Raw genomic sequence first — 52,862 nt, forward strand, 5'->3', positions numbered from 1 at the left:
ACATCAGCGATCTGGCCAACGGGAATGTCTGCGCGGTGATCGGCTTCAACGGTGATGTCGTGCAGGCGGCTGCCAGTGCCCGGGAAGCGAAGAACGGTATCGACATCGCTTATTCGATTCCCGACGAAGGCACGACCCTGTGGTTCGACATGGTGGTCATGCCGAAAAACGCGCCCCACGAAAAGAACGGCTACGCCTACATGAACTATCTGCTTGAGCCGAAGGTGATCGCCAATATCAGCAACAGCATTCACTACGCCAACCCCAACGCGGCGGCCGATGAGTTTCTGACGCCGGCGGTGAAACAGGACCAGGCGATCTATCCACCCAAAGCGGTGATGGACAAGTTGTTCACCGTGGAAGAACTGCCGGCGGCGATTGCCCGACTGACGACACGCTTGTGGACCCGGCTTAAAACCAACACCTGAACATGAAACATGGCTCGGGTTGATACTAATGCGCCATCACTTGCGGTAAAGTGCGCGCCGCCCGAGAGACGGATCCCGGGCGTTTTCCCATGGAGTCTTGAAGTGAAATACCTCAGCAAAGTCGTCGCCGCCGCCCTGATCGGTGCGGTTCTGGCAGGTTGCACCGGCACCCCGATGAACACCAGACAATACGACAGCAGCCAATACACCGTGATTGGCCACAGCGAAGCCACCGCCACCGGTCTGCTGCTGTTCGGCGTTATCCCGATCCGGCAGAACAGCCGTTTCGTCCGCGCACAGGATGCTGCGATCAAGGCCAAGGGCGGCGACGCCATGATCAACACCCAGGTTCAGGAAAACTGGTTCTGGGCCTGGGTCCTGACCGGTTACACCACCAAGATCTCCGGTGACGTGGTCAAACTGAAAACCGTGCAATAAGCACCGGTTGGACGTGAAAAAGCCCGGCTGATCAGGCCGGGCTTTTTGTTTGTACAGCGGTAGAGCGTTAGATTCAGGCGACGCGGCGTTCGATCAGACGGTCGGAACCACCTTCAGCGACGCGGCGTTCGATCAGACGGTCGGAACCACCTTCAGCAACACGACGTTCGATCAGGCGATCAGCGCCACCTTCAGCAACGCGGCGTTCGATCAGACGATCAGCGCCACCTTCAGCAACGCGGCGTTCGATCAAACGATCCGAACCACCCTCAGCAACACGACGTTCGATCAGGCGATCGGAACCACCCTCAGCAACGCGACGTTCGATCAGGCGATCGGAACCACCCTCAGCAACGCGACGTTCGATCAGACGATCAGCGCCACCTTCAGCCACACGACGTTCGATCAACCGATCCGAACCCCCCTCAGCCAAACGACTTTCAATCAACCGGTCCGAACCGCCTTCGGCGATCATGGTGTGGGCGGGTTTGGCTGCAAAGGCGTTGACTGCAAGAACCGAGAAAGCGATGCCGAGAAGGATTTGGCGTTTCATGATCGTGTGCTCCAGGGGTGTTGTTTGTTTGGTATGGAGCCGATGTTACGCCGCGGATTTTTTATGAGAACTTCATTGAGCTGATGGTGACTATCGACGCCAGCAATGAATGCCGTTATCGCTGCATGTGTCTGATTTCATTGGCCAGCTCGTAGGCTTGCTTACGGAGTTCGGCAAACTTTTCGTTCAGTTCGCCATGGCCGTGCTTCCAGGCAAATGCGCCGTTGATGCTGGTTTGTCCGAGCACGACATCATTGAAGGACCCCATCCCGCCATAGGCCGAGAGCAGCCACGTGATTCCGGAATAATCGGAGTCCAGCAATCGTGCGCGGGCTTTTCGCATCCATGCGCTCCAGTGCGTTTCTCCGTCGCTTTCCAGAACGCTGACAAGCTCATTCAGTACCTTGATCAGAGTTTCGGTTTTTGGGCCCATCTTCAATGAGTGCTCCTTTTGATGAGGCGTAGATACTCAACCAGTGACGGCTTCAAGACGCCGAAGAATGAGCGTTGCGCAAAGCGCGATCAAACAAGCTGACGCTTCACGTCCAGCGCGATCGAGGCAAAGCCTTTGCCTGTGCCTGGATTTGATGTCGACGTATTTTGCATCGACGAGATGTCCTCCCAGCGATCCACGGATTCAATGTGTTCATGGGAGGCGTCCGTATCGATTTCAAACGCGATGAAACATTCGTTCTGATCCAGCAAAAGTCCGAACAGGCTAGGCATGCCGGGAAAGTCGATTTCCAGTTCCAGCACGATGGACGATGACCAATCGATGCCTTGGGATTCTCCGTATCGGGCCAGTGCGACCGGTATGCCCCGTTTGCGCCATTCACTGGCGCAGAGCATCAATCGATGCGCAACGACTGCGTTTTGCTCCTGCACGTTGAGCTGTTTTTTCTTCAGTAGTCGTTCAATGTCCATGGGAAACCTGAAATTTGCAGCGTCGGGCAGGGAGCTTACTTAGCAAATGTAAAAAACGCGCGCAAAGAAAAGCCCGGCTGATCAGGCCGGGCTTTTCTTTATTCGCTGCTTACTTATGCAACGCGGCGTTCGATCAGGCGATCAGAGCCACCTTCAGCCACACGGCGTTCGATCAGGCGATCAGCGCCACCTTCAGCAACGCGGCGTTCGATCAGACGATCAGCGCCACCTTCAGCAACGAGGCGTTCGATCAAACGATCCGAACCACCCTCGGCAACGCGGCGTTCAATCAAACGATCCGAACCACCTTCAGCAACGCGGCGTTCGATCAGACGATCAGATCCACCTTCAGCAACGCGGCGTTCGATCAACCGATCCGAACCACCCTCAGCCACACGACTTTCAATCAACCGATCCGAACCGCCTTCGGCGATCATGGTGTGGGCGGGTTTGGCTGCAAAAGCGTTAACTGCGAGAACCGAGAAAGCGATGCCGAGAAGGATTTGGCGTTTCATGATCGTGTGCTCCAGGGGTGTTGTTTGTTGGGTATGGAGCCGATGGTACGTCGCGGATTTTTTATGAGAACTTCATTGAACTGATGGTGACTATCGACGCCAGCAATGAATGCCAGAACCCCTGTTCTAGGGCACCAGCGGCCGAATGCACAGCTCTCCGGTGGCGCGGGTCAGGGCCAGATCATGCAGCGCATCGCGGGTCAGACCGCTGCGCGCCTTGGCCAGCCACGCCGGGCAGTTCGGGTCGTGACGGTAGGGCGTGAAGGCGGCGTATTGCTGCAGCAGACGGTTTTGCAACTCGTCCAGACGCGGGCGAATCTGCTTGCCCAGATCCGGGCGCGGCGTGTCCGGCGCGGCACCGGCTGCCTGCCACTGTGCGAGCAAACCGTACTGCACCAGTTTGTTGGCCTCCATCTGCGCGGCGATCAACTGCGCGACGTCTTCCGGGTCGAGCTTGCGTTCGGTGGCGAGCTTGCGGGCGTTGTCGATCACCTGCGCCTCACGGGGACTGTCCTGGATCGGCTTGCCGCTGTCCCATTTGGTCAGCGCGACGAGGTCGCCGATGTTCAGGCGTTCGTTCAGGGTTGCCACTAAAGGTTGCAAGGATTCGGGTGCGGCACCCGTTGTGGCGGCTTGCGTGGTGTTAGTGACCAGCACCAGGAGGGTGCAGGCGAGCAGGCGTGGAGATTGAAGCATGATAAATTCTCGAACGTAGTAGAGTTGGAAGAGCGTCATGGTCGAGTATTGGCATGGAGTCAGCCGGTGTTGAAAGTACTTTTTATTTGTAGCCAGAATCGTTTGCGCAGTCCGACAGCCGAACAACGGTTCGCTGATTGGCCCGGCGTGGAAACTGCGTCGGCGGGTACCGATCGCGAGGCAGATGTCCCGGTCAGCCCTGAACTGTTGCATTGGGCTGATCTGATTTGTGTGATGGAGCCAGCCCATCGCAAAAAGCTTTCCAGCCGATTTCGCTCGGCACTGGCGAACAAGCATATTGTTTGTCTGCACATACCGGATGAGTACGAGTATATGGATCCTGCGCTGATCAAATTACTGGAAGAGAGCGTTATTCGGTATCTACCCGCTTGAATCTCAACTCAGGCACCCATTCATACCGAGTTTCGTGATGACGACCGCAGAAACCCAATGATGCTAAAAACCAATCTTCATGTACTCATGGCAAGTGATCGCGCACGCATGCAAATTCTTGAGAATGTAAGAGGATTGCAGCTGCCTGATTGCTGGGTCGCCGCTGGATTCGTACGTAGTCTGGTCTGGGATCATCTTCATGGACGGGCGTTCTCTGCATTGCCTTCTGATGTAGACGTCATTTGGTACGACGCGGATGACGCAAGTCCAGAGCGTGACGCGCAGTTGGAGTCATTACTAATGACGCTGGACAGCAGCATAAGTTGGTCGGTCAAGAATCAGGCAAGGATGCATCAGCGTAACGCAGATCAGCCCTATGCTTCTGCAACCGAAGCAATGATGTTCTGGCCTGAGACGGCCACAGCCATAGGCGTCAGACTTGGTGCCAACGGCATTATTGAAATAGCTGCACCGTTGGGCCTGCAGGATCTGTTTTCCCTCGTTGTCCGCCCTACGAGCAGGTTCCTCGCCGAGAAGCATTCGATCTATCTGGAGCGCGTCCGCGCCAAGTGCTGGCATCTTGATTGGCCGCTTTTGCAGATCGTGATGGAACGATGAACTCAGCTTCGTTCGCTTTTAATCAGACAGAAAAATCTTCACTGCTATTACCTCCGACAAGTCTCAAAACATCTAGCGTAATATCCAGGCAATCCTCCACCCGAGACGGACCCTCAATGCAAACCCCCGCTCAATCCCCCCTCTGGAAAACCTACCTGTTGTTCCTGGCCCCGATGGTGCTGTCGAACTTCCTGCAATCGATGTCGGGCACGGTCAACAGCATTTACATCGGCCAGATGCTCGGCACGCAGGCGCTGGCGGCGGTGTCCGGGATGTTTCCGATCATCTTTTTCTTCATCGCGCTGGTCATCGGTCTGGGCGCCGGGGCAGGGGTATTGATCGGTCAGGCGTGGGGGGCGCGTGAGTCGCATATGGTGAAGGCGATTGCCGGGGCGACCTTGTTGCTGGGGGTGTTGATCGGGCTGGTGGCGGCGGTGCTGGGCAGTGTGTTTGCGCGTGAGGCATTGCAGGGGTTGGGAACGCCGGCGGATGTGCTGGATGATGCGGTGGCCTATGCCCGGGTGATGATGTGGACCTTGCCGGTTGTGCTGGTTTACGTGCTGTTCACCCAGTTGTTGCGCGGGGTGAGCGACACGCTGTCGCCGATGCTGGCGCTGTTGCTGTCGACCGTGGTCGGGCTGGCGCTGACCCCGGCGTTCATTCGCGGCTGGTTCGGCTTGCCGCAACTGGGCATTCAGAGCGCGGCATTCGCAGGCCTGGCCGGTACGCTGGCGGCGATGGCGTGGCTGTCATGGAGCCTGATCCGCAAGGGCCATCCGCTGGCGCCGGATCGCGAGTTCTTCGCAGCGCTGCGTCTGGACGGCGCGATTCTCGGCAAGGTGTTGCGCATCGGTCTGCCCACTGGCGTGCAGATGATTGTGCTGTCGCTGTCGGAGCTGGTGATTCTGGCGCTGGTCAACCAGCACGGCTCGCAGGCGACGGCGTCCTATGGCGCGGTGACGCAGATAGTCAACTACGTGCAGTTTCCGGCGCTGTCGATTGCGATCACCGCGTCGATCCTCGGCGCCCAGGCAATCGGTGCCGGACGACTGGAACGGATGGGTCCAATCCTGCGCACCGGGTTGTGGATCAACGTGTGCCTGACCGGTGGTTTGATCCTGGCGGGTTACCTCTTGTCGCACTGGTTGCTGGGGCTGTTCCTGACCGAAGACTCGACCCGTGCGATGGCCGAGCACCTGTTGCACATCATGTTGTGGAGCCTGTTGATCTTCGGTTTCCAGGCGATCATCGGCGGCATCATGCGCGCCAGCGGCACGGTGCTGGTGCCGGTGGGCGTGGCGATCATCTGCGTGCTCGGCGTGCAGTTGCCGGCGGCCTACTGGCTGGACGGGCAGTTCGGTCTGCAGGGTGTGTGGATGGCGTTTCCGATTGCGTATCTGGGGATGCTGGTGTTGCAGACGCTGTATTACAAACGCGTCTGGAAGCATCAGAAGATCGAGCGGCTGGTGTAAGACTGGTCGCCAGAAAACGCGGGGCCGTTCCTTGGGGGAGCGGCCCTTTTTTGTTCCTCAATAAATCATCAAGGGTTTTTCCCGGCATGGATCAACGGACGCCGCCGATGCCACGGCAATGCTTGCTCCAGTTGCGCGGCCAGTCGCAGCAAGACATCGTCGGCCCCGAAGCGGGCAGCCAGTTGCGCGCCGATCGACAACCCGCTGTGCGACATTCCCAGCGGCAATGAAATGGCGGGCGTCCCGGCGACGTTGAACACCGGGGTGAACGGCGAATGCGCGAATACCCGCGCCGTCCATTGCCGGCCGTCCAGGGTCTCGGCGCCGCGATTGTAGATGCCGACGGCTTGTGGCAATTGCGGCAGGGTCGGGGTCAGCAGGATGTCGATGGAGTCGAACCAGCTTGCGACTTGCCGGGCGATGCTGTTGCGCACTTCCAGCGCGGCAGCGAAGTCCACGCCACGGGATTGCTCGCCGAACGCGTAGCAGGCCAGCGTGGCCGGTTCGAGCGTGCGGTGGTCGATGGAGCGGCCGGTGCTGCTGGCGAGGTGGTCGATCCAGCGCACCAGGCTGGCACACCAGATGTGCGCGTTGGCGTCGACGAAGGCCTCCCACGACAGGCCGAGCGGGGCTTGCACGACATCCACCCGATGGCCGAGCGCTTCGAGTTCGCGGGCGACGCGCTGGGTGGCGTCACGGATTTCACTGTCGACGGCGGCGCCGTTCCATGGCGTGTCGAGCACACCGATTCGCAGCCGTCCCGGATCGCGACCGACCTGGGCCAGAAAACCTTCAGCCGGTGCGGGCGTGTGGTACGGATCCCCCGCCGCGCAGCCTTGAACTACATCCATCAACGCCGCGCTGTCACGCACGGTTCGCGAGAGACCCAGTTGCACGCCCAGCCCGGCGAACACTTCATCCATCACCGGCCCGTGAGAGCTGCGCCCGCGCGTCGGCTTGAGCCCGACCAGACCGTTGAATGCCGCCGGGACGCGGATCGAACCCGCCGCATCGGTGGCATGGGCGATCGGCACGATGCCGGCGGCGACCGCAGCTCCGGCGCCGCCACTGGAACCGCCGGCCGAGCGCTGCGGATCCCACGGGTTGCGGGTCGGCCCTTGCAGGACGGAATCGGTCTCGGTGCTGAACGCCATTTCCGGGGTGGTGGTGCGGCCCAGCGTCATCAACCCGCCGGCGTTGAAGCGTTGCATCAGGTTCGAATCACTCTGCGCGACCACACCTTGGGCGAGTCGGCTGCCCAGTTCGTTGCGTCGCCCGGCAGCGGTGATCGCCAGATCCTTGATCAGGAACGGCACCCCGGCCAAAGGGCCGCTGCCGGTGGTCACCGTTGGCGTCCAGTGTTCGATCACCGCATTGATCGACGGGTTGACCTGCTGCACGGCTTCGATGGCCAGCGCCGCCAGTTCTTCGGCGCGGATGTCGCCCGACGCGACCAGTTGCGCCAGCCCGATGGCGTCATGTTCGGCGTATTCGTTGAGGTTCATCAGAGGCACTCCAGGAAGGGAGCAGCGATCTTAGGTCGCAGGTCTTGTCGTGATTAGCCCATAATCGCGGCATGCAATGTGCCGCTGTTGGCACAATCCATTGATTGGCGGAAGGCCTGCAAATGATCCGTGACCTGAACGACACGCTGGTTTTCGTGCGCGTGGTGCGCCTCGGCAGTTTCACCGCCGCCGCCCATGCGTTGCAGATCCCCAAGACCACGGTCAGCCGTCGGGTGCGCGAACTGGAACAGGCCATCGGCGTTCAGCTGCTGCGGCGCACCACGCGCCAGTTGAGCCTGACCGAGGCCGGCGCGGTGTATTACGAACACTGCAAGGCCCTCGCCGATACCCTTGAGCACGCCGAGCGCGCTGTGCATCAGTTGCGTGACGGGCCTCGCGGCTGGCTGCGAGTGACGGTCCCGTTTTCATTCGGCGTCAGTTGGTTTGCGCCGTTGCTCGCGGGTTTTCGGCAGGCGTACCCGGAAATTCGTCTGGAGGTTCTGGCCTCCCATGTGCCTCTGGATCTGGTAGGGGAGGAAATCGATGTGGCGTTGCGTCTCGGTGTATTGCCGGATTCGAGCCTGATCGCCCGGCGGCTGGCGAGTTTTCCCACGGGCATCTACGCGGCCCCGGATTATCTGGCGCGCCACGGTACGCCGCACAATCCTAAGGAGCTTATTCATCATCAGACGCTGACGCTGCATCAGGCTAGGCGCGATGTCGGTTATGTCTGGCCGTTGCGTCGCGAGGGCGCGCGCCTGAAAGACTATCGCGTCGAGCCTTCCATTCTGGCCAACGATCCGGCGCTGCTGCATGACGCGTTGCTCGCGGGTGAAGGGCTGAGCCTGGGAATGGAGCAGAGCATGCAGGCCGATGTGCAGGCCGGACGTCTGATCCGGGTGCTGCCGCAGTGGGTCGGCCCGCCCCAGGATCTCAACGCGGTGACCGCGCGTGAGCATTTGCCATCGCCCAAGGTGACGGCGTTGATCGGCTACCTGAAGGCGCGCATGGCCGACGAAGTGGCGTAACCGCCGGATGTTTGCTTAAGTCATTCGAGACCCATCGGGCGCCGGAGCCTTCCATGTCGATTCGATTGTTGTTGGCTGCCGCGTGTTGCCTGATTGTCGTCCCTGCTGCGCAGGCGGTGGAGTACAACCGGGTCAACACCACCGCCAGCCAGATCAGTTTCACCTACAACCAGATGGGCTCGCGGATGTACGGGACGTTCGGCAAGTTCGACGCGACGCTGGATTTCGACACCGACAACCTCGCCAGTGCCCGCACCACGCTGCACATCGACCTGACCAGCATCGACGCCGGCAGTGAAGACGCCAACACCGAACTGGTGAAACCGGCGTGGTTCGACACCGGTAAATTCCCGGTGGCGGTGTTCGAATCGACCCGCTTCAGCCCGGCCGGCGACAACCGTTATCTGGTCGACGGCCACCTCACCCTCAAGGGCATCACCCGTGAGGTGCAGGTGCCGGTGCAACTCAAACCCGACAGCAGCATTGGCATCTTCGACGGCGAACTGGTGCTCAAGCGCGACGAGTTCGGCCTCGGCGCGGGGGAGTGGGCGGACACCGTGGTGTCGAAGGACATCGACATCAAGTTCAAGGTGGTGGCGCCGCAGCAGTGACGGTGTTCGGCCGCAAGCGTGCTGGCGCGGTATGATGGCGGCGTTTTCCGCCGGAGTCCGCCCGCCATGCCCCGCATCACCCACTACAAATCCCCATGCCCCGAAGGCGTCAACAGCCAGATCCTGCAGATGGTGGTCGACAACCTGACCGACATCAGTGCCATTGGCCTCGGGCCGAGCAACCTGCTGTACAACGTCTATCAGTACGCGGTCGGCTACGAGGTGCATCTGTATCTGGAGGCGTTGAACGGCGAGAAGGGCACCGAGGTGGAACTGCTAGTGGCCACCGATGACGATGACCCCGAGCAGGTGATCGGCTTCCTGTTGTACCTGCCGGTGCAGGGTGATTGGGAGGCGTGCAACGTGGCCTATCTGGCGGTGCGCGAGGGGCATCGGCGTCAGGGCGTGGCCCGTTCGTTGATCGCGGACATGGTGGCGCGTTACCCCCATGCCGAACTGACCTGCAGCATCGGCAAGGTGCCGTATTTCGAGGCGCTGGGCTTTGAAGTGCTGGGCCAATTGGAGACGCAGGTGCTGATGAGCGCCCGGCATTACCGCAGCAACGGGCTGCGCGGTTTTATCGACACGACGCCGATCTACCGTTCGCTGGAAGTGCAGCAGATCCACACCTATCTGCTGCAGAAACACGGCAAGCGCGCAATGCTCGATGCCGAGAAACAGCGCGACCGGCATCTGGATCAGGTCACTCGCCGCACCGAAGAATTTGTCCGCCAGCGCCTGACCGTTCACTGATCCCTTCTCTTCGAAACGACAAAAGCCCTTGTTGCGATCAGCGCAGCAAGGGCTTTTTTGTGCCAGTGATTTCAGGACAGTTTCACGTTCATGGTGATCCGCGCCGTGAACACTTTCTTGCCTTCGGCGTCGTGGACATCCACCGGCACGATCTTGTCGCCTTCGGTCTGCCAGTCCAGTCCTTCGCCATTGGCCACGGCGGTTACGTCGGTCTTGGCCTTGGCCAGGTATTCGACGGTCATGCCTTTGGGAATCCAGCGCGCGCCGGCGGGAATCGACACGTCAGTCATCATCCCTGCCGCCAGTTCAGCGACATTGCACAGGGCGATCGCGTGCACGGTGCCGAGGTGGTTGGTGATCTCGCGGCGAAACGGCACCTGCACCTGAGCGGAACCTGCCCGCAACTCGGTCACCAGCGGGTTGATGGTGCTGAAGTACGGCGCGACCTGGCAGGCCATCTGGCTGAACGCTTGGGAACCGACGCTGTTGAACATGCTGAGAAACTGACTCATGGGTGAAGCCTCGCAGTTAGGAGATTTGCAGAATTATGTTCCGTTACAGAATATTGTTCTGTAGCGGAACGGTATTCTGTCCGCGGGAAATCTGTCAACCTGTGCGCGTTTCGATCACGGCACGGACGTGCCCTTTACCCGGATTTTCAAGGCCCATGGACACCGCAGATCTACTCGAACGCAGCTACCCCGGCCGCCGCGCCGAACTCAAGCGCGACATCTTTCGCAAGGCCCTGCGCCTGTTCAACGAGCAGGGCATCGAGGCCACCACCATCGAAATGATCCGTGCCGAGTGCGACACCAGTGTCGGGGCGATCTACCACCATTTCGGCAACAAGGAAGGGCTGGTGGCCGCACTGTTCTTCACCGCGCTGGAGGATCAGGCGCGCCTGCGCGACGCCTATCTGGCCGACGCGACAAGCACGGAAGAGGGTGTGCAGGCGCTGGTCTACAGCTACGTGGATTGGGTCGAAAACCAGCCGGAATGGGCGCGGTTCCAGTATCACGCGCGTTATGCCGTGACCCGAGGCCCGCACAAGGATGAACTGGCCGAGCGCAACAAGACCCGCAATCTGGGCCTGCGCACCTGGCTGGCCGAGTCCGGGCGTGCGGCTGAACTCAACGAATGCCCGGCCGAGCTGTTGCCATCGCTGATCGTCGGGCAGGCCGACAGCTATTGCCGCGCGTGGTTGTCCGGGCGGGTGCAGGGCAGTCCGAAGGCTTATCGCGAATTGCTGGCCCAGGCCACGTGGCGCTCGATCCGCCGCGAACCCGAACGCTGATTTTCAGAGACAAAAAAAGAGCCTCAAGACTCTTTGATGGGGAGGAAGTAGAGCCCGCGAGGCTCAAGATGCGCATGAAGCCAGGTGCGGGCTTGATTGGGGTTCAGAGCACCCGCACCTACGCAACGGCTTGGCGGACCAAGCGACTGCGTAGTTCCATCGTAGGAAGGTGGGCTGATGCGCTCAAGTACCGTCAGTCACCTGCCTGGGGGGCGCGGGCGGCGGCTCTTTCGACCATCGCAATGATGGTTGCCAACAGCTCGTCACGGGCCTGTTCGGCGCTGATTTCGCTGGTGGCCGCCGCTTGTGACAGGGCTTCGGCGGCGCCGAGCATGGCGCGTAATCCTGCCTGACCGATCTCTGCGCCGTCAGCGAAAGGCGAGAGCACATTGCGGCACTTCTCCAGAAAGATCGCCTCGTATTCGCGCTTGATCCTCTCCAGTTCCGGCGTGCTCGCTAGGGCGGCAATCACCCCCGGAATCTCGTTGCCCTGGGTCAGCACGCAATCGACATACGCCGTCGCAATCACCGTCGCAGTGCCGCTCAAGGTCGCTTCGGCATTGGTCAGCGCCGCGTCCATCAGCGCCGTCTGGCGCCGGTCGAAATCCTGATACAGCGCCGCGAGCAGACCGGCGCGGGTGGTGAAGTGGTCGTAGACCACCGGTTTGGTCACACCGGCCTTTTCCGCCAGATAGCCGAGGGTCAGGGCATCGGTGCCTTCTTCGCGAATCAGCTGCCAGGCCATGTCGAGCAACTGGCGTTGGCGGTCTTCCCGGGACAGGCGGCGACGGGGTTGTGCGGGATCTGGGATTTCAGTGGTTGACATCGCTTATATACCAAACGTAACTTACTGATGGTAGCTTACTAATCGTAGCTTACTAATCGTAGCTTTTCGCAAGGGTAAGCCCTTGGTCAGCAATCACCAACCGGAGATTTCCCCATGCACGCATTGATAGTTGTGGCTCATGACGACCCCCGTTCGCTGACTCATGCGCTGGCGCAGAAAATTGCCAAAGGCCTGTCGGAACACGATCCATCCAACACCTTCGAAATCGCCGACCTGCACGCCGAGGAATTCGATCCGCGCTTCGGCGTGGCCGACTGGGCGGTGCATCACCGCGAATCCGCGCCACCGGCGGACGTGCTGGCCGAGCAGGCGCGCATCGACCGCGCCGATGCGCTGGTGCTGGTCTATCCGGTGTTCTGGTGGTCGATGCCGGCGCTGCTCAAAGGATGGATCGACCGAGTGTTCAGCAATGGCTGGGCGTACGATTTCGACGGTGACAAGACGCTGAAGAAGCTCGGACGATTGCGCGTGCATCTGGTCGCACTCGGCGGAGCGGATGCGCGCACTTACGAGCGCCACGGCTACGGCGCGGCGATGAAGACGCAGATCGATCACGGGATTTTCGATTACTGCGGGGCGACGGTGGCGGGCTCGGCGTTGTTGCTGGAGTCCGAGTCGAGCGATCCGGCGAGGCAGTTGCAGGCGGCGCGCGAACTCGGACAGGGATTGTTTCGTTGAAACCTGTTGTCAGTCGACGCGTTTGAAGACTAAAGCCTTCAGACCGCTTTCCGGGTCGACATCGGGAAACTCCGGCGGGTTCTCCAGCCGCTGTTCGAAACGCAGACTAGGCGCTTCCTGGGTCACGCCGTCGATCAGGAAGTCCGAACCGAACGAAGGATCGTTCATGCAGGCCAGCACCGTGCCCTGCGCCGTCAGCAACTCCGGCAGGCGACGCAGCACGCGCTGATAATCCTTGGTCAGCAGAAAACTGCCTTTCTGGAACGACGGCGGGTCGATGATCACCAGATCGTACGGGCCGCTGTTGATCACCTTGCCCCAGGACTTGAACAGGTCGTGGCCGAGGAAACTCACCTTGCTCAGGTCGTGCCCGTTCAGCCGGTGATTGTCACGGCCCCGACTCAGCGCGGCGCGGGACATGTCAAGGTTGACCACATGGCTGGCGCCACCCTCGATGGCCGCCACCGAAAAGCCGCAGGTGTAGGCGAACAGGTTCAGCACCCGTTTGCCCGCTGCTTGTTCGCGTACCCAGTTGCGCCCGTAACGCATGTCGAGGAACAGCCCGGCGTTCTGCTTGCGGCCCAGATCCACGCGGTATTTCAGTTCGCCCTCGACGATGGTCATTTCGTCGATTTCTTCACCGAGCAGCCATTCGGCGGTGCTTTGCGGCAGGTAACGGTGCTGGATCAGCAGGGTGTGGGCGCCGGACTGCTGCCATGGCGCCGAACCGGTGATTTCCAGCAGCAGGCGCTTGAGGTCTTCCAGCTGCGAAGCCTCGGGCTCCTTGAACAGCGACACCAGCACCACGCCTTGCAGCCAGTCCACGGTGACTTGCTCCAGCCCCGGCCAGCAACGCCCACGCCCATGGAACAGGCGCCGGGTTTCGGCCGGTGCCGAAGTCAGCGCGGTGAGCAGGTGGGCATGGAGAACGGCGAGGGCTTGAGGGTTCATCAATCAGGATCGGCCAGCAAAAGGGCGCGCATTTTAACCGCAATTACCCGCCGGCGACTGCCCGTTGACCAGGTGTTATCGAAAAGACCTGTATCAAAAATGAATTTCTGTAGAAGGCGCTGCTCATACCAGATAAGCAGCGGGATCAAGCCGCTAAATCGTTCATGCAATTCAGGGAGTGCCAGTTCATGTGTCCAATTCCGACGTCGAGCGCGCACCTTCCTGGCGGGTTGATTCTGGTAGTCGAGGACGATCCGTTGATTCTGGAGTTTCTGTGCGAAATTCTTCAGGAGGAAGGTTTCAAGGTCGAGCCGCAGACCAGCGCCGATGCGGCTTCGCAATATCTGGAAGCGCACGCGCCGGAAGTCGCGCTGCTGCTCACCGACATCACCATGCCCGGCACCCTCAACGGCGCGGATCTGGCCAATCTGGTCGGCGAGCGTTGGCCGGACAAACCGGTGATGGTCATGTCCGGTTATGAAACACCGGAAACCTCGGGCGTGAAGCATCCGGTGGCGTTCATCAAGAAGCCGTGGGCCATCGGCCAGTTGCTCGACTGTGTGGACGGTGCGTTCAGATCCAAGGCGCCGCGTCTGCACTGAAGCGTTCCGCAAGTGCTACATTGCCGGGCATCGTTGCCCGGCCCCTTGCGAGGAAGTGATCTTTTGTCTGCTCACGATGCTGTTTTCAATCGCGCGTTTGGCGCGTTCCTGTTCGACATGGACGGCACCGTCCTCAACTCCATCGCCGCCGCCGAGCGGATCTGGTCCGCCTGGGCCGTGCGCCACGGGGTGAACGTCGAAACGTTCCTGCCGACCATCCACGGCGTGCGCGCCATCGACACCATCACGCGTTTGAACCTGCCGGGCGTAGACGCCGAGGCGCAAGCGGCGTTCATCACCGAGGCGGAAATTGAAGACGTCGAGGGCATTGTCGAGATCCCCGGTGCGGCGGCGTTTCTCAAATCGTTGCCAGCGGATCGCTGGGCCATGGTGACCTCGGCGCCACGGGATCTGGCGTTGCGTCGGATGGCCGCAGCGGGGATTTCGGAGCCGGCGGTGATGATCACCGCTGAAGACGTGACCGCCGGCAAACCGGATCCGGCGGGTTATCGACTGGCGGCCAAACGCTTAGGCCTGGAGCCGGCGGACTGCCTGATTTTCGAAGACGCCACCGTCGGCATTCAGGCCGCTGAAGCCGCCGGTGCGCCGTTGATGATCATCACCACGACTCACCAGCATCCGCTTGAAACCGCACACGCGACCATCGCCAGTTACCGCGACGTTGCGCTGAGCATCGACAGCGACGGCCAGTTGCGCCTGCAACCTCAATAAACCCCGGGCACCAATCGCCAGCTGCGGGCGCAATAGGCGTCGTATTCGGCGCCGAACTGCGTGCGCAGCAGGGCCTCTTCGGAATGGATGCGGGCGATCAGCGGGATCAGCGTCAGCGCCGCCAGCAACAGGCCGACCACCGAGCGAAACGCCAGCGCCCAGCCGATCACATTGATCACCAGCCCCAGATAACTGGGGTTGCGCAGATGCCGGTAGATGCCCTCGGTGACCAACCGATGTCCCGGCTGAATCGCCACCAGCCCGCTGAACCGATGGCCCAGCACAAACACCGGCCACAAGCGCAATCCACCACCGACGATAAACAGCAACGCGCCCAGCCAACGGGTACCTTCGCGGCCGACGGTCCAGAAACCGATGCGGTCGCAATAAGCCGGCAGAAAGGCACTGACCAGTCCGATCACGGCGAACGCCGGAATCACCCAGCGGTTGGCCCGGTCCTCGCGCTCGCCGGTGCTCAGGTTCACTTCCGTAAACAACGACGCCACCACCATGGCCAGGGTTGCCAGGGCCACCACGACCAGCGCGCCGTGAGAAAAGAACACCGCCACGCCACCGATGCCCCACATCGCCAGGCCCAAATAGGCGAGGGTGGCGAGCACTGCGACCACGGTCATTTGCGCAGACATTTTCATAGGCACCTCACGGCTGTTCCGTTCAGTGTAGATCCCGGCACGATCCCCGGCGTTTAACCGCTGGCAGGGACGTGGACTAAACTTCAGGCAGAGACGTTCCGATCATCCGATCCGCCGCTTCGGGAGTCCGCCATGCTGCACATCCGCACGCCGCTGATCCTCCATCCGACCCTGTCGACCGCGTCCCGGCGCATCTGGCTGAAGCTGGAAAACCTGCAGCCGTGCGGCTCGTTCAAGCTGCGCGGGATGGGTTTGTTGTGCAGTCAGGCAGCGGCGCAGGGCAAGCGCAAGGTCGTGTGCCCGTCCGGCGGCAATGCCGGGCTGGCCACGGCGGTGGCAGCGGTCAGCCTGGGCCTGCAAGCCTGCATCGTGGTGCCGCACACAACGCCCGAAGCGACCCGCGCACGTATTCGCCGCACCGGCGCGGAGGTCATCGTCCACGGCAAAGTCTGGGACGAGGCCAATCAGCGAGCGAGAGAGTTGGCCAGCGCGGCAGACACCGAATACGTCCCGGCCTTCGACCACCCGGTGCTGTGGGAAGGGCACAGCTCGATGGTCGACGAAATCCTCGACGACTGCCCGCAGGTCGATACCGTGGTCACGTCGGTCGGCGGCGGTGGTTTGCTGGCGGGCATCCTTACCGGGCTGCTGCGCCATGATCGCCGCGACTGCCGCGTCATCACCTGCGAAACCACAGGCGCCGCGTCTTTCGCCGCCGCGGTGCAGGCCGGTCATCCGGTGCGCTTGAGTCGGATCGACACCGTCGCCACCTCCCTTGGCGCCGCGCAGGTGGCGGCTTGGCCGGTAGAGCATATCGGCGAGTTCGATCATGAATGTCTTGTGCTGTCGGATGACGACGCGATCATGGGGGTGGTGCGTTACGCCAGTGATCTGCGGCAATTGGTGGAGCCGGCGTGCGGGGTTTCGCTGGCTGTGGCGTACCTCGATCATCCGGCGTTGGCGGGGGCGCATGATGTGGTGGTCATTGTTTGCGGTGGGGTGAGTATCAGTGCGCAATTGGTGGCGGGGTGGGCGCGGTTGGGGGCTTGAATGCTCAGGGATTCCGTGTCGACCGCTGGCCCTCACCCCAGCCCTCTCCCGGGGGGAGAGGGGGCCGACCGAGGTGTCTTGAGAGATACATCGACCTGATGCACCGAGTCGATTATGGATTCCAAGCGTCGACCTGATGCACCGAGTCGATTATGGATTTTAAGCGTCGACCTGATGCACTGGGTCGATTATGGATTCCAAGCATCGACCTGAGATACCGAGCCGATTATGGATTCAAAACATTTCGCTCACGTCGGCGGATCTCTCCAATATCCCCCGATCGGTTCCCTCTCCCTCCGGGAGAGGGCTAGGGTGAGGGGCTTTTCCGGATCACACCCGCGATCTCAAAACCTCGGCAACCCGCACAATCTGCTCCAACACATCCCCCATCTGCCGAATCACCTCCAGATTACTAAACCGCACCACCTCAATCCCCAGCAGCTGAAGATAAACCGTACGCCGCCGGTCATGAATCTCTCCCGCCTCCTCAAAATGCTGCCCCCCATCCAGCTCCACCGCCAACTTCAATTCCACACAATAGAAATCCAGCACAAACGGCGGAACCGGCACCTGCCGGCGAAATTTCAACCCCGCCACCTGACGTGATCGCAGCTTCTGCCAGAGCAGTTGTTCGCAGTCGGTCTGGGAGGTGCGCAAGTGGCGGGCGAACTGGCGTTGGGCGAGCGTCGGGCGATTTTGCATGCTTCACGTCCTTGTGAAGGGGATGGAGATTTCACTGTAGACCCGACCAATAGTCAGCACCACCGCCATTCCCGCAAGAGAGGTCTATCCTAGGCGGAGCCCTTTTTTGTGCCTACGGTGACCCGCGATGATCAATCTGGCCACGGCCCATCTGCTCACGGACTACAAGACCTGGGCCAATCAGCGTCTGTTCGACAGCCTGCAAGCGCTGCCGGCGGGGGAGACGACGAGGCAGCGCAAGACGGTTTTCAAGAACATGATCGGCACGCTGAACCACATCTACGTGGTCGACCGGATCTGGCAAGCGCACCTCGAAGGGCGCGAGCACGGTTTCACGACGTCCCATGATCTGGTGCACGCCGACCTCGGCGAGTTGCGCCAGGCTCAGCAGGAAGTCGACGGCTGGTACCGCAACTGGAGCGCGCAGCAGACCGAAGCCTCGCTGAACCGCTTGATCGACTTCAAATTCGTGTCCGGCGATGGCGGCACCATGAATGCCGGGGCGATCCTGATGCACGTGATCAACCACAACAACTACCACCGTGGCTGGGTGGTGCAGATGTATTTCGAGATCCCGCAGATGCCGCCGATGACCGACCTGCCGGTGTACCTGCGCGAGGTCGATCCGGGGTTCAAGCCGATCAGTGCGCCTGCGGTGGAAGAGGCGCCGACATGTGATGGGCAATCAGCGAGCGCAGCCAGCGTTCCGCCGGATCGTTGTCGTTGACTCCGTTCCAGACCATCGACAGCTCCGAAGGCACGATGTCGAACGGCGGGTCGTCGGCGCGCAACACGCTGCTGCCTTCGACCAGCGCGCAGGCGGCGAAGTCCGGCACGGTGGCGAGCATGTCGGTGCCGGCCAGAATCGCCCGCAGTGGAGCGAATTGCGGCACCGCCAATACCACGCGACGCGATCGATTGATCCGCGCCAGATCGTTATCGATGGCACCGCCCAGATCCCCGGAAAACGACACCAGCGCATGGGGTCGTTCGCAGTACTCGTCGAGGGTCAGTACGCCGGGACGGTCGTCGCCACGCAGGATCTTGCAGCGCAGGTCCCGCAGCTTTTTGCGTTTGGCGTTGGCCGGCAACTCGGTGGTGTAGCTGACGCCGACGGAAATTTCCCCGGACGCCAGCATCGACGACATCAGCAGGAAATTCACCCGGCGAATCACCACCACCACGTCCGGCGCCTCTTCGCGCAATTGCTTGAGCAGCGGCGGCAGTAGGCCGAACTCGGCGTCGTCCGACAGACCGATGCGAAACACGTCGCGGCTGCTCAGCGGGTCGAAATCCTTGGCCCGGCTGACCGCGCCGGAGATGGTGTCCATCGCCGGCTGCAATTCCTTGAGGATCGCCAGCGCCCGCTGGGTCGGCTCCAGCACGCGGCCGTTGCGCACCAGCAACGGGTCGTCGAACAGGTCGCGCAGTTTCGCCAGTGAAGCACTGACGGCGGGCTGGCCGAGGAACAGTTTTTCCCCGGCGCGGGTCAGGTTCTTTTCGAACATCAGGGTTTCGAAAATCACCAACAGGTTCATGTCCACGCGACGCAGGTCATTGCGGTTCATGCCGGAAGACTCGCTGGTTTTTTGAGTCTTCTCAGTAAAGCAGCAAAGTCTTGGGCTGTCGGGTCACTGGGCGGGATCGACCCCGGTCAATACCTTGCGAAACGTTTCCACCAGCGGTCGCAGGTTGATCCGGTGCCACGCCGCCCACAACGGCGTGGTGAACGCCAGCCACGGCACTTCCCGCAGCACCACGCCCGGCGGTGCATTGTGGCTCAGGCCTTTCTGGATCATCGCGATCCCCAGCCCCGAGGCCACCAGCCCCAACGCGGTAAACGGCTCGGTGGCCTGCATCCGTACATCCGGGGTGAAACCTGCACGGATGCAGGCGCTGACGAACTCATCGTCAGCGCCTTGGCGTGGCTGCACGCCGATCCATTCCTGATCGGCCAGATCCGCCGGGGTCAGCGATGGCAGTTGGTTCAGCGGGTGATGTTCGGGCAGCGCCAGCAGCATCGGGTCGTCCAGCACCTGAAAGCCCAGCAGATCCGGGTCGTCGATCGTCGGCGGCTCACTGACCAGCGCGATATCGAGGCTACGCTGACGCAGGCCTTCGAGTTGTTCGGCGGAGCTTAAGTTGTACAGCGCGACATGCACGTTGGGCCGATCGACCCGCAGCACACGCAGGGCATTGGGCAAGACCCCGGCGTGCATCGCGTTTTCGATGTAGCCGATGCACAGGCCGCCTTCTTCGCCACGGCCCAGGCGTTTGCCGAGGGATTCCAGGCGATTGGCGTGGGTCAGCAGGGCGCGGGTTTCGGCGAGAAAGGTCTGGCCGTCGCGGGTCAGGCGGATGCGCTGCTGGCTGCGTTCGAACAGGGTCAGGCCCAGGCGTTCTTCGAGCTGGGCGATCTGCCGGCTCAAAGGCGACTGGGAAATGTGCAGGCGCTCGGCGGCGCGGCCGACGTGTTCTTCCTCGGCGACGGCGACGAAGTAGCGCAATTGGCGGATGTCGATCATGTCAGACCTTCAGAGACTCAAGTGCTGCGGATTATGTCTTGGACGGTCTGAGTGGCGCAATCTAGGATCTGCTCAACGGTCAACACCGACCACGGACTACGAGGACAGCATTATGAGCTTGAAAGACAAACTCCCCGGCCAACTCGGCTTCGGCACCGCGCCACTGGGCAACATGTTCCGCGCCATTCCTGAAGAGGAAGCGCAAGCCACCGTGCACGCGGCGTGGGAGGCCGGCGTGCGTTACTTCGACACCGCGCCGTTCTACGGCTCGGGCCTTTCGGAAATCCGCCTCGGCGAAGCACTGTCCCGCTACAAGCGCGACGACTATGTGCTCAGCACCAAGGTTGGCCGGGTGATTCTCGATGAAGTCGAAGACGCCGCCGCCCGGGATCTGGGTGAGAAAAGCGGGGTGTTCGAGCACGGTCGCCCGAACAAGATCGTCAACGACTACAGCGCCGACGCCACCTTGCGTTCGATCGAAGACAGCCTCAAGCGTCTGAAAACCGATCGCCTCGACATCGTCTGGGTCCATGACATCGCTCAGGATTTCTACGGTGATCAATGGCTCGAGTACTTCAACCAGGCCCGTACCGGCGCCTTCAAAGTCCTGACCCGCCTGCGTGAAGAAGGCGTGATCAAGGGCTGGGGCCTGGGCGTGAACAAGGTCGAGCCGTGCGAGTTGACGCTGGACCTGACCGAGGCGCAGCCTGACGGCTTCCTGTTGGCCGGCCGCTACACCTTGCTCGATCACGACCGCGCCCTGCAGCGCTTGATGGATTCGGCGCGGGCGCAGAACGTTGAAATCGTGGTCGGCGGCCCCTACAGCTCGGGGATCCTGGCCGGCGGTGCGCACTTCGAATACCAGAAAGCCAGTCCTGAAATCGTTGCCAAGGTCGAGCAGATCAAACGCATCGCCGCAGCCCACGGCGTCGATGTCAAAGCGGCTGCACTACAATTCTCGCTGGCCAATCCGGCCGTGGCGGCAGTGATTCCCGGTGCGAGCAAACCGGGGCGTATCGCTGAAGATGTGGCGGCGCTGTCGGCGGTCATTCCGGCCGGTTTCTGGCAGGCCATGCGTGAAGCGAAACTGGTGTCCGAACGTGCACCATTACCCATCGACGAGGTGAAAGCATGAAGATCGATCTGAGCGGAAAACTGGCGATTGTCAGCGGCAGCACGGCGGGCATCGGTTTGGGCATCAGCCAGTCGCTGGCCGAGGCGGGCGCCACGGTGGTGGTGATCGGTCGCGACTCGGCCAAGGTCGAACAGGCGCTGGCGAGCATCCGAGACAAGGTGCCGGGCGCGCAACTGCGCGGTCTGACGGCAGATCTGGGCACGGCCGAAGGCGCGCAGAAACTGTTCGCCGCCGAACCGAAAGCCGACATCCTGGTGAACAACCTCGGCATCTACAACGCGGTGGATTTCTTCGACGCGCCGGACGATGAGTGGACGCGCTTCTATGAGATCAACGTGATCTCCGGCGTGCGCCTGTCGCGGCATTACGTACCGGCGATGGTCGAGCAGGGCTGGGGCCGGGTGATCTTCCTGTCTTCGGAATCCGGCGTGGCCACCCCGGCCGACATGATCAACTACGGCGTGACCAAAAGCGCCAACCTCGCGGTGTCCCATGGCCTGGCCAAACGCCTGGCGGGCACCGGGGTTACGGTCAACGCGATCCTGCCGGGGCCGACCTTCACCGACGGTGTCGAGGAAATGCTCAAGGATGCCGCCGCCGAATCTGGCCGCAGTCTGCGTGACGAAGCCGACGCCTTTGTGCGCCGGGCCCGTCCGAGCTCGATCATCCAGCGCGTAGCGGATGTCGAAGAAGTCGCGCACCTGGTCACCTACATCGCTTCACCGCTGTCCTCGGCCACCACCGGCGCCGCTTTGCGGGTCGATGGCGGCGTGGTCGACAGCCTGACTATCTGAATTCATCGAGAGAGACTTTTTATTTATGGCAACAGCATCAGCAACGATCGACATCCCGGCTTCGGCCGATCAGGTCTGGCAATTGATTGGCGGCTTCAACACCTTGCCGGACTGGCTGCCGTTCATTCCCAACAGCGAACTGAGCGAAGGCGGGCGCGTGCGCACTTTGCAAACCGCTGACGGTGGCGTGGTGGTCGAGCGTCTGGAAACTTTCGATAACGCGGGCAAAACCTACAGCTATTCGATTCTGCAGGCACCGTTTCCGGCCACCGATTATCTGGCGACGATTCGTGTTGAAGCCCAGGGGCAGGGCGCGAAGGTGACGTGGTCGGGACGCTTCACGGCCAAGGGCGTGAGCGATGAGGAAGTGGTGGCGCTGTTCAGCGGCATCTATCAGGGCGGCCTCGAGGCACTGCGCGCCAACTACCCAGCTTAAGTTGATCGCTGATCGTTCCCACGCGGCGTGGGAACGATCTCTTCAAGACTGTGAAATCAGGCTCTGCCGACAATCCAGCACCAGCTTCGCCCCACCCAGATCACTGCGTCCCACCTCAAGGCTGAACCCGTGCAGGTTGACGATCGCCGCGACGATCGACAGCCCCAGGCCAAAGCCATTCTGCAGTTGCCCGCCCTCGGCGCGATAGAAACGCTGGAACACCGCCTCCCGCTCGGATTCGGGAATGCCAGGCCCGGAGTCATGCACTTCGATCCGCGTATGCCCCGCATCATTGACCCCGCGCAACACCACCGTGCCACCGGCCGGGGTGAACTTGATCGAGTTGCTCAACAGGTTCGCCAGCGCTTCAAACAGCAACGCTCGATCACCGTTCAGCATCGGCAGGGTTTCCGGCATGTTCAGCTCGAAACGCAACTCGTCGTCTTCGGCCAGCGGCAGATAGAACTCGTGCAATTCCTGCAGCAACAACACCGGATCGAGCTCGACAAACCCCGAGCGCCGCTGACGATCTTCCAGCTCGGAAATCCTCAGCAACCCGCGAAACCGCGCCATCAGCGTATCGGCCTCGGCCAGCACCAGATCCAGTTGCGCCGCTTCCGGCGAGCCTTCGCCGGCCTGTTGCTGCATGCGATACAACTGCGCGCGCAAACGGGTCAGCGGGGTGCGCAGGTCATGGGCGATGTTGTCGCACACGCCTTTGACTTCATTCATCAAGCGCTCGATGCGATCGAGCATGGCGTTGACGATGGCGGCGAGCATGTCCAGCTCATCGCGGCGATTGGACAGGGGCAAACGGTGAGTCAGGTCGCCGGCGACAATCGACTGGGCGCTGGCCTGGATCGCCCGGATCCGCCGCAGCGGCCGCCGACGCAGCAAATGCCAGCCGATGATTCCCGGCACAATCGTCAGCGATACGCCCCAGAGCAACGCATGCAGAATGATTTTCGTCACCGCGAACAGCGAGCCGTTGTCGCGCAACAGCACCAGCCAGCGTCCGTCGCGGGTCGGGGTGGCTACCGCGTCGCAACTGTCGTTGGGCAGGGTCGGGTCGTCGGAGTCGGCGCATTCGCTGAGCATGTGGATCTTGCCATCGAGCGGCAGACCCTCGGGGATCTTCTGCAACGCGCCGCCGAGGTAGCGATGCTGGGCGTCGAACAGGCCGTAGGCGTCGATGCCGCGAATGTCGAAGGTCATGCTGGCGGCGAGGGCCTCTTCCAGTTGATCGCCGCGAAAATGCTTGAACAGGTGCTGACGTTGCATCAGCGAGTGCTTGGCCAGGTTGTCGAGGTAACCGGAAACCTCGAAGTACATGACCCCCATGAGGATCGCACTCCAGGCCACGAACAACGAACTGTACAGCGCCAGCAAGCGGCTGCTGGAAGAGCGCCAACCGTCAGACGGGTTCGGCAATGACATAACCCGAGCCTCGCACCGTGCGGATCAGCGGGACATTGCCCGGCGGGTCGATCTTCTTGCGCAGACGGCCGATGTGCACGTCGATCAGGTTGGTGCCGGGGTCGAAGTGATAGCCCCAGACCTCTTCGAAAATCATCATCCGCGACAGGATCTGGCCGCTGTTGCGCATCAGAAATTCCAGCAATTTGTACTCGGTCGGCAGCAGCGTCAGCACCTGCTCGGCGCGGCGGGCTTCGTGGCTGATCAGGTCAAGTTGCAGATCCGCCACCTGCAACGTGGTCGGCTGGGCGCCGTTGCTGTTCTGCCGACGCAGCAATACTTCGACTCGCGCGGCCATTTCGTCGGTGGCGAACGGTTTGGTCAGGTAGTCATCGCCGCCGGCGCGCAAGCCACGCACACGCTCGTCGACGTCAGAGAGGGCGCTGATCATCAGGATCGGCGTGGCCACGCCCATGGTGCGCAGCGTGGTGACGATGGCTAGGCCATCGAGTTCCGGCAGCATGCGGTCGAGGGTGATCAGGTCGTAGTTGCCGCTGACGGCGCGGTCCAGGCCTTCACGGCCGTTGTCGACCCAGTCCACGTCGAGGCCGTGGCTGCTCAGTTCGGCGACAATTTCCCGGGCGGTCACGGCGTCGTCTTCGATGGTCAGGATGCGAGTCATGGTGGGCCTGCTGGTCTGTTCAAACGCAATGGCAGCATTTTGCCAAGATTTTGCGCGGGCGCTTTAAATTAACTTTCATGTTTTAGCCGTCATTAGTCGCCGTCGCCGAATTATTTTGTGAAACGTCGATATCATCTGGCCACATTTTTCAAGGAGTGAAGCCGTGAGCCGGTTGATTCGTGGTGGCTGGATGCCGATGGCCGGGATGTTGCTGGCGCTGCTGAGCGCTTCGGCACTGGCCGCCAACACCCCGTGTTCCGGGAAGAAGGGCGGCATCGCTCGCTGCGACGGCGATCTGTTCCTGTGCAATGACGGCTCCATCAGCGGCTCGAAGAAGAGCTGCGCCGCCATGTTCGGCATCCGCGAACAGGCGAGGCCGCAACAATTTCTGCAAAGCAGTGACGGTTGTAATTGCGGCACCGGCTCGTTCTGCACCGGGCCGCGCGGCGGCGTGTATTGCCTGACGCCGAGTGGCAAGAAAAGCTACAAACGCAAATGACCGGGCTTTTGTGCCAATGCATAAAACCCGCTGTTATCGACCCGTTGTTGCAAATTGCATGGTCCTAGGAAGTTCAGACTTTTTAACCGATTGAATCCAAACGATTTATTTAATGTTGGCGACTGGCACGGTCACTGCAATTCCTCTGATGACGAGTTGTAACACCATTTTTCATGCCTGGAGCACTACAACAATGAATAGATCCTCTGATGGGTTTTATCCTGCCTACGAAGGAGAGTCGAGCAACGTCTCGGGCGTGTCCTGGGGCGCGATCTTCGCAGGGGCTGCCGCTGCAGCGGCACTGTCGCTGATTCTGGTGCTGTTGGGCTTCGGTCTGGGCTTCTCCGCCGTTTCACCGTGGGCCGGAGAGGGCGTCAGCGCCAAGGGCCTGGGCATTTCAACGATCATCTGGCTGGCCGCCACACAAATCATCGCCTCGGGACTGGGTGGCTACATCGCCGGTCGCCTGCGGGTGAAATGGGCCAACATGCACGGTGACGAGGTGTACTTCCGCGACACCGCCCATGGCTTCCTCGCCTGGTGTGTGGCGACGCTGGTCACCGCGACGCTGGTGGTCGGTTCGGTCAGCAGCATTGTCAGCGGTGGTGTGCAGGCCGGTGCAAGTGTTGCCGGTGGCGCAGCCAGTGCGATGACCCAAGCAGCCGGCACCGCAGCGGCCAACACTGACAGCGATCAGTACGGCTACTTCGTCGACAGCCTGTTCCGCGACGATCGTCCCGCCGCCGTCAGCGATGACGCCGCCCGTGGCACCGTGACCCGGATCTTCGCCCAGAGCCTGGCCAACGGTCAGCTCAGCGCCGAAGACCGTACCTACCTCGCCCAACTGGTTGCCCAGCGTACCAACCTGACCCAGGCCGACGCCGAACGTCGGGTCGATGAAATCTACGCCCGCACCCAGAAGGCAATCGCCGACGCCAAAGTGAAAGCCCAACAAGCCGCCGACACTGCCGCCAAAGTCGCTGCCTGGACCTCGCTGTGGATGTTCATCGCGCTGCTGGCCGGTGCGTTCTTCGCCAGTCTCTCGGCCACCTTCGGCGGTCGCCGTCGGGATGCGGTCGAGTACGTCGAAGTCGAAACCTACACCACGACCACGCTGCCGCCAGTCCGTTAATCAAGGAGAACCACCATGCGCTCACTACTGCTGTTTTTCCTCGGTGTTCCAATCCCGATCATCATCCTGATCGCCCTGTTCGTGCACTGATTCCTTGAGGCACATGCCTTGGCCGCTTCCACCTTCGGGTTGAAGCGGCTTTTTGCTTTCTGCGCGGGGCCGAAGGCACAGAACCGACCAGTCATTTCCATGGCCTGGATCAATATTCGTCGGCGCAATATCCCCTACCGTGAAATTTCCAGGCCCTTGCCGCTGGATCGACTACATTGCTTGCGCGCACTTTGCTGCGCGAGCGGAACCAACCTGCCGGCCCGATAGAGAGCGATAACCCCCACGAGCCGGCGAGGTGTAGTGCAGCAAGGAGCTGTTTCAACCTCACCTGAACTTTTCACGGATGATCATTGCAATGCACTGCCTAGAAAGAACCTTCGATATCCAGCCTTTGGCGCAGGCGGATATGACTGTCCACATCAACGGCCAGCCGGTCACCGCCGCCATCGGCGAAACCGTGCTCAGCGTCATTCAGTCCCTCGGCGTGCGCCAGGTCGCGCGCAACGATCACAACCAGATCAGCGGTGCCTATTGCGGCATGGGCGTGTGCCAGTGCTGTCTGGTGAAAATCAACGGCCGGCACAAGCGCCGCGCCTGCCAGACCGTGGTGCGCGAGGGCATGCTGATTGAAACCCAGGCCAACCGTATTCACGGGCAGGAGGTGGTATGAGCCTGCATCCGGTGATCGTCGGCGGTGGCCCGGCGGGAATGGCCGCGGCCATCGAACTGGCCCTGCACGGGGTGCGCTGCACCTTGCTCGAAGAGGCCTCGCGTTTGGGTGGCGTGGTCTATCGCGGGCCGCTGCGTGATGGCGTGCAGCTCGACTACCTGGGGCCGCGCTATTCCGAGGCGTTGGGCAAACTGCACGGTGATTTCCAGGAGCAGTCCGGGCTGATCGACGTACGCCTCAACCACCGCGTGGTCGGCGCCGAAGGCACGCGCTCGCTGGTGGTGCTGGACGGCGACGAGCGTCTGCACGAAATCGAATACCCGCAGTTGCTGCTGGCTGCAGGTTGCCACGAACGCAGCGTGCCGTTTCCCGGCTGGACGCTGCCCGGTGTGATCATGCTCGGTGGCCTGCAATTGCAGATCAAAAGCGGCGTAGTCAAACCGCAGGGGCCGGTGGTGATTGCCGGCACAGGGCCGTTGTTGCCGCTGGTGGCGACCCAACTGCACGCGTCGGGCGTGAGTGTGGCCGGGGTCTACGAGGCCTGCGCATTCGGCAAGATCGCCAAGGAAAGCCTGGCACTGCTGAACAAGCCGCAACTGTTCCTCGACGGCTTGAGCATGCTCGCCTACCTGAAACTGCACGGCATCCCGATGAACTACGGCTGGGGCGTGGTCGAAGCGCACGGCGAAGGCGAGCTGAAAAGCGTCAGCGTGGCGCCGTACTCGGCGACGTGGGAGCCGGACATGAGCCGCGTCGAACGCTTCGAAGCGAAGACCCTCGCGGTCGGCTACGGCTTCATCCCGCGCACGCAACTGAGTCAGCAGATGGGCCTGGATCACGGCTTCAGCGACGACGGTTACCTGCGCGCCAACGCCAATATCTGGCAGCAAAGCAGCGAGCCCCATGTGCATCTGGCCGGTGACATGGGCGGGATTCGCGGCGGTGAAGCGGCGATGCTGGCCGGCAAGATCGCCGCCACCTCGATTCTGCTGCAACGCGGTGTGCTCGAAGAGGAACTGGCGCGGGTCCGTCGCGACCGTTATCTGGGCAAACTGAAAGCCATCGTACGTTTCCGCGCGGCGGTGGATCGCTACACCGAACGCGGCGTCGGGCAGACCGCATTGCCGGCGGCCGACACGGTGATTTGCCGCTGCGAACACGCGACCCGCGCCGACATCGATCGGGCGCTGGAGCAGGGCGTGCAAGACATCGCCAGCCTGAAAATGCGCACCCGCGTAAGCATGGGCGACTGCCAGGGGCGGATGTGCGTCGGCTATTGCAGCGACCGCTTGCGACAGGCTACCGGGCGCAAGGATGTCGGCTGGCTGCGGCCGCGTTTCCCGATCGATCCGATTCCTTTTTCCGCGTTCCAGTCCCTCGGCACGGAGGCCGTTTCCCATGAGTAAGTTCTATGACGTGGTCATCGCCGGCGGCGGTGTGATCGGCGCGTCCATCGCCTATCAACTGTCCAAGCGCAAAGGCCTCAAGGTTGCGCTGATCGACGCCAAGCGCCCGGGCAACGCGACCCGCGCCTCGGCCGGTGGTTTGTGGGCGATTGGTGAGTCGGTGGGATTGGGTTGCGGGGTGATTTTCTTCCGCATGATGTCGGCCAATCGCAAGCGCGAAACCCAGGGCGCGGCGGTGGCGGTGGACTCCAGCACGCCGCACATCCTGCCGCCGTCGTTCTTCGATTTTGCCTTGCAGTCCAACGCGCTGTACCCGGCGTTGCACCGGGAACTGCGCGACAACCACGGGATGGATTTCAAGTTCGAAAAGACCGGGCTCAAGTTCGTGATTTATGACGATGAAGACCGGTTGTACGCCGAGCACATCGTCGGCTGCATCCCGCACCTGGCCGATCAGGTGCGCTGGCTCGATCAGGCGGCATTGCGCGAGTCCGAGCCGAGCGTCAGCCATGAAGCGCGCGGGGCGCTGGAGTTTCTCTGCGACCACCAGGTCAGCCCGTTCCGCCTGGCCGACGCCTACACCGAAGGCGCCCGGCAGAATGGCGTGGACATGTACGTCAACACCAACATCACCGGCGTGCTGCATCACGGGACGCGGGTGACCGGTGTGCAAACGGCCGAAGCCGGGGTGTTTCACTGCAAGACCCTGATCAACGCTGCTGGCGCCTGGGCGGCGGATTTGAGCGAGTGGGCCACGGGCATCCGGATTCCGGTGAAACCGGTGAAAGGCCAGATCCTGCTCACCGAGCGCCTGCCAAAAATCCTCAACGGTTGCCTGACCACCAGCGATTGCTACATGGCACAGAAGGACAACGGCGAGATCCTGATCGGCAGCACCACCGAGGACAAGGGCTTCGACGTCACCACCACCTGGCCGGAAATCGCCGGGCTGGTGCAGGGCGCGGTGCGTTGTTTGCCGGAACTGGCGGACATCAACCTCAAGCGCACCTGGGCCGGGCTGCGGCCGGGCTCGCCGGATGAGTTGCCGATTCTCGGGCCGATGGCCGGGGTGGAAGGTTATCTGAACGCCTGCGGGCACTTCCGAACCGGGGTGCTGACGTCGGCGATTACCGGGGTGTTGCTGGACAAACTGGTCAACGATGAACCGCTGCCGCTGGACATCACGCCGTTTCTGGCGGATCGGTTTGAAGTGGCGCCGGCCAAAGAAGAGAGGGAGCTGGAGATAGCCTGAACCTGCTGGCTGTGATCGTTCCCACGTCGAACCGTCCGCGTGGGAATGCAGCCCGGGACGCTCCGCGTCCCTTCCAAAGCTGGAACGCGGAGCGTCCCTTGAGGCGTTCCCACGCAGAGCGTGGGAACGATCAGGGTCAGGCGTTCAGTGCGCGTGGACTCAGGACTTGCCCGATTGTTCTTCCAGTTGATCCGACTCGAACAACCGGGCCAGTTCCGCCCGCGCTTCCTGAGCGGTCTGCAGGACTTTGGCCGCGTCGTCGTACACCGCGTGCTGAGCCTCGAGCACCTGTTCGTCGTGATGCTTGAAGCGCTTGATCCGTGCATCGGCCTGGGCCTGGGTCAAGCCAAGGCCAACCAGTGTGCGGCGGCTCATTTCCAGGCTTGAGTAATAGGTCTCCCGGATCGGATCGGCCCCCACATCCACCAACCGATGAACATGCTGCCGGTTACGCGCCCGGGCGATGATTTTCATGTGCGGGTAGAGTTTGCGCACGATCTCGGCGGTCTTGATGTTGGTTTCCGGATCATCCGTGGCAATCACGAAATACTCCGCCTCACCGACCTTGGCCGCGCTGAGGATTTCCGGACGCATCGGGTCACCGTAGAACACCGGTACGCCACCGAAACTGCGCGACAGTTCGATGGTTTCCACCGAAGTATCCAGCGCCACGAACTTGATGTTCTGTGCCCGCAGAATCCGCGCCACGATCTGACCCATCCGGCCCATGCCGGCAATCACCACCCGTGGGGTTTCGGTTTCGATCTGGCGGAATTTCTCCGGCACTTCCACCGGCTGCACTTTCGGGCTGACCAATCGTGCGCAGATCAGCAGCAACAACGGCGTGACCGCCATCGACAGGGTGATGGTCAGCACCAGCAGGTCATACAGACGCGGTTCGAACAGACCTTGATCGCGGCCGATCTTGAACACCACAAACGCGAATTCACCACCCGCCGCCAGCACGATGCCGAGGCGAATCGCGCTGACCTTGTTCAATCCACCGGCCAGACGCCCGACCACAAACAGCAGCGGCAACTTCAGGGCGATCAGCAACAGCGTCAGCCCCAGCACCGTGATCGGCGCGCTGAGCAGCAGACTGAGGTTGGCGCCCATGCCGACGCTGATGAAAAACAGCCCCAGCAGCAAACCTTTGAACGGCTCGATCTGCGCTTCCAGTTCATGGCGATATTCAGAATCCGCCAGCAGCAGGCCGGCGAGAAACGCGCCCAGCGCCATCGACACACCGACCATGTCCATCAGCCACGCCGTGCCGATCACCACCAGCAACGCGGTGGCGGTGGAGACTTCCGGCAGACCGGTTTTCGCCACCACGCGGAACACCGGGCGCAACAGATAGCGTCCGCCGACCACCACCACCGCAATACCGCCGAGCACCTGCAGACTGTGACGCACATCGTCGGCGGTGCTGGTGTGGTGATCGACGCCCGCGAGCATCGGCACCAGCGCGATCAGCGGAATCGCGGCGATGTCCTGGAACAGCAGAATCGCAAAAGCCAGACGACCGTGTGGGCTGGTCAGTTCCTTGCGCTCGGCGAGGCTTTGCAGGCCAAACGCGGTGGACGACAGCGCCAGGCCAAGCCCAAGCACAATCGCGCTGTTCAGCGGCTGGCCGAACACCGACAACGCCAGCACACCGATCACCGAACCGGTCAGTAGCACCTGCGCCAGACCCACGCCGAACACCGATTTGCGCATCACCCACAAACGTCGCGGCGACAGCTCCAGACCGATGATGAACAGTAACAACACCACGCCCAGTTCCGAGATATGGCTGACACTTTGCGGATTGCCGATCAGGCCCAGCACCGACGGGCCGATGATCACCCCGGCAAACAGATAACCGAGCACCGCGCCCAGTTGCAGGCGCTTGGCCAGGGGAACGGTGAGCACGGCGGCCAAGAGAAAGACGACGGCGGCTTGCAACAGATTGCCTTCATGGGGCATGAGCGGAACTCCAGTAACGCGGTACGGCGGGGGGCGACAAGGATAAAGGCTGAAATGATTGCAGATCCAGCGCAGAGCCTGCTTGAGCAGATGTGCTTCTGTAATAATTTGCATCAATTGGTTACATTTATAACCTCAGCGAATCAATTCCTCCCGAGTCCTCCATGGCCATCAACTTCGACCTCAACGACCTGCAAGCCTTTCGTGCCGTGGTCGAGCAGGGCAGTTTCCGCAAGGCCGCCGACACCGTGCGTCTGTCGCAACCGGCCCTGAGCCGGCGCATCGAAAAGCTCGAAGACGCCCTCGGCGTGAAGCTGTTCGAACGCACCACGCGCAAGGTCAGCCTGACCCAGGCCGGACGCGGTTTCATGCCCAGCGTCGAACGTTTGCTGGACGATCTGGACGTGGCGTTGCTGGGCATCAGCGAAGTCGCCTCGAACCGGCAGGGACACGTCACGGTCGCTTGCGTGCCGTCGGCGGCGTATTACTTCATGCCGAGCGTGGTCGCCCGCTATCACCGGCAGTTTCCGCGAATCAAAGTCAAAGTCCTCGATTCCAGCGCCCACGACGTGCTGAGCGCGGTGGTCAACGGCGAGGCGGATTTCGGCCTGAGTTTCATGGGCACCCAGGAGGCGGGCGTGGATTTCGAGCCGCTGGTGCAGGAGAGCTATGTAGTCGCTTGCCGTCGCGATCATCCGCTGGCCGGGCGCAGCAGCGTGACCTGGGACGAGTTCTACCGGCAGGATTACATCTCGCTCGACAAGACTTCCGGCAACCGTTTTCTGCTGGATCAGGCGCTGGCCAAAGTGGTGCCGCAGCGCCCGAGCATCTGCGAGACGCGGCATGTGACGACCATGATCGGTCTGGTGGAAGCGGGGTTGGGTGTGGCGGCGGTGCCGTTGATGGCGATGCCGGCGGCGGATCATCCGATCCTGACGCGGGTGCCGCTGACCGAACCGCAAGTGATGCGCAGCGTCGGCATCATTAAACGCCGGGGTCGCACGCTGACCCCGGCGGCACTGGAACTGGAGCGGCTGGTGGTGGAAATGAAAGTCCAGCCGCCGACGGTCAGCGCTTGACCGAATCCAGCCCGGTGGCCTGCACGTCAGGCTGGGCGGCAGGTGCGGCCAGATAAGCGAGCAACGCCTTGGCTTCCTGCGGATGCTGCGCACCCACCGGAATCCCCGCAGCAAACCGCGTCACCGACTGCACCGACTCCGGAATCTTCGCCACAAAACTCACCCCCGGCACTGGCAGCAATTCGCTGACCTGCTGGAAGCCCAGTTGATAGTCGCCAGTGGCGACCACCGAGCCCACCGGGATTTTCGGGATCATCTTCGCCTTGGGTTTCAGCTGATCTTCGATGCCCAGCTTCTTGAACAACTGCTGCTCGATGTACACGCCGCTGGCGCTGTCGGAGTAGGCCACCGACTGGGCGTCGAGCAGGGTTTTCTTCAGGGCGTCGACGTTGCTGATGTCCGGTTTAGGCGCGCCTTCACGCACCACCAGACCGATCCGCGAATCCGCCAGTTCCACCCGCGAAGCCGGGTCGACCTTGCCTTGTTTGATCAGGTCATCGAGGGCGTAGCCGACCATGATCACCACGTCAGCCTGTTCACCACGGGCGAGGCGATTGGGGATCGCTTCCGGGGCCTTGCCCATCGACGGACCGAGGATGGTGTCGAGGGTGTTGCCGCTGTTCGCGGCGAATTTCGGGCCGAGGATTTTGTAGGCGGCAGTGAAGCCACCGGAGGTCATCACCCGCAGTTCTTCGGCCTGGGCCGCAACGTTGAACGCAAGGCCGGCGAGCAGGGCGGTAAGGCTCATCAATTTCTTCATGGTGCTCTCCTCAGGCAGCGACAGGTTGCAGACGACCGCCCGCGCGGCGATACAGATACAGCGTCGCGCACAACGCACACAGCGCGCCGACGCTCATCCAGTAACCCGGCGCAGCCTTGTCGCCGGTGTACTGGATCAGGAAAGTCGACATCGCCGGGGTGAAACCGCCGAACACCGCCGTCGCCAGGCTATAGGCGAGGGAGAAACCGGCCACCCGCACTTCCACCGGCATGATCTCGGTAAGCGCCGGAATCATCGCGCCGTTGTACAAGCCATAGATGAACGACAGCCACAGCAGCGACAGCAACATGTGGCTGAAGCTCGGCGCCTGCACCAGGTACGACAGCGCCGGATACGTGGTGGCCAGGGCCAGCAGCGACATGGCGATCAACACCGGACGCCGGCCGATGCGATCGGACAACGCGCCACCAATCGGCAGCCAGAAAAAGTTGGAAACACCCACCAGCAACGTCACCAGCAACGCATCCGACGTGCTCAGGTGCAGCACGGTTTTGCCGAAGGTTGGCGCGTAAACGGTGATCAAATAGAACGCAGTGGTGGTCAGGGCAACCATCAACATCCCGCCCAGCACCACGACCCAGTTCTGCCCGAGGGTGCGGAACACTTCCTTCATGCTCGGGCGATGTTTGCGGGCGGCGAACTCTTCGGTTTCCGCCAGGTTACGACGCAGGATAAAGATGAACGGCACGATCATGCAGCCGACGAAAAACGGAATCCGCCAGCCCCAATCCGCAACCACGTCCGGCGCCATCCACTGGTTCAACGCATAGCCCAGCGCGGCGGCGACGACGATGGCCACCTGCTGACTGGCCGACTGCCAAGCCGTGAAAAAGCCTTTGCGACCGGGCGTGGCGATCTCCGAGAGATACACCGAAACCCCGCCCAGCTCCGCACCGGCGGAGAAGCCTTGCAGCAACCGCCCGATCAACACCAACGCCGGGGCGAACAGGCCGATGGTTTCGTATCCGGGCACCAGCACAATCAAGATCGTGCCGCTGGCCATGATCGACAGGGTGACGATCAAACCTTTGCGCCGGCCGACGTCATCGATGTACGCGCCGAGCACGATAGCCCCCAGCGGACGCATCAAAAAGCCTGCGCCGAACACCGCAAAAGTCATCATCAGGGACGCGAACTCACTGCTCGCGGGAAAGAACACCGCCGCGATCTGCGTGGCGTAGAAACCGAACAGAAAGAAGTCGAACTGTTCGAGGAAGTTACCCGAGGTCACCCGGAAAATGGCGCCGGCCCGCGAGCCGCCGTGTGGGATTGAGGCTGTCATCGAAAAATACTCCACCGCTTTTATGACGTGCGCGACGGGGAGGCGGCGCACGGTTTTTATTGGGGCGGATAGTGGCGCAGGGGGATCGATCTGTTAATTGCATAGTTGGCATGGATTGATGCGCAAGACGGATCAATGTGTCCGGTGGGCGGCTACACTTTCGGATCCGCCATCATCAAAAAACAAGGAATGATTCCAGAACCCCGCAGTCGGAGTTCAGGTATCACACATTTGAAGGAGGTTCACCGATGAACAACAAGACCCTAATCGCCAGCCTGGCCCTCGTCGCCGGCATCAGCCCTCTCGTTCAAGCGGCGCAAACCTCGACCTCTACCGTCGAACATTCCCCCGTCGACGGCCGCGAACTGCAAATCAACGACCGCGCCCCGGACATTTATCAGCGCAGCGAAAAAGCCCTGACCAACTGGAAACAGAAAGGCCTCAAGCAGCCGGAGCCGCAGGCGCAGTGGGTACAGATCAATGACAAGTACGTGATGGTGATGATTACCAACGGGACGATTGTGGCGATTCAGCCGGTAGAGAAATAGCGTCGGGCTCAATCAGCCCGGCCATGACTGAGCGTCTGCCCGCCACCCAATCGATACTGATTATTCCCGCTGCGTTTGGCCTCATACATCGCCAGATCCGCAATGTGCAGCAAGCGATCCATGGTCGGTGCGTGGTCGGGGAAGACAGCGACGCCGAGGCTGGTGCCGATGTGGCGTTGTTCGTTGCCGATGGGGATCGGCGGGGACAGTTCGATGAAGATTTTCTGGCAGATGCTGCGGGCTTCGTCCTGCAGGTTCAGGCCGGGGGCGAGGCCTTGCAGGATGACCACGAATTCGTCGCCGCCGATCCGCGCGACCGTGTCGCTGACCCGCAGGATGCGTTTCAGGCGCGTAGCGGTGGTGATCAGAACGCGGTCGCCGGCGGCGTGACCGTAGCGGTCGTTGATCGCTTTGAAACCGTTGAGATCGATGAACACCAGTGCCACCCGCGTCTCGGTCACGCGTGCATGTTCCAGTGCTTCCGATAGCCGTTCTTCCAGCACCAGCCGATTGGGCAGGCCGGTCAGCGGGTCGAAGTGAGCGAGGTGCTGGAGGTAGCTGGCAGAGGCCTTTTCTTCGGTGATGTCGCGTACCACGCCCATCATCTTGATCACCGCGTCGTGATCGTTACGCACCACATTACCGGTTTCTCGCAGCCAACGAATCGTGCCATCGGGCCAGACTACGCGGTATTCCTCATCGTGGTTTTCACCGGTCTCAAGACATCGCAATTCCCCGGCGCGCACTCGGGCGCGGTCGTCGGGGTGTACGCACGAGCAGAACAGGGCGTAGGAGGGCGTCACTTCGCCGATCTTGAACCCGAACATGCCGAAGATCGCGTCCGACCAGTAGAGCCGATCAGTGTCGACCTCCCAGTCCCATGTGCCGATCCGGGCGAAATACTGGCTGCGCTTGAAACGGTCGGCGTCACCATCCTGACGGATGTTCTGGCCCTCGGCGGCGCGGGTGAGCAGATCGCGATACTCGGCGAGTTGCTGACGAAGCTCGCGCACTCGGCGGATCAGAACGGCGATCACGACCATCAGCACAACGACAATGGCGAAGCTGATCCAGTGTTGAGTCATTCAAGCGTCGCTGTCATGGCGTATCGATCCGGGAGTGATGGCGTGTCGCTATCTTAATTCACGGCCAACGCCGGAAACAGCGGCAACCTTGGGTCAAACGGTTGCCAATGGCCGGCATTTCTGGGAAAACGGCGGCCAGCGGAACAATAGAGCGAATGTTATGAATGATGAACTGCAGATAATCGATCTTCAGCCCGGTGACGGAAAAGCCGCCGTCAAAGGCGCGTTGATCACCACCCAATACACCGGTTGGCTGGAAGACGGCACCGAATTCGATTCGTCCTGGAGCCGGGGCAAGCCGTTTCAGTGTGTGATCGGCACCGGTCGGGTCATCAAGGGTTGGGATCAAGGGATCATGGGCATGCAGGTGGGCGGCAAGCGCAAGCTGCTGGTGCCGGCGCATCTGGGTTACGGCGAGCGGACGATGGGCAAGATTCCGCCGAATTCGAATCTGGTGTTTGAGATTGAGTTGCTTGAGGTTTTGACGCGGGAGGATTGATTGCCCGTTTCATCGCTGAAGTCATAAAAACCCGCTGCCTCCCTTCACTGAGACAGCGGGTTTTTTCTTGCCTTGTGCGCAGGTTATTACGCAGCCATCGCCATCTCATCCAGCGTCGCGGCAACCGTGCCGGTCAGGCTCGGAAATCGGCGCTTTACGCTGGTGAGTGCCGGCAGCAGGCGATTGCGGTCCAGTTCGCCATGGTCACGGGCGAGTTGGGTGAGGGCGGTGAGTGCGGCGCTGACGATGGATTTCCGTTCGCTCTCGAGCAGTAGCAGACAGGCTTTTTGGGCCCATTGGCTGTCTTTCTCGTTGAGGCCGATGGAGATCAGGGCGGCGACGATGTGTGCATCGGATTTGCTTTCCATGGGTGTTCCTCAGGTCGTGGCATCGAGAGTGTCCAGCGCCCGGTTCACCGCAAGTTCGCCACACATCACCACTTGGGCGATGCCCAGCACGGTACTGCGGTAGGGCGGGTCCAGCAGCGCGGCGAAGTCGCTGAGCATCACGCTGGCCGACGTCATCGATTCGCAGGCGTGGGCCAGCAGGGCATGCTGATCCAGGTCGGGGGCGACGAGAAACATGCGGCCGGGGCAGTGTTGTTTCGGGGCGGTGGGTTTCAGGTAATGGTCGAGGGCGCGCTCGGCGGCTTCGTGGAGTTTTTTTGAGTCGGTTGTGGAGTAGGGAGAGGTTGGGTCGGATTCGGACGGTAAGTCTGTTTCCGGTGGATTAGGCGTTGGCTTGATCATTTGCTCAGAGTCTCCAGTAATGCTGACTCCCATTTCGCGACTAAACGATTGGGTGGCAGCTATGCGCAGGTTAGTCGACCGGGACTCCAAGCTTTACCGGCGCACCCGAAGGCGCCCTGCGCACAGCTACCATTGAGCGCAGGCGTAAAAGCACCTGACTGAATGACTGCATGCGAAGTTGGAGAACACCGAGCGACTAAACCCGTTCACTGACCATTCAGTGATGCGAATCAAGTTACGGGCAGGCTCCAAACTGCACAAGCCGGCGGATTCTGGCGTAGTTGTAGGCAAAGGCGCAAGGCGATGTAGCCTCTCGGATGACGGCAAAATGATGCTTCATTTGTCAGGCTTTATGGCTCACGTAAAAGGTCGCCGTCGGCCTGTGAAGCGTGCTTGCTTGTGAACATCCTCTTTGTGATACCGAATATTTAATAAGCCACTTCGAGCTTGATTTATATCGGTTTCGATATAGCCTGCGTGGCACGTTCAAATGCCAGGAACAGGTGCAACCATGAAGGATCATCAAAACCCACCCCAGCGTTTCTCAAGCATCTGGGATGCGCTGGAAGACACGCCGCAGGAAGCGGCCAACATGCGTCTGCGGGCCAAGCTGATGCGCACGCTTTGCGAAACGATTCGTGCGTGGGAGCTTCCCCAGAAAGACGCGGCCAAGCGTCTTGGCATTACTCAGCCGCGTCTCAACGACGTACTCAACGGCAAAATCGACAAGTTCTCGCTGGATGCGCTGGTCAATCTGTCGGCCGCTGCAAAGCTGGAAGTAGACCTCTGTTTCCAGTTGCCTGGGTCCCTGGAATGGGCCACCTGATCATTGATTGCAGCGGTGCTTAAATCTGCACCTCGCTGAACATCGGAATTCTCCCATTCAGCGAAGGCCGGTAGTGCCACGTGAATCTTCCCGGATCAATGTCGCGGGTGAGAATTTCGGTGAGCGTGGCGCTGGCGATCGTCATTGCCAGCATCTGTCCGGGACATTGATGCCGACCGCTGCCGAACGTGAAACTGCGGCGATTCGGGCGATCCACCATAAAACGATCCGGGTTTTCATTCAGTGCCGTGTCGCGATTGGCCGAGGCCAGCAGCACCAGAATCACGTCGCCGGCTTCCAGCCGCACGCCGTCGATTTCACAGCTGTTCGCCACAAATCGACGGGTGTTCTGTACCGATGGATCGAAGCGTTGGACTTCAGCCAGCAATGAATCCACTGACGCCGCGCGTAATTCAGGCTGACGCTGCAACGCCACCAGCGCATTACCGATAAGCCCGGCGGTGGCCTCGAATGTCTGCGAACAGAGGCCGATCAGGTTGGCGAGCAGCACGTCCTCATCGCCGACAAAACGCTGTTGGATGTCGGCGAGAAACGGATTCGGATCCGCCAGCAATTCAATGAAGTATCCGCGCAATTGCTCCGCCGCCCGATGCGCTGCCGCCAGTTGCAGGTCATTGCTCAGCGGCGACAGGCACGCCGTGAAATCCGCCGTCAGTTCACTGATGACCCGTGCCTGCGCCGGGGTGAAACCGAGGAGCGATGCAACCACGCACACCGGGCCGCGAAACATGGCTTTATAGAGGCCGTCGGCGTCGTTCGTTATCAGCCGCGCGGACACCAGCGCGTTGACTTCTTCCCGATCAATCAACCCCAACGGTGGCTCCATGGCCGAACGCGGGCAGCGCTGAGCTCCGCCGTCATTCATACGCATCAAAAGCCCAAATACCTTGCCCGCCATGCCATCGACGATGGCCTTGGGCACCGGTTCCTGCACCGGGCGCACCCGGCAATCCGGATGCGCCAGCACCGCGCAGACCGCCCGGGCGCTGCTGGCGACCCACAGTTTCAGTCCGTGATGAAAAGTCAGCCCACCTTCCGCGCGCAGTTCGGCGTAGTAGGGGTAGGGATCGGCGTGAGTCGCAGCGATGATCGGGTCCATGGATCGCAACCTTGTCGGTGGGGAAAGTGTTGCTACTATCTCCAGTCCTTGAGGGCGATGATTCGTCCGGGAGCGAAATATGCACGCAGAACATCAAGACATCGGCGTCTCGCAAGTGGCCGCCGCCATCGCGGAACCGGCGCGAACCAAAATGCTGTGCTCGCTGATGGACGGCCACGCCCGCACCGCCACGGAGCTGGCGACCCTCGCCGAGGTCAGCGCCTCGACCGCCAGCGCGCACCTGGCCAAGCTCAAGGACCTGGCGCTGGTGCGCCTGCATGTGCAGGGCCGCCACCGTTATTACAGCCTCGCCGACAAACGCGTGGCCCAGGCGCTCGAAGCGCTGATGGTGATCGGCCAGAGCCCCGCGCCGACCTTCAAGCCGCACACGCCGGATCGCCTGCAATTCGCCCGCACCTGTTATGACCACATGGCCGGGACGCTCGCGGTGTTGTTGCATGACCGCTTGCTGGAGGGCGGTTGGCTGGTGGAAACCGACGAGCAGGTTTATCGCCTCAGTGACAGCGGCGAGGCGTTTTTTGAGGGGCTGGGCATTGAGGTCAAGGATCTGTCGACGATGCGCCGCCGCTTTGCCTGCCCGTGTCTGGACTGGAGCATGCGCCGGCCGCATCTGGGCGGTTCGCTCGGGGCCGCGTTAATGCAGGCTGCGTTGAAGCGCAAATGGGTGACGCAGGATCTGGACAGCCGGGCGCTGACGTTGACGGCGTTGGGGCGCAAGGAAATGGAGGCGCGATTCGGGGTGAAGTGGCCCGAGTCGACGCGACCGGTCCCGGTGCGTAAATCCTCCACCGTGGCGGCTGGCAATCGAGCGCAACAAGCCTGACTGACGAAGGGTCGTTTTACGGCTTGTGGCCCGTGGGCGGACTCGATACTGTATATGCGAACAGTATCGAGTCCGTGCCATGCAAATTATCGACAAGCTCAGCATCCTCGCCGACGCCGCCAAGTACGACGCCTCCTGCGCCAGTAGTGGTGCGCCCAAGCGCAGTTCCGAGGGCAAGAGCGGGCTGGGTTCGACCGATGGCATGGGCATCTGCCACAGCTACACGCCGGACGGGCGCTGTGTGTCGCTGCTCAAGGTTCTGCTGACCAATTTCTGCCTCTACGACTGCCAGTACTGCGTCAACCGCCGCTCCAGCGACGTGCCGCGTGCGCGTTTCACGCCTGAGGAAGTGGTGACGCTGACCCTGGATTTCTACCGACGCAATTGCGTCAGCGGGCTGTTTCTCAGCTCAGGAATCATTCGTTCGGCGGACTACACCATGGAGCAACTGGTGCGCGTCGCGAAGTTGCTGCGCGAAGAGCATGAGTTTCGTGGCTACATTCATCTCAAGACCATTCCCGATGCGGATCCTGCGTTGATCGAAGAGGCCGGGCGTTACGCGGACCGCTTGAGCGTCAACATCGAATTGCCCACCGATGCCAGCCTGCAAACCCTCGCGCCGGAGAAGCACATCGGCTCGATCAAGCAGGCGATGAACACCATCTATACGGGCGTGCAGACCGTGCTCAACGAACCCCGCGCACCAAAGTTCGCCCCTGCCGGGCAGAGCACGCAGATGATTGTGGGTGCTGATGACACCGACGACAGCACCATCCTGCACAGCGCGCAGGCGCTCTACGGCAACTTCCGACTGCGCCGGGTCTATTACTCGGCGTTCAGTCCGATTCCCGACAGTCCTAAAAGTGTGCCACTGGCCGCACCGCCGCTGATGCGCGAACACCGCTTGTATCAGGCGGATTTTCTGTTGCGCGGTTATGGCTATACCGCCGGTGAGTTGCTCACGGGGCCGGGCAACCTGGCGCTGGACATCGACCCGAAACTGGCTTGGGCGCTGCAGAACCGCGAGGTGTTTCCGCTGGACCTCAATCGCGCCGAGCCGGCGCTGATCTCACGTATACCCGGCATCGGCCTGCGCACCACCGAACGTCTGGTGGAGCTGCGCCGGCAGCGGCGCATTCGCTACGAAGACGTGGCGCGCATGCGTTGTGTGCTGGCCAAGGCCAAGCCGTTCATCATCACCAGCGATTACCACCCACAGCAGGCCGAGGTCACCAGCCAGATGCTCTATCAGCAGTTGCGCGACCGGCCGATGCCGCAGCAGATGGGGCTGTGGGGATGATCAATCTCGATTGCGACGATCTGTTCGACATCTGGCGCCAGCAGGCGCGCTGGCTGCTCAGCCATGAAATCGACCCGAGTCTGGTGAGCTGGGCGTCGGAAGGGGTGAGTGATCTGTTTGCCAGTGACGTAGCGGTGCCCGAAGGGCAGGGGCCATTTCAGGCGCGCATCCCGCGTGCGTTGCTCGACACCCTGGAACAAGCATCTCGTTACCGGGGCGATCAACGCTGGAGCCTGCTGTATGAAGTGCTGTGGCGAGTCAGCCATGGCGATCGCACGGCAATGATGGCCGGTGACAAACTGGGCAGCGAGTTGCAGCGGCGGATCAAGCAGGTGCAGCGTGAAGCCCATCATCTGCATGCGTTCGTACGCTTCATCGAGCGCCCGGCGGAGCTGCCGGGTCCGCAATACGTCGCGTGGCACGAACCGGCCCACGACATTCTGCACAGCGCCAGTGAACACTTCATCGGGCGCATGGGCCGGCATCGTTGGCTGATCGCCACACCCCGCGACGGGGTTTATTACGATGGCGAGCAATTGATCCATCAACGCCAGTGCCCGGTGGAATGGCGGCAACTGGCGCAGAACGTCGATGATCCCCACGGTGATTTATGGCTGACGTACTACAGCCACATCTTCAACCCGGCGCGGTTGAACGAGAAAGTCATGCAGGGGCACTTGCCTACGCGGTTCTGGAAGAACCTGCCGGAGGGGGAGTTGATCCCCGGATTGATTACCCAGGCACGCATGGGCAAACAGCAGAACGGACAGGCGAGCGGGATTGCCGGGCGTGGCGGCAAGCGTATTGCGTTGAAACAGGTGGAGCATCCGCCGTCCGTTCAGCGCGTCGCCGAAGCCATCAACAGTCCAAAACCGGCGAAGGTCACGCCCGAGACTTTCGCCGCCAGCCAGGAACCTTTCGGGCTCGACAACCAGCCTTTGGCGGCATTGGCGAGCAGCGCATAACTGCCGTGCAGCAGAATCACCAGCGCTGCATAGGTGGTCACCAGTTTGAAGAACTGCGGATGGAAAGCCTGTGCGGTGTCGATGAACTGCGGGAACACCGCCAGAAAGAAGAAGATGGCTTTGGGATTGAGGAACTGCAGGGACGCGGCTTCCAGAAAGCGGTAGCCCGGGCGAGAAGGGCGGACGTCTTGCAGGGTATGGAAACGATCCGAACGCCAGCTCTTGAAGCCCAGGTACAACAAGTAAGCGGCGCCAGCATATTTCAGCACGGTAAAAGCCGTTGCCGAGGCACTGAGGATCAGACCGACACTGGTGGCACTCAGCGCAGCAACTACGAAGGCCCCCGAGGCAATTCCCAAAATCCCCGGCACTGCGCCCGCCCAGCCCAGGCGCACGGCGTTGGACAGGGTCAGCACCACACCCGGGCCGGGGCTCAAAATGGTCAGGGTGGCGAAGAGTACAAATAGTCCGTAGCTGTGCATGTCTTTCTCCGTCGGGGCGCGGGATAGGCGTGCGGGCAGATTGGCGTGGCGACGAACGTGTGACAAACGCTTTAAATGCAGCGCATACGTGACTAAATTAGACCCATGAACAAATCACTTCCGCCGCTCAATGCGGTTCGTGCCTTTGCGGTCGCTGCCCGTCATCAGAGCTTCACGCTGGCGGCTGAAGAGCTGCATGTAAGCCACAGCGCCGTCAGCCGGCACATCAAATTGCTGGAAGAACACTTGGGTGTGTTGCTGTTCGAACGGCGCATCCGGCAATCGTTGCTGACGCCTGCCGGCCAGCGTTTTTATCAGCAGGTCAGCGCCGGTCTGGCGCAGATCGCCGACGCGGCTGCCGAGTTGCGACAGCAGGCGGCACGGCCGACAGTGAATATCAACACCCGCCCGTCTTTTGCCCAATTGTGGCTGACGCCCCGGCTGGATGCCTTCATGGCAGAGCATCCGGACATCGAACCGCAGGTGATCACCCAGACCCGATCCCCGGATCCTGCGCAGGACAGCTTCGACATCGTCATCCGCCGTGGACGTGACGACTGGGCGCCGACTATCGAGTCGCACCCGTTGTTTGAGGATGAATTGCTGATGGTGGCGGCGCCCGAGCTGATCGAGCGAATCCCGTTGGCGGATCTTGCCGATCTGGGGCAGCACACGTTGCTGACTGTCAGGGCCCGGCGTGAGGACTGGCACCACTGGGCGCTGCGTTTTGGCCAGCAGCAGAGCGCGAGTCAGGAGATTCGCCAGTTCGACTACATGCATCGAGTGCTGGAGGCCGCCGTGGCGGGTGAGGGCATTGCGCTGTGCCCGACGACTTTACTAGGCACGCATCTGTCGAGCGGTCGGCTGGTCTGCCCGTTGCCCGACCTGCGGATGCCGTTGCCACGTTATTACTACGGCGTTGCACCGCAGGCCTCTGCAGCGGCTCAGGTGTTTGTGGCGTGGCTGCAAAAACAGATCCCATGAAAAAGCCCCCATCGATCACTCGATGGGGGCTTTTGTGCATCTGGCCGTCAGATCAAACCTTGACGATCCAGCCTGCTGGCGCTTCGACGTCGCCGGTCTGCACACCGGTCAGCTCTTTGTAGAGCTTCTGGGTCACAGGGCCGACTTCGGTTTCGCTATGGAACACGTGCAGGTGATCGTTGTAGCTGATGCCGCCGATCGGGGTGATCACCGCCGCAGTACCGCAAGCACCGGCCTCTTTGAAGTCCGACAGCTTGTCGATGAATACGTCGCCTTCAACCACTTCCAGGCCCAGACGGGACTTGGCCAGTTCGATCAGGGACAGACGGGTGATGCCCGGCAGTACCGACGGCGAGTTCGGGGTCACGAATTTGTTGTCGTGGGTGATCCCGAAGAAGTTGGCCGAGCCGACTTCCTCGATCTTCTTGTGGGTCAGCGGATCCAGGTAGATGGCGTCAGCGAAATGCGCTTTCTTGGCCTGGGAGCCCGGCATCAGGCTGGCGGCGTAGTTGCCACCGACCTTGGCGGCACCGGTGCCTTGTGGCGCGGCGCGGTCGAAGGTGGAGATCTGGAAATTGTGCGGGGTCAGGCCGCCCTTGAAGTAGGCGCCGACCGGGATCGCGAACACCGAGAAGATGAACTCCGGTGCGGTACGCACGCCGATGTTGTCACCCACGCCGATCACAAACGGACGCAGGTACAGCGCGCCGCCGGTGCCGTAAGGCGGGATGAAGCGCTCGTTGGCGCGAACCACTTCCTTGCACGCTTCGATGAACTGCTCGGTGGACACATGCGGCATCAGCAGGCGGGCGCAGCTGCGCTGCATGCGCGCGGCGTTCTGGTCCGGACGGAACAGGTTGATCGAGCCGTCCTTGCAACGATAGGCCTTCAGGCCTTCGAAGCATTGCTGGCCATAGTGAAGGGCAGTGGAGCCTTCGCTGATGTGCAGCACGTTGTCTTCGGTCAGGGTGCCTTTGTCCCACTCGCCATTGCGAAAGTACGACAGATAGCGTTTGTCGGTCTTGATGTAGTCAAAACCCAGCTTGTCCCAGTTGATGCTTTCGTTACCCATGACACCCTCTATCACTGAACAACCGCCGAAGCGGTTCAAGGCTTCTGACGTTTTTTTGGATGGGCACAACAATACTTCATTCTTGAGCGGTTTCGCAGCCCGGGCGATGGGGGGAGCAGCAGATTTATTAGCCTGCTTATGAAAAAACTCCCCCGCGTCGGGTTTTTACAGGTGCAACGCGTGCCCAAGCGCACGCAACGCCGCTTCCTGCACCGCTTCACCCAGGGTCGGATGCGCATGGATGGTGCCGCCGATGTCTTCCAGTCGCGCACCCATTTCCAGGCTTTGCGCGAACGCAGTCGACAGCTCAGACACCCCGACACCCACCGCCTGCCAGCCGACAATCACATGATTGTCCCGACGAGCGACCACCCGCACGAAGCCGGTTTTTGACTCCAGCGTCATCGCCCGGCCATTGGCCGCGAACGGGAAGTTCGACACGATGCAGTCCAGTCCCGCCGCCTTGGCCTCGTCCGGCGTCTTGCCGACGACCACCAGTTCCGGGTCGGTGAAGCACACGGCAGCGATGGCGGTCGGGTTGAATTCGCGGGTCTTGCCGCTGATCAGCTCGGCAACCATCTCGCCCTGAGCCATGGCGCGGTGGGCCAGCATCGGTTCGCCGCTCAGGTCGCCGATGGCATAGACGTTGCGCATGCTGGTCTGGCAGCGGCTGTCGATCTTGATCGCCGAGCCGTTCATGTCCAGGTTCAGCGCTTCAAGGTTCCAGCCCTGGGTATCGGGTTTGCGACCGACGGCCACCAGCACCTGATCGGTTTCCAGATTCAGGGTGTCGCCGTTTGGATCGCGCACCTGCAACGTACCGTCGAAACCCAGCACGCTGTGCTTGAGGTACAGCTTCACGCCCAGTTGCTTCAGCGCATCGTGCACCGGTTGGGTCAGTTCCGCGTCGTAAGCCGGCAGGATGCGATCCTGCGCCTCGACCACACTGACCTCGGCGCCGAGCTTGCGATAGGCAATGCCCAGCTCCAGACCGATGTAACCGCCGCCGACCACGATCAGGCGTTTCGGAACCGACTTCGGTGCCAGTGCTTCGGTCGACGAAATGATCGGCCCGCCAATCGGCAGGATCGGCAGATTGACGCTTTTCGAACCGGTGGCCAGCACCAGATGCTCGCATTGGATGCGGGTATCGCCGACGTCCACGGTCTTGCCGTCGATGACCTTGGCCCAGCCGTTGATGACTTGAACCTTGTTTTTCTTCAGCAACGCGGCGACGCCAGTGGTCAGGCGATCGACGATGCCGTCCTTCCACTCGACGCTCTTGGTGATGTCGAGGGTCGGCGCCGAAACGCTGATGCCCAGTGCCGAATGCTGGTTGTGATGTTGAGTCTGGTGAAACTGTTCGGCCACGTGGATCAGCGCTTTCGACGGAATGCAGCCGATGTTCAGGCAGGTACCGCCCAGCGATTCGCCCTCGACCAGAATGGTCGAAATACCCAGTTGCCCGGCGCGAATGGCTGTCACGTAACCGCCAGGGCCGCCGCCGATGATCAGCAGCGTGGTGTTCAGAGTTTGCATTGCGTCACTCCACAAACAGAGTCGCGGGTTGTTCGAGCAGACCACGAATGGCCTGGATGAAGAGCGCCGCGTCCATGCCGTCGACCACGCGGTGATCGAAGGAGCTGGAGAGGTTCATCATCTTGCGGATCACCACCTGGCCTTTGACGACCATTGGGCGTTCGACGATTTTGTTGACTCCGACGATCGCCACTTCCGGCAGGTTCAGCACCGGGGTACTGACGATGCCGCCGAGGGCGCCGAGGCTGGTCAGGGTGATGGTCGAGCCGGAGAGCTCCTCGCGGCTGGCCTTGCCATTGCGTGCGGCGGTGGCCAGGCGGGAGATTTCCGCCGCGCTGTCCCACAGGCTGCGCGCCTCGGCGTGACGCACCACCGGCACCATCAGGCCGACATCGCTTTGCGTAGCGACGCCGACATGCACCGCGCCGAGGCGGGTGATGACCTGGGCTTCGTCGTCGTAACGGGCGTTCATCTGCGGGAAGTCGCGCAGGGCGACGACCAGTGCACGCACCAGGAACGGCAGCAAGGTCAGCTTGCCACGGCTCGCACCGTGTTTTTCGTTCAGGTGGGCACGCAGTTCTTCAATCGCTGTGACGTCGATTTCCTCGACATAACTGAAGTGCGCGGCACGCTGAGTGGCGTCCTGCATGCGCTGGGCAATCTTGCGGCGCATGCCGATCACTTGAATCTGTTCTTCATCGTTACGCTGAGCGTACGCGGCAGTGACCGGCGCCGAAGCGTTCGACTGACCTTGCGCCAGATAGGCGTCGAGGTCTTCGTGCAACACGCGACCGGCCGGGCCGGAACCGCGCACCAGACGCAATTGAATGCCCAGGTCCAGCGCATGCTTGCGCACGGCCGGCGAGGCGAGCGGACGCTCATCGGCTTCGCGGGCAACCATCGGGCCCTGGCAAACGGCAGCCGCCGGACGCGTTGCGGCGGCAGCAGGTTTGCTTTCAACGACAGCTTCAACTTTGGCTGCGACGGGTGTTTCTTTCGCCGCAACAGGCGCCGGTTTGTCCGACTCCTTCAGATTGCCTGCGCCTTCAACCTCGATGCTGATCAGAATACTGCCGACCGCCATCACTTCACCCGGCTGACCGCCGAGTGCAATCACTTTGCCGTGTACCGGCGACGGAATATCAACCATCGCCTTGTCGGTCATCACATCCGCCAGCACCTGATCCTCAACGACCAGATCGCCAACCTTGACGTGCCACTGCGACAGTTCTACTTCTGCGATGCCTTCGCCGATGTCCGGCATCTTGATAACGTGCGTGCCCATTCAGACCTCCATGACCCGTTTCAGCGCCGCGCCCACTCGGGACGGCCCAGGGAAATACGCCCACTCCTGCGCGTGCGGGTAGGGGGTGTCCCAACCGGTGACGCGTTCGATCGGCGCTTCCAGGTGGTGGAAGCAATGCTCTTGCACCAGCGACACCAGTTCGGCGCCGAAACCGCAGGTGCGGGTGGCTTCGTGAACCACGACGCAACGGCCGGTTTTCTTCACGGATTTGACGATGGTTTCCAGGTCCAGCGGCCACAGGCTGCGCAGGTCGATGACCTCAGCGTCAACGCCGGATTCTTCAGCAGCGACTTGCGACACGTACACGGTGGTGCCGTAGGTCAGGACGGTCACGTCCTTGCCCGGACGGGTGATCGCGGCAACGTCCAGCGGCACGGTGTAGTAACCGTCCGGCACTTGCGCGGCGGGGTGTTTCGACCACGGGGTTACCGGGCGGTCGTGGTGGCCGTCGAACGGGCCGTTGTACAGGCGTTTCGGCTCGAGGAAGATCACCGGATCATCGTTTTCGATGGAGGCGATCAGCAGGCCTTTGGCGTCATACGGGTTGGACGGCATGACGGTGCGCAGGCCGCAGACCTGAGTGAACATCGCCTCGATGCTCTGGCTGTGGGTCTGGCCGCCGTAGATGCCGCCGCCGCAAGGCATGCGCAGGGTCATCGGCGCGGTGAACTCGCCGGCCGAGCGATAACGCAGACGGGCGGCTTCGGAAATGATCTGGTCGGACGCGGGGTAAACGTAGTCGGCGAACTGGATTTCAGCGACCGGACGCAAGCCATAAGCGCCCATGCCCACGGCAACACCGACGATGCCGCTCTCGGAGATCGGCGCGTCGAACACCCGCGAGGTGCCGTACTTGGTCTGCAGGCCTTCGGTGCAACGGAACACGCCGCCGAAGTAGCCGACGTCCTGGCCGAACACCACAACGTTGTCGTCACGCTCAAGCATCACATCCATGGCCGAGCGCAGGGCCTGGATCATGGTCATGGTGGTCGTGGTCATGGCGGTTTCCAACTGAATATTGTTGTTGTGATCGTTCATGTCAGATCCCCAACTGCTGACGCTGGCGCTTCAAGTGCTCCGGCATCTCTTTGTAGACGTCTTCGAACATGGTCGCGGCGCTTGGAATCTGGCCGCCGGCGAGGGTGCCGTACTGTTCGGCCTGTTTCTGCGCGGCGATCACTTCGGCTTCGAGCTCGGCGCTGACGGCGGCGTGCTCTTCTTCCGACCAGTGGCCGACCTTGATCAGGTGCTGTTTCAGGCGGGCAATCGGGTCGCCCAGCGGGAAGTGGCTCCAGTCGTCGGCAGGACGGTATTTGGACGGATCGTCGGAGGTCGAGTGCGGGCCGGCGCGGTAGGTGACCCATTCGATCATGGTCGGGCCGAGGTTGCGGCGAGCGCGTTCGGCGGCCCAGGCGGAGGCGGCGTAGACCGCGTAGAAATCGTTGCCGTCAACGCGCAGCGAGGCGATGCCGCAACCGACGCCGCGTCCGGCGAAGGTGGTGGCTTCACCACCGGCGATGGCCTGGAAGGTCGAGATTGCCCACTGGTTATTGACCACGTTGAGGATCACCGGCGCACGGTAAACGTGGGCGAAGGTGAGGGCGGTGTGGAAGTCCGATTCGGCGGTGGCGCCGTCACCGATCCAGGCCGAGGCGATTTTGGTGTCGCCCTTGATCGCCGAGGCCATGCCCCAGCCCACGCCCTGGATGAATTGAGTGGCGAGGTTGCCGGAAATGGTGAAGAAGCCCGCGTCTTTGACCGAGTACATGATCGGCAGCTGACGGCCTTTGAGCGGATCGCGCTCGTTGGACAGCAACTGGCAGATCAGGTCGACCAGCGGTACATCGCGGGCCATCAGGATGCTTTGCTGGCGGTAGGTCGGGAAGCACATGTCGTCGATGTTCAAGGCCAGGGCCTGGGCGCTGCCGATGGCTTCTTCGCCAAGGCTCTGCATGTAGAACGACATTTTTTTCTGACGCTGGGCGACCACCATGCGGTTGTCATAGATCCGGGTCTTGAGCATGGCGCGCATGCCTTTGCGCAGGATCTCGACCGGCACGTTTTCGGCCCATGGGCCGAGGGCGTTGCCCTGGTCGTCGAGCACGCGGATCAGGCCACGGGCCAGGTCGGCAGTGTCGGCGGGTTCTACGTCGATGGAAGGTTTGCGCACCGTGCCGGCATCGGTCAGATGCAGGTAGGAGAAATCGGTTTTGCAGCCTGGGCGGCCCGAGGGTTCAGGGACGTGCAGACGCAGCGGTTCATACGCTTGGGTCATGGCTTCTACGCTCGATCTTGTGAATTTCTTGTAGTGAGCTGGCAGTCATTCTTCGATAAAAGAAATCTTGTCCTACAACAATCATAGGCCCGGGCAAGAAGAATATTTCTCTCTGTTTCGTTGCGCTGGAGATCATTTGCAGATAGAAATTCTGCATAAACATAAAAAACAGGTGGTTTTGTCTCATGCGCAAACTGGACCGTACCGACATCGGCATTCTCAACAGCCTTCAGGAGAACGCGCGCATCACCAACGCCGACCTGGCCCGTTCGGTCAATCTGTCGCCGACGCCGTGCTTCAATCGGGTCAAGGCGATGGAAGAACTGGGGCTGATCCGCGAGCAGGTAACCCTGCTGGATGCCGATCTGCTGGGGCTGCATGTCAATGTGTTTATCCATGTCAGTCTCGAGAAGCAGGTAGAGGAAGCGCTGCAGCATTTCGAAGAGGCCATTTCCGACCGGCCGGAAGTCATGGAGTGCTACCTGATGGCCGGTGATCCGGACTATCTGATCCGGGTGCTGGTGCCGACCATTCAGTCGCTTGAGCGGTTCATGATGGACTTCCTGACCAAGGTGCCGGGGGTGGCCAACATTCGGTCGAGCTTTGCGCTCAAGCAGGTTCGCTACAAGACGGCGTTGCCGCTGCCTGCCAATGGTTTGACGCTAGGCAACTGAGCCCGATGCCGTTCACAGATATTCATACTGATAACCCAGCTCTTCGGTGGAAAGTGCCTGCTGAACGGTAAAGCTCTGGGGCCAGGGAGCGAGTTCGCTTTCCAGGTGAAAGACCAGTGTCGAGCTACTCGGGTCGTCCTGCGAAAAAGAGGGAACGTTCGGATGTTGGTGTTTCCAGCGCTCCCATAGCAGGTCCAGATAACAATGGTGCAGGAAGAATATCGGGTCGTTGGGGGAGGACGCCTCCATCATGCTGCCCCCGATCCAGGCATGTACGGGATTGTGCAGTTCGCGCTCGGAAAAGTTTTCCCAACCGCCCGGCTCCATCCAGTAGGACGTTCTGTTCAGCGCCGAAATGACGGTTTCGGTTGACGGCAGGGCACCCGCAGCTCCGAGATTGCGGCGCACGCCAGCGTTACCTAATCCCTCGTCCCATACGGAGACAATGAATGCCGACTGAGTACTGGAGAAGGGCCCGGTTGTTACCAGCTGGTTCTGGGTGTTGTCGCCATTGCCGCCCATGAAGTCCGATGTGAACGGGTTGTCGGCGCCGCCGATTTGCCAGTTCCAATAAGGCAGCGTGATGCGAGGGTCGTCGACAGCGGACTGCAGCGCCAGTTCGAACTGGCGGATCAGGATCCGGTGCCACGGATAGAACAAGGGGCTTTGATGCGGGTTGGGAACGAGCGGATTGCCGCGTCCCATTGAGTTTTTATGTATCTGTACAAAGTCGTCGTAACGGCTTTGCTGACCGGGACGCAGCACGCTGTTGACGTTGTTTTTCAGCGTCAGGACCGCTTTGATGAAGGCGGCCTTTTCTTCCCGGGACAGGTCCCGGTGGTTACGGCGAATATCCATATTGCCAAATCTCCATGGGTTGATTACCCCATGAAGTCTGCCTGTCGGCCGAGATTACGCCCAGTTCATGGGATCCGACGTGACAGGTACGAATCCCCTTGTTTCGGGTTCCTTCAATGATTTTTTCTTACACGGCGTTGATCGGAATCTTCAGGTAGACAACGCCATTGCCTTCCGCCGGCGGCAAATTTCCTGCCCGCACATTGACCTGAATCGCCGGCAGCAACAGCGTCGGCATGCCCAGTCCTGCATCGCGCTTGGTGCGCATCTCCACAAACGCGGTTTCGTCGACGCCGTCATGCACATGGATATTGCTTTTGCGCTGTTCACCCACGGTGGTCTGGCACTGCGAGTCGCGACCCTGCGGCGGATAGTCGTGGCAGACGAAGAGCTTCACGCTGGCGGGAAAGGCCAGCAGCTTCTGAATCGAATTGAACAGCTGATGCGCGTTGCCGCCGGGAAAGTCGCAACGGGCAGTGCCGACGTCGGGCATGAACAGCGTGTCGCCCACCAGGATCTGTTCGCCGTCGATCAGGTAAGCCATGTCCGCCGGGGTATGCCCGGGGACGTGCAGGGCGGTGGCCTTGAGATTGCCGATCCGGAACGACTCGTTCGGCGCGAACAGGTGATCGAACTGCGAGCCGTCGACGCGAAATTCCGGCTCCAGGTTGAACAGCGCCTTGAACACGTTTTGCACTCTGCTGATCGATTCGCCAATCGCGATCTTCCCGCCCAGCTCCCGGCGCAGGTATGGCGCAGCGGACAAGTGATCGGCGTGGGCGTGGGTTTCCAACAGCCATTGCACTTGCAGGTTGTGGGCACGCACGAAGGCGATGATCTTGTCGGCCTGAGCCGTGCAGGTGCGGCCGGCGGCGCCGTCGTAATCGAGCACCGGGTCGACGATCGCGCACTGTCCGCCGTCGGCCTCGTAGACCACGTAGCTGTAGGTCGAAGAGGCGGGGTCGAGGAAAGCTTCAATCAGCGCGGGCATGGACACGGTCCTGTGCAGGAAGGTGAAAAGTCAGGTTGCAACACTTTATGTAAACACATAATGTCCGCAGCTTAAGTGACGTTGAAGGCATCCTGCAAATGCAATCCAGTCTGACCGAATGTGAAGTCGCCCAACTGCGCGCCTCGGCCTCCAAGGCCTGTTCGTTGCTCAAGGCATTGGCCAACGAGGATCGG

At 61.4% G+C, this 52,862-nt stretch carries 61 protein-coding genes and 1 pseudogene (2 of these 62 cut by a window edge); 32 read left to right on the plus strand and 30 right to left on the minus strand.

Going from position 1 to position 52,862, the window contains the following annotated elements; all coding sequences use genetic code 11:
- A protein-coding gene (locus AC1RT4_RS01810; protein WP_493083133.1) for a polyamine ABC transporter substrate-binding protein crosses the window boundary here: on the plus strand, positions 1-428 show its 3' portion. 661 nt of this gene lie to the left of the window's left edge; only the last 428 of its 1,089 coding nucleotides appear in the window; its start codon lies beyond the left edge, outside the window; its stop codon occupies positions 426-428.
- A gap of 102 nt (positions 429-530) precedes the next feature.
- Positions 531-866 (plus strand): hypothetical protein, encoded by a 336-nt coding sequence (locus AC1RT4_RS01815; protein WP_493083135.1) that lies wholly within the window; start codon positions 531-533, stop codon positions 864-866.
- Positions 867-939: 73 nt separating this feature from the next.
- Here AC1RT4_RS01815 and AC1RT4_RS01820 read toward each other — a convergent pair whose 3' ends face one another.
- From AC1RT4_RS01820 to AC1RT4_RS01840, 5 genes are all read right to left on the minus strand, one after another.
- Positions 940-1,419: a phage infection protein gene (locus AC1RT4_RS01820; protein ID WP_493083137.1), complete on the minus strand. Its 480-nt coding sequence runs from the start codon at positions 1,417-1,419 to the stop codon at positions 940-942.
- Between the two features lie 115 nt (positions 1,420-1,534).
- Positions 1,535-1,852: a DUF6966 domain-containing protein gene (locus AC1RT4_RS01825; protein ID WP_493084421.1), complete on the minus strand. Its 318-nt coding sequence runs from the start codon at positions 1,850-1,852 to the stop codon at positions 1,535-1,537.
- Between the two features lie 89 nt (positions 1,853-1,941).
- Complete coding sequence (locus tag AC1RT4_RS01830; RefSeq protein ID WP_493083139.1) at positions 1,942-2,343, minus strand: hypothetical protein; 402 nt, start codon at positions 2,341-2,343, stop codon at positions 1,942-1,944.
- 113 nt (positions 2,344-2,456) lie between these two features.
- Positions 2,457-2,858: a hypothetical protein gene (locus tag AC1RT4_RS01835; RefSeq protein ID WP_493083141.1), complete on the minus strand. Its 402-nt coding sequence runs from the start codon at positions 2,856-2,858 to the stop codon at positions 2,457-2,459.
- Positions 2,859-2,984: 126 nt separating this feature from the next.
- Positions 2,985-3,554 (minus strand): chorismate mutase, encoded by a 570-nt coding sequence (locus AC1RT4_RS01840; protein ID WP_493083143.1) that lies wholly within the window; start codon positions 3,552-3,554, stop codon positions 2,985-2,987.
- Positions 3,555-3,620: 66 nt separating this feature from the next.
- Here AC1RT4_RS01840 and AC1RT4_RS01845 point away from each other — a divergent pair, with 66 nt between their 5' ends.
- The 3 genes from AC1RT4_RS01845 to AC1RT4_RS01855 all read left to right on the plus strand — a co-directional run bounded on the left by AC1RT4_RS01845 (position 3,621) and on the right by AC1RT4_RS01855 (position 6,037).
- Positions 3,621-3,947, plus strand: coding sequence for a low molecular weight protein tyrosine phosphatase family protein (locus AC1RT4_RS01845; protein WP_493084426.1), 327 nt, complete (start codon positions 3,621-3,623; stop codon positions 3,945-3,947).
- Positions 3,948-4,004: 57 nt separating this feature from the next.
- Positions 4,005-4,565: a nucleotidyltransferase family protein gene (locus tag AC1RT4_RS01850; protein ID WP_493083145.1), complete on the plus strand. Its 561-nt coding sequence runs from the start codon at positions 4,005-4,007 to the stop codon at positions 4,563-4,565.
- Positions 4,566-4,681: 116 nt separating this feature from the next.
- Positions 4,682-6,037, plus strand: a complete 1,356-nt coding sequence (locus AC1RT4_RS01855; protein WP_493083148.1) for an MATE family efflux transporter — start codon at positions 4,682-4,684, stop codon at positions 6,035-6,037.
- Positions 6,038-6,105: 68 nt separating this feature from the next.
- On the opposite strand, the gene AC1RT4_RS01860 is transcribed toward AC1RT4_RS01855, so the two are convergent.
- Positions 6,106-7,542 (minus strand): amidase, encoded by a 1,437-nt coding sequence (locus AC1RT4_RS01860; protein WP_493083150.1) that lies wholly within the window; start codon positions 7,540-7,542, stop codon positions 6,106-6,108.
- A gap of 122 nt (positions 7,543-7,664) precedes the next feature.
- On the opposite strand from AC1RT4_RS01860, the gene AC1RT4_RS01865 reads away from it, so the two are divergent.
- The 3 genes from AC1RT4_RS01865 (at position 7,665) to AC1RT4_RS01875 (ending at position 9,934) form a co-directional block, all read left to right on the plus strand.
- Complete coding sequence (locus tag AC1RT4_RS01865) at positions 7,665-8,570, plus strand: LysR family transcriptional regulator (protein WP_493083152.1); 906 nt, start codon at positions 7,665-7,667, stop codon at positions 8,568-8,570.
- Positions 8,571-8,623: 53 nt separating this feature from the next.
- A complete protein-coding gene (locus AC1RT4_RS01870) occupies positions 8,624-9,181 on the plus strand; it encodes a YceI family protein (protein WP_493083154.1) in 558 nt (185 codons plus the stop codon).
- A gap of 66 nt (positions 9,182-9,247) precedes the next feature.
- Entirely contained in the window at positions 9,248-9,934 is a 687-nt protein-coding gene (locus AC1RT4_RS01875; RefSeq protein ID WP_493083156.1) for a GNAT family N-acetyltransferase, read from the plus strand.
- Between the two features lie 71 nt (positions 9,935-10,005).
- Here the strand turns inward: AC1RT4_RS01875 and AC1RT4_RS01880 are convergent, their stop codons facing one another.
- Positions 10,006-10,446, minus strand: a complete 441-nt coding sequence (locus AC1RT4_RS01880) for a hotdog fold domain-containing protein (RefSeq protein WP_493083158.1) — start codon at positions 10,444-10,446, stop codon at positions 10,006-10,008.
- 155 nt (positions 10,447-10,601) lie between these two features.
- Here AC1RT4_RS01880 and AC1RT4_RS01885 point away from each other — a divergent pair, with 155 nt between their 5' ends.
- A complete protein-coding gene (locus tag AC1RT4_RS01885; RefSeq protein ID WP_459794573.1) occupies positions 10,602-11,228 on the plus strand; it encodes a TetR/AcrR family transcriptional regulator in 627 nt (208 codons plus the stop codon).
- 193 nt (positions 11,229-11,421) lie between these two features.
- Here AC1RT4_RS01885 and AC1RT4_RS01890 read toward each other — a convergent pair whose 3' ends face one another.
- Positions 11,422-12,054, minus strand: coding sequence for a TetR/AcrR family transcriptional regulator (locus tag AC1RT4_RS01890; RefSeq protein ID WP_493083161.1), 633 nt, complete (start codon positions 12,052-12,054; stop codon positions 11,422-11,424).
- Between the two features lie 114 nt (positions 12,055-12,168).
- On the opposite strand from AC1RT4_RS01890, the gene AC1RT4_RS01895 reads away from it, so the two are divergent.
- Positions 12,169-12,753, plus strand: a complete 585-nt coding sequence (locus AC1RT4_RS01895; RefSeq protein WP_493083163.1) for an NAD(P)H-dependent oxidoreductase — start codon at positions 12,169-12,171, stop codon at positions 12,751-12,753.
- A gap of 9 nt (positions 12,754-12,762) precedes the next feature.
- Here the strand turns inward: AC1RT4_RS01895 and AC1RT4_RS01900 are convergent, their stop codons facing one another.
- Positions 12,763-13,704 (minus strand): class I SAM-dependent methyltransferase, encoded by a 942-nt coding sequence (locus AC1RT4_RS01900; protein WP_493083165.1) that lies wholly within the window; start codon positions 13,702-13,704, stop codon positions 12,763-12,765.
- A gap of 188 nt (positions 13,705-13,892) precedes the next feature.
- Between AC1RT4_RS01900 and AC1RT4_RS01905 the strand changes: the two genes are divergently transcribed.
- Positions 13,893-14,306: a response regulator gene (locus tag AC1RT4_RS01905; protein WP_493083167.1), complete on the plus strand. Its 414-nt coding sequence runs from the start codon at positions 13,893-13,895 to the stop codon at positions 14,304-14,306.
- 63 nt (positions 14,307-14,369) lie between these two features.
- Complete coding sequence (locus AC1RT4_RS01910) at positions 14,370-15,038, plus strand: HAD family hydrolase (protein WP_493083169.1); 669 nt, start codon at positions 14,370-14,372, stop codon at positions 15,036-15,038.
- On the opposite strand, the gene AC1RT4_RS01915 is transcribed toward AC1RT4_RS01910, so the two are convergent.
- Positions 15,032-15,691: a methyltransferase family protein gene (locus tag AC1RT4_RS01915; protein WP_493083171.1), complete on the minus strand. Its 660-nt coding sequence runs from the start codon at positions 15,689-15,691 to the stop codon at positions 15,032-15,034. The two genes, AC1RT4_RS01910 and AC1RT4_RS01915, sit on opposite strands and share 7 nt — an antisense overlap.
- A 132-nt stretch (positions 15,692-15,823) precedes the next feature.
- On the opposite strand from AC1RT4_RS01915, the gene AC1RT4_RS01920 reads away from it, so the two are divergent.
- Positions 15,824-16,741 carry a pyridoxal-phosphate dependent enzyme gene (locus AC1RT4_RS01920; protein ID WP_493083173.1) on the plus strand — a complete coding sequence of 306 codons (918 nt, stop codon included), beginning with the start codon at positions 15,824-15,826 and terminating at the stop codon, positions 16,739-16,741.
- 330 nt (positions 16,742-17,071) lie between these two features.
- Here the strand turns inward: AC1RT4_RS01920 and AC1RT4_RS01925 are convergent, their stop codons facing one another.
- Positions 17,072-17,443 carry an endonuclease domain-containing protein gene (locus AC1RT4_RS01925; protein ID WP_493083175.1) on the minus strand — a complete coding sequence of 124 codons (372 nt, stop codon included), beginning with the start codon at positions 17,441-17,443 and terminating at the stop codon, positions 17,072-17,074.
- Between the two features lie 127 nt (positions 17,444-17,570).
- Here AC1RT4_RS01925 and AC1RT4_RS01930 point away from each other — a divergent pair, with 127 nt between their 5' ends.
- Positions 17,571-18,170 carry a DinB family protein gene (locus tag AC1RT4_RS01930; protein ID WP_493083177.1) on the plus strand — a complete coding sequence of 200 codons (600 nt, stop codon included), beginning with the start codon at positions 17,571-17,573 and terminating at the stop codon, positions 18,168-18,170.
- Here the strand turns inward: AC1RT4_RS01930 and AC1RT4_RS01935 are convergent.
- Complete coding sequence (locus AC1RT4_RS01935; RefSeq protein ID WP_493083179.1) at positions 18,085-19,011, minus strand: LysR substrate-binding domain-containing protein; 927 nt, start codon at positions 19,009-19,011, stop codon at positions 18,085-18,087. The genes AC1RT4_RS01930 and AC1RT4_RS01935 overlap by 86 nt on opposite strands.
- Before the next feature lie 63 nt (positions 19,012-19,074).
- Entirely contained in the window at positions 19,075-19,968 is an 894-nt protein-coding gene (locus AC1RT4_RS01940; protein WP_085602637.1) for a LysR substrate-binding domain-containing protein, read from the minus strand.
- Positions 19,969-20,080: 112 nt separating this feature from the next.
- Between AC1RT4_RS01940 and AC1RT4_RS01945 the strand changes: the two genes are divergently transcribed.
- The 3 genes from AC1RT4_RS01945 to AC1RT4_RS01955 are packed head-to-tail and all read left to right on the plus strand — an operon-like array spanning position 20,081 to position 22,333.
- Positions 20,081-21,103: an aldo/keto reductase gene (locus AC1RT4_RS01945; protein WP_210709800.1), complete on the plus strand. Its 1,023-nt coding sequence runs from the start codon at positions 20,081-20,083 to the stop codon at positions 21,101-21,103.
- Complete coding sequence (locus AC1RT4_RS01950) at positions 21,100-21,897, plus strand: SDR family NAD(P)-dependent oxidoreductase (protein WP_273897564.1); 798 nt, start codon at positions 21,100-21,102, stop codon at positions 21,895-21,897. Before AC1RT4_RS01945 ends, AC1RT4_RS01950 begins: the two co-directional genes overlap by 4 nt.
- A 25-nt stretch (positions 21,898-21,922) precedes the next feature.
- Positions 21,923-22,333 carry an SRPBCC family protein gene (locus tag AC1RT4_RS01955; protein ID WP_064597619.1) on the plus strand — a complete coding sequence of 137 codons (411 nt, stop codon included), beginning with the start codon at positions 21,923-21,925 and terminating at the stop codon, positions 22,331-22,333.
- Positions 22,334-22,375: 42 nt separating this feature from the next.
- On the opposite strand, the gene AC1RT4_RS01960 is transcribed toward AC1RT4_RS01955, so the two are convergent.
- Positions 22,376-23,770, minus strand: a complete 1,395-nt coding sequence (locus tag AC1RT4_RS01960) for a sensor histidine kinase (RefSeq protein WP_493083184.1) — start codon at positions 23,768-23,770, stop codon at positions 22,376-22,378.
- Entirely contained in the window at positions 23,748-24,431 is a 684-nt protein-coding gene (locus AC1RT4_RS01965) for a response regulator transcription factor (protein WP_007952956.1), read from the minus strand. Before AC1RT4_RS01965 ends, AC1RT4_RS01960 begins: the two co-directional genes overlap by 23 nt.
- Positions 24,432-24,621: 190 nt before the next feature.
- On the opposite strand from AC1RT4_RS01965, the gene AC1RT4_RS01970 reads away from it, so the two are divergent.
- From AC1RT4_RS01970 to hcnC, 5 genes are all read left to right on the plus strand, one after another.
- Positions 24,622-24,930, plus strand: a complete 309-nt coding sequence (locus tag AC1RT4_RS01970; RefSeq protein ID WP_493084429.1) for a YdcA family protein — start codon at positions 24,622-24,624, stop codon at positions 24,928-24,930.
- Positions 24,931-25,123: 193 nt separating this feature from the next.
- Complete coding sequence (locus AC1RT4_RS01975) at positions 25,124-26,062, plus strand: hypothetical protein (protein ID WP_085667552.1); 939 nt, start codon at positions 25,124-25,126, stop codon at positions 26,060-26,062.
- A gap of 406 nt (positions 26,063-26,468) precedes the next feature.
- Positions 26,469-26,783 (plus strand): cyanide-forming glycine dehydrogenase subunit HcnA, encoded by a 315-nt coding sequence (gene hcnA, locus AC1RT4_RS01980; RefSeq protein WP_045121701.1) that lies wholly within the window; start codon positions 26,469-26,471, stop codon positions 26,781-26,783.
- The gene (gene hcnB / locus AC1RT4_RS01985) at positions 26,780-28,189 is read left to right on the plus strand and encodes a cyanide-forming glycine dehydrogenase subunit HcnB (RefSeq protein ID WP_085602652.1); all 1,410 of its coding nucleotides are present in this window, start codon (positions 26,780-26,782) and stop codon (positions 28,187-28,189) included. Before hcnA ends, hcnB begins: the two co-directional genes overlap by 4 nt.
- On the plus strand, positions 28,182-29,441 hold the full coding sequence (hcnC, locus tag AC1RT4_RS01990) for a cyanide-forming glycine dehydrogenase subunit HcnC (protein WP_134023230.1): 1,260 nt from the start codon (positions 28,182-28,184) through the stop codon (positions 29,439-29,441). Before hcnB ends, hcnC begins: the two co-directional genes overlap by 8 nt.
- A 159-nt stretch (positions 29,442-29,600) precedes the next feature.
- Here hcnC and AC1RT4_RS01995 read toward each other — a convergent pair whose 3' ends face one another.
- Positions 29,601-31,409: a monovalent cation:proton antiporter-2 (CPA2) family protein gene (locus AC1RT4_RS01995; protein WP_007952948.1), complete on the minus strand. Its 1,809-nt coding sequence runs from the start codon at positions 31,407-31,409 to the stop codon at positions 29,601-29,603.
- A 164-nt stretch (positions 31,410-31,573) separates the two neighbouring features.
- On the opposite strand from AC1RT4_RS01995, the gene AC1RT4_RS02000 reads away from it, so the two are divergent.
- Positions 31,574-32,488 (plus strand): LysR family transcriptional regulator, encoded by a 915-nt coding sequence (locus tag AC1RT4_RS02000; RefSeq protein WP_064597602.1) that lies wholly within the window; start codon positions 31,574-31,576, stop codon positions 32,486-32,488.
- Here AC1RT4_RS02000 and AC1RT4_RS02005 read toward each other — a convergent pair.
- Both AC1RT4_RS02005 and AC1RT4_RS02010 read right to left on the minus strand, forming a co-directional pair.
- Positions 32,478-33,248 carry a substrate-binding domain-containing protein gene (locus AC1RT4_RS02005; RefSeq protein ID WP_493083189.1) on the minus strand — a complete coding sequence of 257 codons (771 nt, stop codon included), beginning with the start codon at positions 33,246-33,248 and terminating at the stop codon, positions 32,478-32,480. The genes AC1RT4_RS02000 and AC1RT4_RS02005 overlap by 11 nt on opposite strands.
- Positions 33,249-33,258: 10 nt before the next feature.
- The gene (locus AC1RT4_RS02010) at positions 33,259-34,551 is read right to left on the minus strand and encodes an MFS transporter (protein WP_262161183.1); all 1,293 of its coding nucleotides are present in this window, start codon (positions 34,549-34,551) and stop codon (positions 33,259-33,261) included.
- Between the two features lie 248 nt (positions 34,552-34,799).
- On the opposite strand from AC1RT4_RS02010, the gene AC1RT4_RS02015 reads away from it, so the two are divergent.
- A complete protein-coding gene (locus tag AC1RT4_RS02015; protein ID WP_493083193.1) occupies positions 34,800-35,099 on the plus strand; it encodes an RcnB family protein in 300 nt (99 codons plus the stop codon).
- A gap of 8 nt (positions 35,100-35,107) precedes the next feature.
- Here the strand turns inward: AC1RT4_RS02015 and AC1RT4_RS02020 are convergent, their stop codons facing one another.
- Entirely contained in the window at positions 35,108-36,184 is a 1,077-nt protein-coding gene (locus AC1RT4_RS02020) for a diguanylate cyclase domain-containing protein (protein WP_493083195.1), read from the minus strand.
- A 160-nt stretch (positions 36,185-36,344) separates the two neighbouring features.
- Between AC1RT4_RS02020 and AC1RT4_RS02025 the strand changes: the two genes are divergently transcribed.
- Positions 36,345-36,683 (plus strand): FKBP-type peptidyl-prolyl cis-trans isomerase, encoded by a 339-nt coding sequence (locus AC1RT4_RS02025; RefSeq protein ID WP_007952931.1) that lies wholly within the window; start codon positions 36,345-36,347, stop codon positions 36,681-36,683.
- Positions 36,684-36,769: 86 nt separating this feature from the next.
- Here AC1RT4_RS02025 and AC1RT4_RS02030 read toward each other — a convergent pair whose 3' ends face one another.
- Positions 36,770-37,051: a hypothetical protein gene (locus AC1RT4_RS02030; protein WP_007952929.1), complete on the minus strand. Its 282-nt coding sequence runs from the start codon at positions 37,049-37,051 to the stop codon at positions 36,770-36,772.
- A gap of 9 nt (positions 37,052-37,060) precedes the next feature.
- Positions 37,061-37,432 carry a DUF6124 family protein gene (locus AC1RT4_RS02035; protein WP_230731574.1) on the minus strand — a complete coding sequence of 124 codons (372 nt, stop codon included), beginning with the start codon at positions 37,430-37,432 and terminating at the stop codon, positions 37,061-37,063.
- Positions 37,433-37,943: 511 nt separating this feature from the next.
- On the opposite strand from AC1RT4_RS02035, the gene AC1RT4_RS02040 reads away from it, so the two are divergent.
- Positions 37,944-38,258 carry a helix-turn-helix domain-containing protein gene (locus tag AC1RT4_RS02040; RefSeq protein ID WP_493083198.1) on the plus strand — a complete coding sequence of 105 codons (315 nt, stop codon included), beginning with the start codon at positions 37,944-37,946 and terminating at the stop codon, positions 38,256-38,258.
- Positions 38,259-38,277: 19 nt separating this feature from the next.
- Here the strand turns inward: AC1RT4_RS02040 and AC1RT4_RS02045 are convergent, their stop codons facing one another.
- Positions 38,278-39,378: a cytochrome P450 gene (locus AC1RT4_RS02045; protein ID WP_493083200.1), complete on the minus strand. Its 1,101-nt coding sequence runs from the start codon at positions 39,376-39,378 to the stop codon at positions 38,278-38,280.
- A 79-nt stretch (positions 39,379-39,457) separates the two neighbouring features.
- Here AC1RT4_RS02045 and AC1RT4_RS02050 point away from each other — a divergent pair, with 79 nt between their 5' ends.
- From AC1RT4_RS02050 to AC1RT4_RS02060, 3 genes and pseudogenes are all read left to right on the plus strand, one after another.
- Positions 39,458-40,222 (plus strand): ArsR/SmtB family transcription factor, encoded by a 765-nt coding sequence (locus AC1RT4_RS02050; protein WP_493083202.1) that lies wholly within the window; start codon positions 39,458-39,460, stop codon positions 40,220-40,222.
- Between the two features lie 79 nt (positions 40,223-40,301).
- Positions 40,302-41,522, plus strand: a complete 1,221-nt coding sequence (locus tag AC1RT4_RS02055) for a putative DNA modification/repair radical SAM protein (RefSeq protein WP_085602681.1) — start codon at positions 40,302-40,304, stop codon at positions 41,520-41,522.
- Positions 41,519-42,337, plus strand: a pseudogene (locus AC1RT4_RS02060) (TIGR03915 family putative DNA repair protein); the annotation flags it as partial. The gene AC1RT4_RS02055 and the pseudogene AC1RT4_RS02060, both read left to right, overlap by 4 nt.
- 23 nt (positions 42,338-42,360) lie before the next feature.
- Here AC1RT4_RS02060 and AC1RT4_RS02065 read toward each other — a convergent pair.
- The gene (locus AC1RT4_RS02065) at positions 42,361-42,969 is read right to left on the minus strand and encodes a LysE family translocator (protein WP_493083205.1); all 609 of its coding nucleotides are present in this window, start codon (positions 42,967-42,969) and stop codon (positions 42,361-42,363) included.
- 105 nt (positions 42,970-43,074) lie between these two features.
- On the opposite strand from AC1RT4_RS02065, the gene AC1RT4_RS02070 reads away from it, so the two are divergent.
- Positions 43,075-43,953 (plus strand): LysR substrate-binding domain-containing protein, encoded by an 879-nt coding sequence (locus AC1RT4_RS02070; protein WP_493083207.1) that lies wholly within the window; start codon positions 43,075-43,077, stop codon positions 43,951-43,953.
- Between the two features lie 52 nt (positions 43,954-44,005).
- Here the strand turns inward: AC1RT4_RS02070 and AC1RT4_RS02075 are convergent, their stop codons facing one another.
- The 5 genes from AC1RT4_RS02075 to AC1RT4_RS02095 form a co-directional block, all read right to left on the minus strand.
- Positions 44,006-45,025, minus strand: a complete 1,020-nt coding sequence (locus AC1RT4_RS02075) for a branched-chain amino acid aminotransferase (protein ID WP_011334831.1) — start codon at positions 45,023-45,025, stop codon at positions 44,006-44,008.
- A gap of 165 nt (positions 45,026-45,190) precedes the next feature.
- Positions 45,191-46,564, minus strand: coding sequence for a dihydrolipoyl dehydrogenase (lpdA, locus tag AC1RT4_RS02080; RefSeq protein WP_493083211.1), 1,374 nt, complete (start codon positions 46,562-46,564; stop codon positions 45,191-45,193).
- 4 nt (positions 46,565-46,568) lie between these two features.
- Positions 46,569-47,849 carry a dihydrolipoamide acetyltransferase family protein gene (locus AC1RT4_RS02085; RefSeq protein WP_493083213.1) on the minus strand — a complete coding sequence of 427 codons (1,281 nt, stop codon included), beginning with the start codon at positions 47,847-47,849 and terminating at the stop codon, positions 46,569-46,571.
- A complete protein-coding gene (locus AC1RT4_RS02090) occupies positions 47,850-48,908 on the minus strand; it encodes an alpha-ketoacid dehydrogenase subunit beta (RefSeq protein ID WP_007952909.1) in 1,059 nt (352 codons plus the stop codon). It lies immediately after the preceding gene.
- Between the two features lies 1 nt (position 48,909).
- A complete protein-coding gene (locus tag AC1RT4_RS02095; RefSeq protein WP_007952906.1) occupies positions 48,910-50,145 on the minus strand; it encodes a 3-methyl-2-oxobutanoate dehydrogenase (2-methylpropanoyl-transferring) subunit alpha in 1,236 nt (411 codons plus the stop codon).
- Positions 50,146-50,330: 185 nt separating this feature from the next.
- On the opposite strand from AC1RT4_RS02095, the gene bkdR reads away from it, so the two are divergent.
- Positions 50,331-50,819 carry a Bkd operon transcriptional regulator BkdR gene (bkdR, locus tag AC1RT4_RS02100; RefSeq protein WP_007915088.1) on the plus strand — a complete coding sequence of 163 codons (489 nt, stop codon included), beginning with the start codon at positions 50,331-50,333 and terminating at the stop codon, positions 50,817-50,819.
- A 12-nt stretch (positions 50,820-50,831) separates the two neighbouring features.
- Here the strand turns inward: bkdR and AC1RT4_RS02105 are convergent, their stop codons facing one another.
- Both AC1RT4_RS02105 and AC1RT4_RS02110 read right to left on the minus strand, forming a co-directional pair.
- A complete protein-coding gene (locus AC1RT4_RS02105; protein WP_493083217.1) occupies positions 50,832-51,677 on the minus strand; it encodes a tyrosinase family protein in 846 nt (281 codons plus the stop codon).
- Positions 51,678-51,804: 127 nt separating this feature from the next.
- The gene (locus tag AC1RT4_RS02110; protein ID WP_493083219.1) at positions 51,805-52,668 is read right to left on the minus strand and encodes an MBL fold metallo-hydrolase; all 864 of its coding nucleotides are present in this window, start codon (positions 52,666-52,668) and stop codon (positions 51,805-51,807) included.
- A 98-nt stretch (positions 52,669-52,766) separates the two neighbouring features.
- Here AC1RT4_RS02110 and AC1RT4_RS02115 point away from each other — a divergent pair, with 98 nt between their 5' ends.
- Positions 52,767-52,862, plus strand: the 5' portion of a protein-coding gene (locus AC1RT4_RS02115; protein WP_007952897.1) for an ArsR/SmtB family transcription factor. Its footprint extends 243 nt past the window's final position; 96 of the gene's 339 nt are visible here — the first part of the coding sequence; the start codon lies at positions 52,767-52,769; its stop codon lies off the right edge, out of view.

It is taken from the genome of Pseudomonas sp. GW821-FHT11D10, from assembly GCF_058808435.1.

What these genes read in the sequence shown, in the direction of transcription:
- AC1RT4_RS01830 (WP_493083139.1), bottom strand. Translation starts at nt 2,343, where the DNA reads ATGGACATTGAACGACTACTGAAGAAAAAACAGCTCAACGTGCAGGAG.
- AC1RT4_RS01970 (WP_493084429.1), top strand. Translation starts at nt 24,622, where the DNA reads ATGCCGATGGCCGGGATGTTGCTGGCGCTGCTGAGCGCTTCGGCACTG.
- AC1RT4_RS02090 (WP_007952909.1), bottom strand. Translation starts at nt 48,908, where the DNA reads ATGAACGATCACAACAACAATATTCAGTTGGAAACCGCCATGACCACG.
- AC1RT4_RS02005 (WP_493083189.1), bottom strand. Translation starts at nt 33,248, where the DNA reads ATGAAGAAATTGATGAGCCTTACCGCCCTGCTCGCCGGCCTTGCGTTC.
- AC1RT4_RS01890 (WP_493083161.1), bottom strand. Translation starts at nt 12,054, where the DNA reads ATGTCAACCACTGAAATCCCAGATCCCGCACAACCCCGTCGCCGCCTG.
- AC1RT4_RS02050 (WP_493083202.1), top strand. Translation starts at nt 39,458, where the DNA reads ATGCACGCAGAACATCAAGACATCGGCGTCTCGCAAGTGGCCGCCGCC.
- hcnC (WP_134023230.1), top strand. Translation starts at nt 28,182, where the DNA reads ATGAGTAAGTTCTATGACGTGGTCATCGCCGGCGGCGGTGTGATCGGC.
- AC1RT4_RS01920 (WP_493083173.1), top strand. Translation starts at nt 15,824, where the DNA reads ATGCTGCACATCCGCACGCCGCTGATCCTCCATCCGACCCTGTCGACC.
- AC1RT4_RS02010 (WP_262161183.1), bottom strand. Translation starts at nt 34,551, where the DNA reads ATGACAGCCTCAATCCCACACGGCGGCTCGCGGGCCGGCGCCATTTTC.
- AC1RT4_RS02065 (WP_493083205.1), bottom strand. Translation starts at nt 42,969, where the DNA reads ATGCACAGCTACGGACTATTTGTACTCTTCGCCACCCTGACCATTTTG.
- AC1RT4_RS01950 (WP_273897564.1), top strand. Translation starts at nt 21,100, where the DNA reads ATGAAGATCGATCTGAGCGGAAAACTGGCGATTGTCAGCGGCAGCACG.
- AC1RT4_RS02030 (WP_007952929.1), bottom strand. Translation starts at nt 37,051, where the DNA reads ATGGAAAGCAAATCCGATGCACACATCGTCGCCGCCCTGATCTCCATC.
- AC1RT4_RS01935 (WP_493083179.1), bottom strand. Translation starts at nt 19,011, where the DNA reads ATGAACCGCAATGACCTGCGTCGCGTGGACATGAACCTGTTGGTGATT.
- AC1RT4_RS01865 (WP_493083152.1), top strand. Translation starts at nt 7,665, where the DNA reads ATGATCCGTGACCTGAACGACACGCTGGTTTTCGTGCGCGTGGTGCGC.
- AC1RT4_RS01975 (WP_085667552.1), top strand. Translation starts at nt 25,124, where the DNA reads ATGAATAGATCCTCTGATGGGTTTTATCCTGCCTACGAAGGAGAGTCG.
- AC1RT4_RS02110 (WP_493083219.1), bottom strand. Translation starts at nt 52,668, where the DNA reads ATGCCCGCGCTGATTGAAGCTTTCCTCGACCCCGCCTCTTCGACCTAC.
- AC1RT4_RS01900 (WP_493083165.1), bottom strand. Translation starts at nt 13,704, where the DNA reads ATGAACCCTCAAGCCCTCGCCGTTCTCCATGCCCACCTGCTCACCGCG.
- AC1RT4_RS01930 (WP_493083177.1), top strand. Translation starts at nt 17,571, where the DNA reads ATGATCAATCTGGCCACGGCCCATCTGCTCACGGACTACAAGACCTGG.
- AC1RT4_RS01875 (WP_493083156.1), top strand. Translation starts at nt 9,248, where the DNA reads ATGCCCCGCATCACCCACTACAAATCCCCATGCCCCGAAGGCGTCAAC.
- AC1RT4_RS01895 (WP_493083163.1), top strand. Translation starts at nt 12,169, where the DNA reads ATGCACGCATTGATAGTTGTGGCTCATGACGACCCCCGTTCGCTGACT.
- AC1RT4_RS02035 (WP_230731574.1), bottom strand. Translation starts at nt 37,432, where the DNA reads ATGATCAAGCCAACGCCTAATCCACCGGAAACAGACTTACCGTCCGAA.
- AC1RT4_RS02075 (WP_011334831.1), bottom strand. Translation starts at nt 45,025, where the DNA reads ATGGGTAACGAAAGCATCAACTGGGACAAGCTGGGTTTTGACTACATC.
- AC1RT4_RS02045 (WP_493083200.1), bottom strand. Translation starts at nt 39,378, where the DNA reads ATGGACCCGATCATCGCTGCGACTCACGCCGATCCCTACCCCTACTAC.
- AC1RT4_RS01835 (WP_493083141.1), bottom strand. Translation starts at nt 2,858, where the DNA reads ATGAAACGCCAAATCCTTCTCGGCATCGCTTTCTCGGTTCTCGCAGTT.
- AC1RT4_RS01885 (WP_459794573.1), top strand. Translation starts at nt 10,602, where the DNA reads ATGGACACCGCAGATCTACTCGAACGCAGCTACCCCGGCCGCCGCGCC.
- AC1RT4_RS02070 (WP_493083207.1), top strand. Translation starts at nt 43,075, where the DNA reads ATGAACAAATCACTTCCGCCGCTCAATGCGGTTCGTGCCTTTGCGGTC.
- AC1RT4_RS02040 (WP_493083198.1), top strand. Translation starts at nt 37,944, where the DNA reads ATGAAGGATCATCAAAACCCACCCCAGCGTTTCTCAAGCATCTGGGAT.
- AC1RT4_RS02000 (WP_064597602.1), top strand. Translation starts at nt 31,574, where the DNA reads ATGGCCATCAACTTCGACCTCAACGACCTGCAAGCCTTTCGTGCCGTG.
- AC1RT4_RS02015 (WP_493083193.1), top strand. Translation starts at nt 34,800, where the DNA reads ATGAACAACAAGACCCTAATCGCCAGCCTGGCCCTCGTCGCCGGCATC.
- AC1RT4_RS01870 (WP_493083154.1), top strand. Translation starts at nt 8,624, where the DNA reads ATGTCGATTCGATTGTTGTTGGCTGCCGCGTGTTGCCTGATTGTCGTC.
- AC1RT4_RS01840 (WP_493083143.1), bottom strand. Translation starts at nt 3,554, where the DNA reads ATGCTTCAATCTCCACGCCTGCTCGCCTGCACCCTCCTGGTGCTGGTC.
- AC1RT4_RS02020 (WP_493083195.1), bottom strand. Translation starts at nt 36,184, where the DNA reads ATGACTCAACACTGGATCAGCTTCGCCATTGTCGTTGTGCTGATGGTC.
- AC1RT4_RS01995 (WP_007952948.1), bottom strand. Translation starts at nt 31,409, where the DNA reads ATGCCCCATGAAGGCAATCTGTTGCAAGCCGCCGTCGTCTTTCTCTTG.
- AC1RT4_RS01825 (WP_493084421.1), bottom strand. Translation starts at nt 1,852, where the DNA reads ATGGGCCCAAAAACCGAAACTCTGATCAAGGTACTGAATGAGCTTGTC.
- AC1RT4_RS02055 (WP_085602681.1), top strand. Translation starts at nt 40,302, where the DNA reads ATGCAAATTATCGACAAGCTCAGCATCCTCGCCGACGCCGCCAAGTAC.
- AC1RT4_RS01905 (WP_493083167.1), top strand. Translation starts at nt 13,893, where the DNA reads ATGTGTCCAATTCCGACGTCGAGCGCGCACCTTCCTGGCGGGTTGATT.
- hcnA (WP_045121701.1), top strand. Translation starts at nt 26,469, where the DNA reads ATGCACTGCCTAGAAAGAACCTTCGATATCCAGCCTTTGGCGCAGGCG.
- AC1RT4_RS01855 (WP_493083148.1), top strand. Translation starts at nt 4,682, where the DNA reads ATGCAAACCCCCGCTCAATCCCCCCTCTGGAAAACCTACCTGTTGTTC.
- AC1RT4_RS01960 (WP_493083184.1), bottom strand. Translation starts at nt 23,770, where the DNA reads ATGTCATTGCCGAACCCGTCTGACGGTTGGCGCTCTTCCAGCAGCCGC.
- AC1RT4_RS01850 (WP_493083145.1), top strand. Translation starts at nt 4,005, where the DNA reads ATGATGCTAAAAACCAATCTTCATGTACTCATGGCAAGTGATCGCGCA.
- AC1RT4_RS01955 (WP_064597619.1), top strand. Translation starts at nt 21,923, where the DNA reads ATGGCAACAGCATCAGCAACGATCGACATCCCGGCTTCGGCCGATCAG.
- AC1RT4_RS01945 (WP_210709800.1), top strand. Translation starts at nt 20,081, where the DNA reads ATGAGCTTGAAAGACAAACTCCCCGGCCAACTCGGCTTCGGCACCGCG.
- bkdR (WP_007915088.1), top strand. Translation starts at nt 50,331, where the DNA reads ATGCGCAAACTGGACCGTACCGACATCGGCATTCTCAACAGCCTTCAG.
- AC1RT4_RS02085 (WP_493083213.1), bottom strand. Translation starts at nt 47,849, where the DNA reads ATGGGCACGCACGTTATCAAGATGCCGGACATCGGCGAAGGCATCGCA.
- AC1RT4_RS01820 (WP_493083137.1), bottom strand. Translation starts at nt 1,419, where the DNA reads ATGAAACGCCAAATCCTTCTCGGCATCGCTTTCTCGGTTCTTGCAGTC.
- AC1RT4_RS02105 (WP_493083217.1), bottom strand. Translation starts at nt 51,677, where the DNA reads ATGGATATTCGCCGTAACCACCGGGACCTGTCCCGGGAAGAAAAGGCC.
- lpdA (WP_493083211.1), bottom strand. Translation starts at nt 46,564, where the DNA reads ATGCAAACTCTGAACACCACGCTGCTGATCATCGGCGGCGGCCCTGGC.
- AC1RT4_RS01940 (WP_085602637.1), bottom strand. Translation starts at nt 19,968, where the DNA reads ATGATCGACATCCGCCAATTGCGCTACTTCGTCGCCGTCGCCGAGGAA.
- hcnB (WP_085602652.1), top strand. Translation starts at nt 26,780, where the DNA reads ATGAGCCTGCATCCGGTGATCGTCGGCGGTGGCCCGGCGGGAATGGCC.
- AC1RT4_RS01925 (WP_493083175.1), bottom strand. Translation starts at nt 17,443, where the DNA reads ATGCAAAATCGCCCGACGCTCGCCCAACGCCAGTTCGCCCGCCACTTG.
- AC1RT4_RS02025 (WP_007952931.1), top strand. Translation starts at nt 36,345, where the DNA reads ATGAATGATGAACTGCAGATAATCGATCTTCAGCCCGGTGACGGAAAA.
- AC1RT4_RS01915 (WP_493083171.1), bottom strand. Translation starts at nt 15,691, where the DNA reads ATGAAAATGTCTGCGCAAATGACCGTGGTCGCAGTGCTCGCCACCCTC.
- AC1RT4_RS01880 (WP_493083158.1), bottom strand. Translation starts at nt 10,446, where the DNA reads ATGAGTCAGTTTCTCAGCATGTTCAACAGCGTCGGTTCCCAAGCGTTC.
- AC1RT4_RS01860 (WP_493083150.1), bottom strand. Translation starts at nt 7,542, where the DNA reads ATGAACCTCAACGAATACGCCGAACATGACGCCATCGGGCTGGCGCAA.
- AC1RT4_RS01965 (WP_007952956.1), bottom strand. Translation starts at nt 24,431, where the DNA reads ATGACTCGCATCCTGACCATCGAAGACGACGCCGTGACCGCCCGGGAA.
- AC1RT4_RS02095 (WP_007952906.1), bottom strand. Translation starts at nt 50,145, where the DNA reads ATGACCCAAGCGTATGAACCGCTGCGTCTGCACGTCCCTGAACCCTCG.